Raw genomic sequence first — 55,182 nt, 5'->3', positions numbered from 1 at the left:
GCGATGATGGGCCTCGCGGCGAACTTCATCGCGCGCTACATCGAACGCTACAGGTGGATCGCCTGGGTCGGCCTGGCCGTGATCGTCTACGTCGCGATCAAGATGATATACGAGGGGTGGACGGATCCCGCGCTCGGGATCGTTTCTCTCTTCTAAGAAAACCAGGAACATCCGGGATCGAAATCCCGGATGTTTTTGTTTCAGGGCAGCAGGACGGTCGACCCCGTGGTCGAGCGGCTCTCCAGCGCCCGGTGAGCCTCGGCAGCGTCCCTCAACGCAAAGGTCTGGCCGATTTTCGGCTTCAGTACGCCCGACGCGATCCGCTCGAACAGCTTGCGGGCGCTGGCCTCCAGTTCCGCCGGAGTCGCGATGTAGTCCGCAAGGGTTGGCCGCGTGACATAGAGCGAGCCGCCCCGCATCAGGTCCAGCAGGGCGATCGGCGGAACTGCCCCGGATGCATTGCCGTAGCTTGCGAGAGTGCCCCGCCTGCGCAGGCAGGCAAGCGATGCATTCCAGCTCGCCGCGCCCACGCCATCATAGACGACGTGGCACATGGCACCCCCCGTGATGTCGCGAACGGCATCCGGGAGATCCTCGAAGCGGCACGAGAGGGTATAATCACCCGGGATCCCGGCGGCTTTTTCCGGACTGCCGGTGTGGGCGATCACCCGCACGCCTTTGTCGAGGAGCCAGGGTACGAGGAGCGACCCGACGCCGCCTGCTGCCGAATGGACGAGCGCGATGTCTCCTGCCCGCGCCGGGAACGTCTCTTCCGCCAGATAACACGCGGTCAGGCCCTTCAGCATCACGGCGGCCGCGGCCTGAGGCGCGACGCCGTCCGGTATCCGCATCGCCTTGGCAGCCGGGATGGCACGGTGAGTGGCATAGGCGCCCCCATTCTGCGTGGCGCCCACACGATCGCCGAGGGAAAAGCCCTCGACCCCGTCACCGACTGCGATCCTTACCGACGCTTTCCGAACCAAGGGCGATCGGCAAGGCATCGGGGTACAGGCCCTTGCGGTAGTAGGTATCGATGAAGTTGAGGCCGACCGCCTCGGTCTCGATCACCAGCTGTCCCGGTGCCGGCGAGGGTATCTCGAGATCTTCGCGTTCTATGACGTCCGGTCCGCCATGAGCGCGGACGACCATCCTGTAACTGCTGCTCATGGCGCTCGCCTTCAGCCGATATGCGCAGCGAAGAAGGCCTCGGTCCGGCTGTCCGCCAGCTGGGCACCGGCTTCGTCACGACGTGCGCCGATTTCAGCGGCGAAGCCGTGATCGAGGCCGGGATAGTCGTAGAGGGTGACCTTGGGGTGATCGTCCAGTCCTTCGTGAATGGCCTTCTGGGCGGCCGCATCCACGAAGTGATCTTCGGTCGGGATATGCAGCATGAGCGGCCGGGCGATCGCATGTTTCTCGTTGAGCATCTGGTCGATCATCACGCCGTAATAGCCGACGGACGCATCGATATCCGTGCGCGCTGCCGCCATGTAGGCCACGCGTCCGCCCATGCAGAAACCCACCAGACCGACCTTCTCGACATGCTTCTCGCGACGTATCCAATGGATTACCGCTTCGATGTCGCGGATGCCGAGATCGAAGTCGTGCTTCATCATGAAGCCGACAGCCTGCTGGAATTCCCCTTCGTCATAGGGACTCAGTTCGATGCCGGGTTGCTGGCGCCAGAAGGTGTCCGGAGCAACCGCGAGGTAGCCTTTGGCCGCCCACTGGTCGGCCTTGCGGCGGATACCTTCATCCACACCGAATATCTCCTGCTGCACAATGATGGCGCCGCGCGGGTTGCCCTCGGGCTCAGCCACATAGGCGGGGATCATGCCGTCGTCGTCGAGAGTCGGGATTTCGGTGTTGGTGGCCATTCGCTCTTCTCCTTTGATCCATGTCAGGGCTCGGTTCGAGTAAGACACTTGCAATGGACTTTGCCAAGCGCGTGTGTCAGTCATGCTTCGATAAAGCAGCGGGAGCCGCATGATGAAAGTCCATGTCGAGGTCGAATGCTCCCCGGAAGAGGCGCGCCGTTTTCTCGGCCTTCCAGACGTGACGCGGGCTAACGACGCTTATGTCGACGCCATGACCAGTGCCATGCAGGGCACCAAGAACTTCGACCAGTTGAACGACCTTGCCAAGCAGGTCGCTCCCATGGGGCAGGTGGGGCTGAAGCTGTTCCAGCAGTTCCTGGAAAATGGTGTCGCCATGGCCATGAATCCCGGTACCAAACCGAAGAAGGACGGCGAGTAGCGTTCCTCCCGGTGCCCTGCTAGGGGCGGGCGCGCATGAACGACACGATCTTCGCGCTTTCCAGCGGCTCGCCGCCTGCCGCCATCGCCATCATACGCATCAGCGGTCCGGCTGCGGGCAGTGCGCTTGCCGCGCTGGCGGGAGGTGTTCCAGCCCCCCGCCGTGCCAGCTACCGGGAGCTTCGTGTTCCACGTGGAACACTGCTGGATCGGGCGCTGGTGCTGTGGTTCCCGGGACCCAACACCGCAAGCGGAGAGGATCTGGCGGAGTTGCACCTCCACGGGGGGCGCGCCGTGGTTCAGGCGGTTCAGGCCGCCCTCGGCGCTCTGCCGGACGTGCGACCGGCCCAGCCGGGCGAATTCACGCGGCGGGCCTTTTCGAACGGGCGGATCGACCTTGCCGAGGCGGAAGGGCTGGCGGACCTTCTTTCCGCCGAAACGGAACTCCAGCGGCGCAGCGCAATCGCCATGGCGGGCGGAGCTCTCTCCCGGCAGGTCGATGCCTGGCGCTTGCGCGTTCTGAGTGCCTCCGCCGCTGTTGAAGCCATTCTCGACTTCGCGGACGAGGACGATGTCCAAGGCTTGCCGGCAGCATTTCGTGACGACCTTGCCACTCTTGCTCACGAAGTTGGCGACTGGCTCTCCCGCCCCCGCGCCGAAGTCCTGAAGGACGGGTTTCGCGTCGTTCTGGCCGGCCCGCCGAATGCTGGCAAGAGCACGCTGTTCAACGCGCTGGTCGAAGACGAAGCCGCGATCACTGCGCCGGTCGCCGGCACCACCCGCGATGTCCTGACGCGGGCTGTCTCGCTCGAGGGCGTACCCTTTGTGTTTGCCGACACGGCAGGGCTTCGCGACGGGACAGAGGACACCATCGAGGCGATCGGCATCGAGCGCGCCCGTTCCGCGCTCGAAGGGGCGGACCTCGTACTGTGGCTCGGACCGGAGGGGGAGGGGCCGGTGGGGGCGTGGTACATCGCGGCTCAGGCGGACCGGCTTGGTGCGAGCGACAAGATCTCAGCCCGTCACCGGATATCCGCCGTGAGCGGGATGGGAATGGAGGCGCTCCGCCGTGACCTGATCAACACGGCCGGCGCGACGATGCCGAAGCCCGGGGAGGCTGCTCTCAACGCCCGGCAACGTGGGTTTCTGTCGGAAGCCGAAGCGGCGCTTTGCTCCGCCCGGGGTGAGGAGGACCCCCTTCTGATTGCCGAGTGCCTGCGGCGGGCGCGTGTGTCCTTCGATAGCTTGGTAGGTCGCTCGACCACGGAAGACATGCTGGACGCCCTGTTCGGACGCTTCTGCATCGGAAAGTAACATGTTCCACGTGGAACACAGTGTGCTCCTTTGACGCGATATTCCGAAAACGATAAGGCGCCTCCATGCAATCCTTCGATGTGATCGTGATCGGCGGCGGCCATGCCGGCTGCGAAGCCGCGGCAGTGGCCGCGCGCATGGGTGTGCGGGTGGCTCTGGTCAGCTTCGACCTGCAAGCCGTTGGGGCCATGAGCTGCAACCCGGCGATAGGTGGGCTTGGCAAGGGGCACCTCGTGCGGGAGGTGGACGCCTTCGATGGCCTCATCGCACGCGCCGCCGACGCGGCGGCGATCCATTATCGCATGCTCAACCGTTCGAAGGGCAGCGCCGTTCAGGGGCCACGGGTGCAGGCGGACCGGGCACTCTTCAAGGCGGCCATTCACCGGCTGCTGAAAGAGCAGGGGGATCTCACCCTCGTCGCGGGGGAGGCGGCTGCGCTGATCCTGGAGGGCGGTCGTGCAAGGGGTGTCGAGCTTGCCGACGGTTCGCGCCTGACGGCGGCAGCCACTGTGCTTTGTACCGGCACTTTCCTGGGCGGCACTCTTTTCCGGGGCGAGGAACGCCTCGTCGGTGGCCGGATTGGAGAGGCTTCGGCGGTGCGCCTGGCGGCTCAGATGCGCGAAGCCGCGCTGCCCATGGCGCGGCTGAAGACGGGGACGCCTCCACGGCTCGACGGTCGCACCATCGACTGGGCCCGTCTGGATGAACAGCCCTCCGATGGGGAGGACTGGACGATGTCGGCCATGAAGCCCGGGCAGGGGGAAGCGCGGATGGTGCCGCAGGTGTTCTGTGCCATCACCCGCACGAACCCCCGCAGTCACGATGTGATCCGGTCGAACCTTCACCGCTCACCCCTGTTCTCGGGCGCGATCGGCGCCTCCGGGCCGCGCTACTGTCCTTCGATCGAGGACAAGATCCACCGATTCGCCGATCGCGACGGGCACCAGATATTCCTCGAGCCCGAAGGGCTGAACACGCACCTCGTCTATCCCAACGGAATCAGCACCTCGCTTCCCGCGGACGTGCAGCTGAAGATGCTGCGCACCATGGAGGGTCTGGAACAGGTCGAGATGGTGGTGCCCGGCTATGCCGTGGAATACGACCACATCGATCCGCGGGCGTTGCGCAGCAGCCTTGAACTTCGCGAGATTCCCGGCCTGTATTGTGCCGGTCAGATCAACGGCACTACCGGTTACGAGGAAGCTGCCGCGCAGGGCCTCATCGCGGGCCTCCATGCCGCGTCCGCTGTGCTCGGCCGCGCGGCTTCGGCCCTCGACCGGGCGAACAGCTACATGGCTGTCATGATCGATGACCTTACCCTGCATGGCGTCAGTGAACCCTACCGCATGCTCACCGCGCGGGCCGAGTACCGCCTTCGCCTTCGCGCCAACAACGCTTCCACGCGGCTGACACCTCTCGCCATCGAGGCCGGTGCCGTAGGCCCGGCGCGACTGGACTGGTTCCGCAAGCGGGAAACGGCACGGGAGCGTCTGTCGGAGGCTTTCGACAGGGTCGTGCCGGCGACGGAGCTGGCAGCCGCGCACCTGCCTGTCCGTTCTGATGCAGGCCGCTTGCCTGTGCGCGAGTGGCTCCGCTTCGGCGGCGTCGACATGGCTTCGCTGTCGCCATGGATCGATCCGGCCTTGCGCAACGATACCGATCTTGTGGAAGAGATGGCGGAGGACGCCGCTTATGCGCCTTACCTTGAACGGCAGGAGCGGGAGCTGCGAGAACTGCGGGCAAGCGAGTCGCTGAGGCTTGGCGATCACTTCCCCTACGATCGTATCCCGGGACTGTCGCGCGAGATGGTAGAGCGGCTGACGAAGGCGCAGCCCGCTACGTTGGCTGCCGCAGGCCGAATTCCGGGTATCACGCCGGCCGCCCTGGCGGCGCTGCTTGTTCACGCCCGCAGGGAGGCCGCGTGATTACCACCGAAGACGAAGCGCTCGCCTGGCTGCGCAATCTGCCAGAGTGTGATGGGACGGCGATGGAGCGTCTGGAGCTTCTCGTTGCGATGCTGGCGGAGGAGAATGACCGCCAGAATTTGGTGTCTGCCGCCAGCCTCGATCAGGTCTGGCTGCGCCACATTATCGACAGCGCCCAGTTGCTGCCTCATGTTCCACGTGAAACATCGGGTGTCTGGCTGGATCTTGGTACCGGCGCGGGGTTCCCCGGCCTTGTCATTGCCGCTCTGCGCCCCGGCTGCGAGGTGGTCATGGTGGAGTCGCGCAGCCGCCGGATCGAGTGGTTGAACCGCGCGAGTGAGGCGATGGGCCTCAACAAAGCACGCGTCGAAGGTCGCCGGCTGGAACTGGTGGAAACGCAGCCTGTCTCCGTGATTTCCGCGCGAGCGTTCGCACCTCTGGGAAAATTGCTCACCTTATCGGCGCGATTTTCCACAAGTGACACAGTCTTCCTGTTGCCGAAGGGCCGTTCTGCCCGTCAAGAGTTGCACGACCTTCGCACTTGGCGGCACATGTTCCACGTGGAACAATCCATCACGGATCCGCAGGCGGGTATCATTGTCGGCGAACTCGTCGGCGGGAAGGGAATGAGCAGGTGATCCGGATTGCCATTGCCAACCAGAAGGGCGGGGTCGGGAAAACGACGACAGCGATCAACGTCGCCACGGCCCTCGCCGCGACGGGGTGGAAGACGCTGCTGATCGACCTTGATCCGCAAGGTAACGCATCCACAGGTATCGGCGTCAGCGCCGGGGACCGCGAGGCGTCCTCCTATGACGTCCTGGTGGACAAGGTGCCCGTGAGCCAGTGCGTCATGCCCACCCGTATTCCCAACCTCGACCTTCTTGCTGCCACGGTGGACTTGTCGGGCGCGGAAGTCGAACTGGTGAGCGCGGACGACCGGGCCCATCGGCTCCAGCGGACGCTGACGCCGGATCTTGGTTACGATGTCTGCCTGATCGATTGCCCGCCATCGCTGGGCCTGCTGACATTGAACGCGCTGAACGCCGCCGACACGCTTCTCGTGCCTCTGCAGTGCGAATTCTTCGCCTTGGAAGGCCTCAGCCAGCTCCTGCAGACGGTGGAGCGAGTGCAGCAGCGTTTCAATCCTGATCTCGGCATCATCGGTATCGCCCTTACCATGTACGACCGCCGCAATCGTCTCACCGAACAGGTGTCGGACGACGTTCGCTCCGTACTTGGCAAGCTGGTGTTTGAAACCGTGATCCCGCGCAACGTGCGCCTCTCCGAAGCGCCGAGCCATGGAGTGCCGGCGCTCATCTACGATCATGCCTGTGCCGGCAGCCGCGCTTACATGGCGCTTGCCCGTGAGCTGATCACTCGATTGCCCGAAAAGAGGAAAGCGGCATGACCGACGATTCCATCGTGCGCTTCAGCGTACCCCAGTTGAAGGCGGCCGGACAGAAGTCCAAGGGCCTGGGCCGCGGTCTGGGCGCTCTTCTGGGCGAAACCCGTCGCGAGGAGCCGTTGGCGGCCCCCGGCGACGGTAAGGTGGCCGTGTCGCCTTCGCGCAGCGGCGGCCTTGCGGTTCTGTCCATTGCCGACGTCAAGCCCGACCCGAATCAGCCACGCCGGTACTTCGAGGAATCCGCGCTTGAGGAACTCGCGGCGTCGATCGCTCAGCGCGGTGTCATTCAGCCGATCATCGTCCGGCCGCTGGACAATGGTCGCTATCAGCTGGTCGCCGGTGAACGCCGCTGGCGTGCGGCGCAGAAGGCGCAGCTTCACGAGATTCCCGCGCTTGTGCGCGATCTCTCCGACCGCGAGGTCATGGCCCTTGCCCTGATCGAAAACCTTCAGCGCGAAGATCTGAACCCGATCGAGGAGGCCCGTGCCTACAACCGGCTGGCCGAACTGGAAGGCATGACGCAGGCCGAGATCGCCCGCATGGTCGACAAGAGCCGGAGCCATGTCGCCAACTTCCAGCGTTTGCTGGCGCTGCCCGACGGGGTGATCGGCCTTGTGGAAAAGGGCGATTTGTCCATGGGGCATGCCCGTGCGCTGATCGGCTGCGATGAAGCGGAGGACATAGCGCAGGCGGCTGTCTCCAGGTCGATGTCGGTGCGCGACGTCGAAAAGCTGGTTCGCAAGAAGCAGCGGGGAGACGCGGCGCCGCGTCGTTCAGCGCGCACTGCTCGCAGCGCCTCGCAGGACGCGGATATCGTGGCCGTCCAGAATCATCTGGAGGAATTCCTCGGTCTGCCGGTGAAGATTTCCGCAGATGCCGATCCGTCGACGGGAACCGTGACGATCCGCTACGCGACGCTCGATCAGCTTGATCTCATCTGCCAGAGGCTGACAGGCGGCGCCATCTGAGCGCCGCCGTCTGATTACAGAAGTCTTGCGCGCCGGTCAGATTGCCAGCGATGCGACCTGCGCCACGAGTTGCATGCCGGCGGCGTCTTCCTCGTCAAAGCGGCCGGGCGTGGGGCTGTCGAGATCGATGACGGCAATGACGCGCCCGTCGCGTAGCACCGGCACCACCAGTTCCGAACGGCTGTCGGCGTCACAGGCGATGTGACCGGGGAAGGCGTGAACGTCCGGCACGACCTGCGTGGCACCCAGTGATGCGGCGGTGCCGCAGACGCCGCGGCCGAAGGGAATGCGAATGCAGGCCGGCTTGCCGATGAAGGGGCCGAGCACGAGCTCGTCCTCCACCGTCCGGTAGAATCCGGCCCAGTTGAGGTCCGGCACGAACTGCCAGATTACTGCTGCAAGATTGGCCATGTTGGCGATCGGATCGGGTTCACCCTGCACAAGCGCATCGGCCGCACGGGCGAGGGCGCTGTAGAGTTCGGGCTTGGGAAGGTTCGCGTCGGCTGCAAAGTCGTACATGACCCGCACCTAGCGCAACTCGCTGTTGTCCACCAGCCGGTGCAGGCGTATCCATCCTTCATGAACCCGATCGTCAAGAAGTCCGCCATCGCCTCTGCCGTTGTTGTCCTGGCCGCCGCCGGGTTCGTGTATTGGGGGCTCCATTCCAACACATCCAATCTTCCGAGTGACGCCACGGCAGGCAAAAACCCGCAACTGGTCGAACCCGATCCGCAGTGGATACCCAGCATCAAACTGGCAAAGCCGGTCGGCTGGGCTGCGGGAGAGGCTCCCAAGGCGGCCGAGGGACTGACGGTTTCCCGGTTTGCCGAAGCTCTCGATCATCCCCGCACGATGCTGACGCTGCCGAACGGCGACGTTCTGGTGGCCGAAACGAACGCGCCTGCCGCGAACAGGCCCGGCGGGCTGACCGGGGTCGTGATGGGCCTCATGTTCAACCGGGTTGGCGCCGGGGAACCGTCGCCGGACCGCATCACGCTGCTGCGGGATGCCGATGGCGACGGCAGGGCCGAGATGAAGACAACCTTGCGTTCTGCGGACATGCGTTCGCCGTCGGGCATGGCCTATCGGGACGGGAAGCTCTACATCGCGAACCACGATCGCGTGCTGGAGTTTGCCTTCACACCGGGGCAGACCAGCCTTGAAGGCAAGCCGCTGCGGACCATGATGGATCTGCCTGCCGGCGGCAACCACTGGATGCGCAACCTGCTCCTGAGCGAGGACGGCAAGCACCTCTACGTCGCCGTGGGATCGGGCAGCAACATCGCCGAGAACGGCATGGAGGCGGAAACCGGCCGCGCCATGATCTGGGAAATCGATGTGGCGACGGCGCGCCGCCGGCAGTTTGCCGTGGGCATGCGTAACCCGAACGGTATGGGCTGGAATCCGTCCACCGGCGAAATGTGGGCGGTGGTGCAGGAGCGGGACATGCTCGGACCTGATCTCGTTCCCGATTACCTCACGAATGTGCCCGTGGGCGCACAGTACGGTTGGCCGTGGGTCTACTGGAAGGACACCTTCGACCAGCGGGTGGAATGGCCGATGCAGACTTACATGATCGAGTACACGCGCAAGCCCGAGTACGCGATGGGGGCCCACACGGCGGTGCTCGGCATGACATTCGCCAATGGCAACCGGATGGGGCGCGGCTATGAAAACGGCGTGTTCGTCGCCCGCCATGGATCCTGGAACCGGCGGCCTGCCGTGGGTTATGATGTGGTGTTCGTCCCCTTTGATGCCAACGGGAATCCGGGGGACGTGAAGCCGCAGCCGGTGCTGACCGGCTTCCTGCGCGACAACGGCGACGCGCGCGGCCGGCCGACGTGGCTTGCGTGGGACAAGGCGGGCGCCTTGCTCGTCAGCGACGATACGGCCGGGATCATCTGGCGCGTCATCGCACCGGGGGCCCAATCGTCCGCGACAGTGGCGCCGGTGGTCACCGAACACCTGCAGCCTCGCAAGGACATCAAGGACCCCAACTCGCCAGAGGAAGCAGCACGCCTCCTTGGTGGCTTCCGCGAGGAAGACGATCGGCTGCTGCCCTGATGCCCGGGCAAGCCCGCGCAATGGCGCGGGCTTGCTTGCGCAAAAAGCCTAAAGCGCCTTCCCCGCGCGCCCTGCCAGTTCGTTGACGTACTGCCATGCGACCCGTCCCGAACGAGCGCCCCGGCGGCGGGACCATTCCAGTGCGTCCGAAGCCTCCCAGCGCAGGTCGTATTCGACAGCGTAACCCTCGATGATGGCGAGATAGGCGTCCTGGTCGCAGTTGTGGAAGCCGATGGAAAGGCCGAACCTGTCCGCCAGCGCCAGGCGTTCGTCGACAACATCGCGCGCGTTGATCGGGTCATCCTGCTCTGTCATCGAGCGTCCTACGATGACCCGACGGTTGGAGGTGACCGCCAGACGCACGTTGCACGGGCGCGCCTCCACCCCGCCTTCGAGCCAAGAGCGCAGGACGCGGGGGCCAGCGCCGTCTCCTTCCTCGAAGCCAAGGTCGTCGATGAAGACGAGGAAGCTGCGCGGAACCCTGCCAAGAACCGCAAAGAGATCGGCCATGCCCGACAGCGCTTCCTGGGCAACCTGGACGAGGGCGATGCGGCCCGGGTGCGCAGTGTCGGCGGCCCGGACGGCCGAGCGCAGGAGCGCCGACTTGCCCATCCCGCGTGAACCCCACAGCAGCATGTCGTGCGCCGCGTGCCCCGCTGCAAGGCGCTCGACGTTGGTGACGACGCGCTCCTTCTGGCTGTCTATTCCCCGAAGCAGCGGCAGCGGCGGAGCATCGAGCCTTTCCACCGCCCGCGCGCAGGAGCCCGTCCACACATAAGCCGGGTGCGCCATCCAGTCGGGCTGCTCGGCGGCTTGCGGCGCGAGGCGCTCGAGCGCCTCGGCTATGCGAGTGAGGAGCGTGGCGGGATCACCGCCAGTGGGCGAAGCGGGCTGGGTCATTGCGGCATCCTTGGCTTTCGGTGCGGCGCGCTATAGCGAGGGGGCATGAACCACGCCAGCCGACCTGCATTATTGGATACCACCCCTGAGAAGGTCGCCGCTGCCGCTGCGCTCCTGCGGGAAGGGGGTCTCGTCGCAGTGCCGACCGAGACCGTCTATGGCCTTGCCGCAAGGGCGGACCGGGACGCATCGGTGGCGGCAATTTACCGGGCGAAAGGGCGGCCGAGCTTCAACCCGCTTATCGTTCACGTGGCGGATCTCGCTTCGGCTGACGCGCTGGCCGTGTTCGACGATCGTGCCACCGCGCTTGCCGAGGCGTTCTGGCCCGGTGCGCTGACGATGGTTTTGCCCTTGCGCGACAAAGCCGGGATCGCGTCGGCTGTTACGGCCGGGTTGCCCACGGTCGCGCTTCGGTGCCCGGCGCACCCGGTGATGCGGGCGGTGATCGCCTCGGCCGGCGTGCCTCTGGCCGCGCCATCAGCAAACCGAAGCGGCGGCGTTAGCCCCACGACGGCGGATCACGTGGTGCGATCCCTTGGTGCGAACGTCGACGCGGTGATCGATGGTGGCGCCTGTGAGGCGGGCGTTGAATCGACCATCATCGCGCTGAGGGGGAAGGGGGAGTGGCAGTTGCTACGTCCCGGTCCGATCGGGGAGACCCAGATCGCCGCCGTACTGGGTCGGGCGAGCCAGCCGGTGACCTCGGCCGGTATCGAAGCGCCGGGCCAACTCGCCAGCCACTACGCCCCCGGGAAGCCCGTACGTCTCGAAGCCGAGAAGGCGGCGGAAGACGAGTTTCACATCGGCTTCGGGACGGTTCAGGGGGAAGTGTCGCTTTCCGTCACCGGTGATATGACCGAAGCGGCGTCGCGTCTTTATGCGCTGCTTCATCAGGCAGCTGCGGCCCCAAAGCCACGGATCGCGGTCGCTCCCATTCCTGACTTCGGGATAGGAGCGGCCATCAACGACCGGTTGCGCAGGGCCGCCGCCTGATTCAGCCGAAAACGGCCCGCACCGCCTTGAGGGCACGGGCCCGTGGTGTTCCACGTGGAACGTCTCAGTACGCGTGGTCGACGCTGCCGACACCGTTGATATGGCTGCGCAGTGTCGCCGGCTTGCGCAGGAGCGTCACATTGCCCGCGCCGTTGATCTGGACATCGACGATCCCGCTGGCGCCGATGGTCACGTCACCCACACCGTCGACGCGGATGGTGGCGTCCTGACCCTGAACCTTGCCAAGGTCGATGTCACCCGCACCGGCTGAGCTGACGAAGATGTGAGGGACCTGTCCGTCAGCTTCGAGATCCATGGCGCCCCGCGCGTTGACGCGGAGTTCGTCCTGACGCAGCCCCCGCAGGTTCACCTCACCCGGAGCGTCGAGGTCGAGGCCCCCGATTTCCGGAGCGGTAATGCGAACCTTGAGACCGCGGCTCAGGCGCGCCGATCCCTTCAGGCTGAGGCGGCCATCCTGCCATACCAGCCGGTCGACCAGCTCGGACGGTCCTTCTACGCGCATCTCCGCCTTGTCACCCCGGTCGAACTCAAGGTCCACCGGCACTTCCATCGCCAGGCGGCTGCCGGATGCTAGGGCGAAGATGCGGGTCTTGCGCGCTCCGGACAGTTCGTCCTCATCGTCGGTGATGAAGGTCCAGCCGCCGTTGTCGAACCCGCGACGGATGTCATCGCCTCCGATCGCGAAAGCCAGGCTGAACGCGGCGATCGACAGGATCACGCCGCTGGCGAATACGATGAGCAGCTTCCTAAGCATTTCTACCTCCTCCTATCTTTCGTCGCGTCAGTCTTCGGAATGAATTGCCGGCTCAAGCACCCGGTAGTGCAGGCGGCCGAACCACATGAGGGCATTGACGATCCCGATCCCGAAGATCGTGAGCAGGGCCGCGACGCCGACTGCGGCGCTCATCGTACCCAGACCGAGCAGGATGGCGATCAGTGCACCGCCCGGAAAACCGGAGAAGGGTCCTGCGATGAGGATGAAGCCGCCCGCCACGAACGCGGCCAGCACACCTACGAAAAGGCCGAAAACCACGCCAAGGACCGGGAGCACGATCGGCAAGAGTATGAGGATGTCGATCGTCGCCAGCCCCATGAACGCGATGATCGCCCGCCAGGCGGAGGAGGGGGTGCGTTCGCTCTTCCAGTTGCGAAAGCCGGTCTCGAAGCGGAGTTCGCGGGCCAGCCGGCTCGGGTTGCCAAGAGCTGCGGCCACTTCCTCTTCGCTGCGACCCTCGGCAAGCCCGGCTTCGAAGTGCGCCTGGTAATCGGAAACGATATCGTCGACGGCGTCCTGCGGCATACCGCTCAGGCCCGTCGTGAGGCGCTTGATGAATTCGTTACGCGTCATGGCTTGTTTCCCCTTCCTGCTCAGGCGCGGCGGGCTTGTGCCGGGTGGTGGACGTGCCTTCGATCAAAGTATCGACGGCCTGCGTGAAGCTGCGCCAGTCGGTGACCTGTTCGGCCAGCCGGTTCCGGCCCGCATCTGTAAGGCGGTAGTACTTGCGCGGAGGGCCTGAGGGCGATTCCTCAAGATAGGTCTGTACCAGACCATCGGACTGCATGCGGCGCATCAGGGGGTAGATGGTGCCTTCCCCCATGTCGACTGCGTCGGCCATCCGGCTCGCGATCTCGTAGGCGTAGCTGTCCCCCCGCGAAAGAAGCGCGAGGACACACAGGCCCAGCACCCCTTTCTTCAATTGGATTTCGATTTCGGACATCGAATCATCTCCTGTGGACACAGTCTGTATATAGACAGCTACTGGGCTAAGCAAGGTACTAAATGACACATGGTACATACCAATGGCGGGTACCTTGCGAAGTACAGACCCAAGGCTTGTCTTCATTTGAAGGCTGGGGCAAACGCCGGCGATGGCAACGCCCTATCATCCACCGGTGAAGCGATCCGTAGAGATCGCGGGGCACAAGACCTCGATCAGCCTGGAGCCTGTGTTCTGGGATTTGCTCAAGGAAGCCGCAGCGCGTGAGGGCGTGCCGTTGAACGCGCTCGTTGCGCGCATCGATGCGGAACGTCTGGAGGCGCAGAACCCGCCGGGTCTTGCGGGGGCGGTGCGGGTGTGGCTCGCTACTCGCGTCGGTGGTTGACGGTCAGGCGGCCTGTCTCAAGGCCGCGAAGACCCCACCCTGCCGAACTGCAGCAAGGCTGACCGGGGCCAATTCGCGGTGGCAGGCTGAAACGCTGAGGTAGCCGCTTGTATCGGACCTGACCGGATGACCGCCATGGAGGACCAGCTCTGAATCATCGGGATTGGCATCCAGAGGATCAGCCACGAGCGTGATGCACCCTTCCGGTGTGGCAAGGACGTGTCGCTCCGTCACACTGGCATAGCGGCCGGTATTCAGGCACTGCCACGGAAGCGGGTCGTGCCTGGCGCGGACAAGGTGCTTGATCCCGGGCAGTGTGCCCAGGTGCACTGCGTTACCGACGTTTCCAAGGATCCAGACCACATCGTCCGGTGCCACCCGCGCGCGCCAGTTCCGGCAGATGCGGCGGGCGAACTCCGCGCTGTCGTGCGAGCCGTCAGGCAGGGTCGGGCAGCGCTCATCGTCATTGAAGTGAAGGTCCGCGATGAAGTGGATCGCCATTGTCCTCGGTTCCGTTACCGGCGCAGCTTTTCGCCGGTCCGGTACTGGTTTCAACGACTTGGCCGGCCGGATCGTTCCAGCCGGGCGTAGGATGGCGCACGCAAATTCGCTTCGATCGGGCAGAGCATGAAAAAGGGCGGGGAAGTGATGCTTCCCCGCCCTTTTCAATGATGGCGTTATGTCAGTACGTCGCCGGCGGATCGCTGGCGGGGAAGCTCTCATCGATGGCTTCGTCCGTCTTGCTCCAGTTCTTGGGCGGCGTGGTCATGTGCTCGGGACCGGAATCGCGGATGCCGCCCGCATAGGCGGTATCCTGCTTCTTTTCGGTCGCGTACTTGTACAGCGCGTATCCGACCGCACCGGCGGCGGCCAACTTGATCAGGCCCATTTGAGTCTCCTCTCGGCAGTTCGTCAGGAGCAACGCGCCATGGTCCCCGAAGGTTTCGGCCGGCTGGTCGGAAGCCCTGATCAGTCGCCGCCGACCCGTTCGATCTGTGCGCCGACCAGTGCCAGCTTCTCCTCAAGCCGCTCGTATCCGCGGTCGAGATGGTAGAGGCGGTGGACCTGCGTGCGCCCTTCGGCCGCAAGGCCCGCGATGACGAGGCTCATGGAGGCGCGCAGGTCCGTTGCCATCACGTCGGCGCCGGTGAGGCCGGACACTCCATGGACGATGGCCGTGCGACCCTTGGTCTCGATGCGTGCGCCCATGCGGTTGAGTTCCGGCACGTGCATGTAGCGGTTTTCAAAGATGGTTTCCGTCAGCACGCTCGAACCATCGGCCATGCAGAGGAGGGCCATGAGCTGCGCCTGCATGTCCGTGGCGAAGCCGGGGTAAGGCGCGGTGGAGAGCGTCACGGGACGCAGCTTACCGTCAGCGGCGACGTGGATGCCATCGCCTCGCGCTTCGACGTGGACGCCGGCATCGCGCAGAGCCTGGACGGTTGCTTCCATGTCCTCGATGCGGGCGCCCTTGAGCAGGACCTCGCCGCCCGTGATCGCGGCCGCGCAGGCATAGGAGCCCGCTTCGATGCGATCGGGCATGACCATGTAGGTCGCACCGTGGAGCCGATCGACGCCGTGAATGGTGATGTCGCTGGTGCCGATACCCTCGATCTGCGCACCCATGGCGACCAGGAGGTTGCACAGGTCAACGATCTCGGGTTCGCGCGCGGCGTTGTGGAGGGTGGACTTGCCCTTGCACAGCACGGCCGCCATCAGCGCGTTCTCCGTCGCGCCGACCGAGACGACCGGGAAGGAGTACCTGCCGCCGGGGAGGCCGCCGTCCGGCGCGATCGCCTTGACGTAGCCTGCGGCCATCTCGATCGTGGCGCCCAGGGCTTCAAGGGCCTTGAGGTGGAGATCGATGGGCCGGTTCCCGATGGCGCAACCGCCCGGCAGCGAGACGGTGGCTTCACCCATGCGGGCCAGCATCGGGCCAAGCACCAGGATCGAAGCGCGCATCTTGCGGACCAGATCGTAAGGCGCGACGGAACTCGTGATCCGCGTCGCCTGCAGGGTCATGACCCGGCCGAAATCTTCAGGGCGGCTGCCCGCGATCATCGTGGAGATTCCGAACTGGTTCATCAGGTGCTGGAACCCGTCGATGTCGGCAAGGCGCGGGAGGTTACGCAGCGTCAGCGGCTCCTCGGTAAGGAGGGCGCAGGGCAAAAGCGTAAGAGCAGCGTTCTTGGCGCCGGAGACGGGAATGGTGCCGGCAAGACGCTTGCCGCCTTCGATGATGATCTTATCCATTTCCGTCCTTTAACGCCAAACGCGCCATCGGCAACGGGATGCGCGGCAAATTAGCGCCAAATCGGCACCCCTAATGGATCGGTAAGCACACTTGGGCGTTGTTGCGCTCTGTGCGTTTTGGCGCTTTAACCCCACTGCAACATGAGCGAGGCACTACCCAGCCCCATGAATGATACGAACTTTCGCAAGCCAGTTCGCAAGGCTGTCTTTCCCGTCGCGGGTCTGGGCACCCGCTTCCTTCCCGCCACCAAGGCCATTCCCAAGGAACTGCTTCCGGTGGTGGATCGCCCTCTGATCCAGTATGCGGTCGATGAAGCACGGGAAGCAGGCATCGAGGAGTTCGTCTTCGTCACCGGCCGCGGCAAGACCGCGATCGTCGAACACTTCGACACCGCGTTCGAGCTTGAGGCGACAATGACCGGCCGGGGCAAGTCGCTCGACCCCCTGCATCCCACCCGCATCCAGCCAGGCAACCTTGTGACGGTGCGCCAGCAGGTGCCGCTGGGACTTGGCCACGCGATCTGGTGTGCGCGCTCGGTCATCGGGGACGAACCCTTCGCGATCTTCCTTCCGGACGAACTCATGTACGGGTCGCCGGGCTGCATGGCGCAGATGGTGAAAGCCTACAACGAGGTGGGCGGCAACCTCATTTCGGTCCTGGAGGTGCCTGAGGCCGAAGTGTCGAGCTATGGTGTGATCGCCCCCGGCGAGGTGCGCGGAAACCTTACCGAGGTGAAGGGCCTCGTCGAGAAGCCGAAGGTCGAGGACGCCCCCTCCAACAAGATCGTCTCCGGCCGCTACATCCTCCAGCCGGAGATCATGGGCTTGCTGGAAACGCAGGGCAAAGGCGCGGGTGGCGAGATCCAGCTGACGGACGCGATGGCCAAACTCATCGGCACGCAGCCGTTCCATGCCGTTACGTTCAATGGACAGCGGTTCGACTGCGGTTCGAAGGTCGGCTTCGTAGAGGCGACCTTGGCGATCGCGCTCGACCGGGAGGACATGGGCGAGGAGATCCGCGCCATGGCAAAGCGGCTGCTGGCCTGATTTCTCGCAGGGTGAAGGAGCGGGCGTTGAAGCCCGTTCCGCAGGGCCCCTGGCGCCGTCTTCAGCGGCGGACCGGCCCTGACAGGCGCGCCATGATCGAGGCCACGTAGTTGCGCGTCTCGGTTATCGCAGGGATGCCTCCGGCCCGCACGACGCGGCTAGGACCGGCATTATAGGCTGCCAATGCCTTTTCGACGTCGCCGCCGAAGGTGTCGAGCTGGAGGCGCAGGTAACGCGCGCCGCCCTCCAGGTTCGCCGCCGGGTCGTGCGGGTTCACCCCCATCTGGGCGGCGGTGCCGGGCATGAGCTGGGCAAGGCCGCGCGCGCCTACGGGTGAAACAGCCCGCTCGTTCCAGCGGCTCTCCTGCCACACCACCGCTTCCAGCAGCGATGGGCTGAGGTCGTACTTGGCGGCGAGCCGGGCTATGTTTTCGCGCCACCGCGCAGGCCCTGCGGCATCGGCGGCGTGAGTCATGGCCGCCGGCTCGATAGTGCCGCCCTCGTCGAGCACCATGACCTCCGGCTCTCCCGAAGGCGTCGCGATCAGCGACGCAGGACCGCCCGCGATCCATTCAGCCCCACTCTCGCCGATCTGCAGGACGTCGGCGCACGCCACGCCGGGCAGGGCGGTGCTCCCCGCAAAGAGCAGCAGTGCGAGGGTGGCTCTTGGGATCATCGGACGGTCCTTCGCACCTTTACCTGAGCCCGAGCGCGGTACGGATGGCCCGCCAGGACACCAGCTTGAAGTTCTGCGCCAACGGCGCGTTGTCGCCGTCCTGCGCCACGAACAGCCCTTCGGGGAACTGCGGGCCAAAGTCGCCGAGCAGGACTTCGATGCCGTCCGTCTCGCTCGTGGCGCCCAGAGACCCGCCACTCACGCGGAAGCGTCCGGCGGACTTGCCGGTCTCTAGGTCGAACAGCGCATAGCCGTTGTCCCCCTGGCTCGAAACTACAAGCCACCCCTTCGATCCCTGCCGCGCGATGGCCAGTCCTTCCACATCGTCGACCAATCCATCGGCTTCACCGACCCGGGCCAGAGCGGAGGCCACCAGCGTGCCCTCGGCCAGCGGAACCTTCCAGATGCCGACATCTTCCTCGGCAACGTAGAGGGTGCCGGTCGCGTCATCCACGACGCAACCTTCCGACTGCGTGGCGAACTTCACCTGCCGCAGCTCTTCGGCGGCGATCCGGCCAGACCTCTCGACCAGGCGGCTCTCGCTGACCGTGCCGTCCTTCAGAACCACATAGGCCCGAGCCACTTCGCCCGTCATACGCGGCCCACCCATGCAGAAGCCGTACGCCTCGGCGGGCGCATGGCCAGCCGGCAGGAAGGCTATCGGTTCCTGTGCCGAAAGTCTGGCTGTCGCGCCATCGAGCCAGAACAGCGCGATCTTCGGCGCGGCTCGGTCGTTCCGATCGCTCGCGGCCACAAGGATACGGGTGGACCCATCCGCCATCCTCACCTCGCGCAGGTCCACGTTGTTCAGCGCGCCGGCCGGCGAAAAGTCCCGGACCCTGCCATCGAGGCCATAGACGTAGAGCCCGGCCTTCTTGTCCGTGCCGAGCACCAGGCTGGCCGCGGGATTGGCGGCATTGCGCCAGATCGCCGGGTCGTCGGCGGCATCGGCCTTGGCCGTGCCGACCGGCGCGGTCTCACCCTCTGCCGCCACGTCCACTGCGGGATAGTGGGGGCGCGGAGCACCGGCAGGGGATCCCGCCGTCGCACAGGCCGACAGCAGCAAGGCGGGCAGGAGGGCGCCAGCCATGGCGCGCCGCGAAGCGATGAAGGGCATGTCGCAGCCGCGCATCAGAAGGACACCCGCGCGCCGAATTTCACCGTCGAGCCGTACTCCTCGTACTGCAGGAGCCGCTCGGCACCGGCGAAGTTCTGGAAGGCGTAGTACTTGGCGTTGTTCACGTTCACCCAATCGGCGAAGATGCGGATGTTCTCTGTCAGCTTGTACTTGGCCGAGAGATCGAGCTGGAAGTGCTGGTTGACGATGCGATCGGTATCGGCCGCGTCGCCAACCTCATCAAGGTACTTGTCGCGGAAGGTCCCAGCAGCGCGCAGGCTGAGCGGGCCCTTCTCGTATCCCAGCACGACGTTGAACGTGTTCTTCGAAGCGTTGGGCAGATCGATGCGCCGGGCCACGCCATCGTCATCGAGGACCGTACCGCGGGCGTAAGTGTAGGTGTAGTTCAACTGGGTCAGCAGCCCGTCGAAGGGTGAGGGCAGCATCGAAAACACCTGGCTGTAGCCCAACTCGATACCGGCGATTTCGGCCTTGTCGCCGTTAACGGGAGTACGCAGTTCCGTGTAGGGGACACCGTTGAACACGCCTTCCTCGGTGGAGAACTGCGAGTAGGTGTAGTCCTTCACGGACTTGTAGAACAGGCCTGCGGTGACGGCACCGTTGTTGGCAAAGTAGTACTCGAAGCCGGTATCCAGGTTCCAGGCCTGGTACGGCTTGAGCGCGGGGTTGCCAAATTCCGCTTCACCATCCTCGTTGATCGAGTAACGGGGCGCCAGCTGCCCCAGCTTCGGGCGCACCACCGTCTTGTATCCGGCGAAGCGCGCCACGAGGTTCTGCTGCGGGCTATAGCGCACCGTCAGGCTGGGCAGCCAGTTGGTGTAGCTGCGGTCGTAGTTCACGGGGGCGACGTCGATCACCGTCTCATCGTCGGTTTCCGAGACGGCGACGAGGTTGCCGCGCATCTCGTTTTCCGTGTGCTCCATACGCACGCCGGCGATGACGCGCAGCGTCGCCGAATCCCAGCGTCCGAGCAGATAGGCGGCGGTGATGTCCTCCTTGACCCGGTAATCGCTGATCGAGCTGTCGATCAGGCTGTCTTCGGGGTTGAGTTCGAAGCCATCCTCGTTGGCGCGATAAAAGTCAGCAGGGCCGTGCTTGCTGACCACCGGCCCCATGTCCAGCAGGCGGTAGGTCTGCCGGCCCAGCATGTCGGCCAGCGTGAGGTCACCGTCGTAACCGTCGAAGCGGGACATGTTGAAGTCGTACGACTTGGTCCGCCACCTTGCCTTCGCGCCGCCCTGCACGGTGAAGTCACCGTTGTCGCCCGCGAACGTGCGTGCAAGGTCCGCCTTGACCGCCCATTCCTCATCCTGGCTGTCGGATAGGGTGGTGAGTTCGAGGCGATCGAACCCGTAATTCGTGGGATCGTTCAAGACGCTGCCGCCGCTGGCGGCTGCATAGGTCGGGAAGTAGCGGCCGCTGTTGTCGATGGTGACGGCTACGCCCGAGTCGTTCTCGAACTCACCCGTGAAGCGCATCGGGTCGATTGAGAAGGTCTCCTTCTCAGTCGACTTGGCATAGCTGGCCTGCCAGTTGAACTTCCAGGTACCCGTGTCCGTGTCGCTGCCGATCGAGACCGAGCGGATGCGCTGGCGTTCGAAGCGGTCCTTGAGGTCACGCTCGACCGGCAGGTTGTCGCCATCGTCGAGGTCGGCGGTGTCGAAGGTGACCCGGTCACCGTCGCTCGCGCTGGCTTCGCCGAAATCGCCGAAATCGAACGTGGTGCGGCGGCGGTATTCGTGGTCCTCGAACTGCGCCCAGTTCCCGCGAATGTAGGCCTTGGTGCTGTCCGATACACGCCAGTCGAACGAGAGCGCGGCGTTGATGCGCGTGCGCTCCACATCGTAATCGCGGTACTCAAGCGTTTCGCCGTAGACGGCGCCGTTGTCGTCCTGCGTCCAGTCGGCCATCTCGACGTTGTCGGTTTCGAACTTGCGCTTGTAGTAGCTGACGGAGCCGGCGACGCCGAAATCCTCCCCGAGCTTCTGCGTGAAGTCGAAGGCGCCCTTCGGAGTGACCTTGCCGGAGTAGTCGTTCAAGCTTCCTTCCACGCTTGCCGAGTAGCGGTTCTTCCTGGTGTCGAACGCGCTGGTGGTCCGGATTTCCACCGAGGCGCCGATGAAGTCGCCGTCCATGTCGGGCGTGAAGCTCTTCTTCACCTCGATCGATTCGATCGTATCGGAGGAGATCACGTCGAGGGCGACGGAACGCGCCTCCGCTTCCGGGGCAGGCATCCGCACGCCGTTGATGGAGGTGCCGTTGAGATCGGGGTCAAGGCCGCGCACCGAAACGTACCGGCCTTCGCCCTGGTCGTTCAGGATGTTGAGGCCGGGGAGACGGCGCAGCGATTCCGCGACGTTCTGGTCGGGGAACTGGCCGACGGCATCGCGGGTGAGGACGGACTGCACGCCATCCGCTTCCCGCTGGCGCGAAAGCGCGCTGGAAAGGTTGGCGACCAGGCCGGTAACGAGGATGTCTCCGCCGCCGATCGCGGCAAGGTTGAAGTCCTGCGTCAGGCTTCCGCTCGCCGGAACGCTGATTGTCTCGCGGGTCACTTCCGCGCCGACGTAGCGCGCTTCCAGCGTATAGGTGCCTGCGGGCACATCGCCGAAGACGTAGCTTCCGGCGCGGTCCGTCTCTGCCTGGCGGTTGAGTTCGACAATGCGCACGCTGGCGGACTGGAGGGAGCGGGTGCCGGTGGCGTCATTGATGTGGCCGGTGACTTCGCCGGCCTGGGCGAGAGTGGCGAACGATGCGGAGGCGAGCAGCCCGGCAACGAGCTGAAGCGAACGAGTCATGGCCGAAGTATTTCCCCTGTTTGAACTTTGATGTTCTCAGGGGCGGCCCCTAGGCGCGCATCATGACGGTCACGTGATGGAGTGGTGACGCTTTGATGACGCCGGTCCACCGCAAGGCACGCGCCTGCGGCATGGGGACTGACCGGTGTACTGGCGATGTCGGGGGAATGGTGCTGCTGGGGAGGATTGAACTCCCGACCTCACCCTTACCAAGGGTGCGCTCTACCACTGAGCTACAGCAGCGCCGTATTGCCTCCGGTCCACCCGGGGCAGGGGCGCGCTATTGTCCGCAGCGGCGGCGGTTGTCAAGCGCTGCTTGCGCTTTCTTTTCACTACCGGCATTGCCAGAAGCCATGAAGAACGACTTGCCGGCGCGCGAAGGCGCGGAAAAGCTGACGCGGGAGGAGCGCCTGGCTGCCAAGCTGCGCGAGAACCTGCGGCGTCGAAAAGCGCAGGCCCGCGCCGTGGCGGGCGAAGTTTCCGTTACGGGCGGCGACTCGGGCAGGCTTCCCAAATCGCCCCCGGAAAGCTAGGGGCTGCGGCAAAGACCCATCGGTCCTGACATAGGGAGCTACGCCTTGCCTCGCCTGATCCTTCTTCGCCACGGCCAGAGCCAGTGGAATCTCGAGAACCGCTTCACCGGCTGGTGGGATGTGGATGTGACCGAAAAGGGCGAGGCTGAAGCCCGCGCAGCCGGTGCTCTCCTGAAGGAGAAGGGGCTTCTGCCCGACGTGGCGTTCACCTCGCTGCAGACCCGCGCGATCAAGACACTGCACTTCGCCCTTGAGGCGGCCGGCATCCTGTGGATCCCCGAAACGAAGGACTGGCGCCTCAACGAGCGCCATTACGGCGGCCTCACGGGCCTCGACAAGGCCGAGACGGCGGCCAAGCACGGCGACGATCAGGTGAAGATCTGGCGCCGCAGCTTCGACATCCCGCCGCCGGTCCTCGGCAGGGGCGGTGAGTTCGATCTCTCGGCCGACCCGCGCTACGCCGGTATCGATGTCCCGATGACCGAAAGCCTGAAGGACACCATCGCGCGCGTCCTTCCCTACTACGAGGGCTCCATCGTCCCCCATCTCCACGCCGGGTCGACCGTGCTGGTTGCCGCGCACGGCAATTCGCTGCGCGCGCTGGTGAAGCACCTTTCGGGCATCTCCGACGAGGAAATCACCGGGCTCGAGATCCCGACCGGCCAGCCCATCGTCTACGATCTGGCGGACGACCTCGCGGTGCTCGACCGCTACTACCTCTCGGAGCGTTGAGAATGTCCGCGTCCGCCGCGCCGCAGGTCGCCATCGTCATGGGCAGCCAGTCCGACTGGCCGACCATGAGCAAGGCCGCGGAGATGCTCGACAAGCTCGGAGTGACCTACGACGCCCGGATCGTCTCGGCGCATCGCACCCCCGAGCGGCTGGTGGAGTTCGCCAGGGGCGCGGAGAGCGAGGGCTTCAAGGTAATCGTCGCCGGGGCAGGGGGGGCCGCTCACCTGCCCGGCATGGTCGCCGCGATGACGCACCTGCCGGTGCTTGGCGTTCCGGTCCAGTCCAAGGCGCTGTCGGGGCAGGACAGCCTGCTCTCGATCGTGCAGATGCCGGCCGGCATTCCGGTGGGAACGCTGGCGATCGGCGAGGCCGGTGCGGCCAACGCCGGCCTCCTCGCGGCCGCGATCCTCGCCACGTCGGACGAGGCCCTGGCCGATCGTCTGAAAGTGCTGCGGGCGGAGCAGACCGCAGGCGTGGCTGAAAAGCCGGTATAAGTGGTTCGCCGGCCGCTTTCCGGCCGGCGCTGATTTCCGATCTCCCGGTTCGTCCTTTCCGTCACCGGCAAGGGCGAACCACAAGCAGGCAAGCTAGGCGAACATGATCCCTCCAGGCGAAACCATCGGCATCCTCGGCGGCGGCCAGCTTGGGCGCATGATTGCGATGGCCGCGGCGCAGCTTGGCTACCGCTGCCATGTCTACGCCCCCGAGCCGGACTCGATCGCTGCCGAGGTCTGCGCCCGCTTCACCTGTGCCGCCTGGGACGACGCGCAGGCGATGGCCGAGTTCGCCGCCGACTGCGCGGTCGTCACCTACGAGTTTGAAAACGTACCGGTCGAGCCTCTCAAGGCACTGGGCGCCACGCCTCTGCTGGCGCACGCACGGGCGCTTGAAACGGCGCAGGACCGGTTGAACGAAAAGCAGTTCGTCACGAAACTCGGCGGCCGGCCCGCGCCCTTCGCCCCGGTCGACAACGCGCAGGATCTCGCCGCAGCGATCGACGCGATCGGTGCACCAGGCATCCTCAAGACCCGCCGTGACGGGTATGACGGCAAGGGCCAGTGGCGGATCAGGACGCCTGAAGACGCCGCTGCGCTCGACCTGCCGCAGACTGCCTTGATCTACGAAGGTTTCGTCACCTTCTTCGCCGAATTTTCAGTGATCCTCTGCCGCGGCAGCGATGGCGAGATCCGCTTCTTCGACAGCGCCTGCAACGTGCACGAGGCGGGCATCCTCTCCCTCAGCACGGTGCCTGCACCTGCCGAGGTTCTGGAGCAGGTGCCGGCCGCGCGTGAACTTGCCGGCAAGGTTGCCGAGGCGCTGGACTATGTCGGCGTGCTGACGCTGGAGTTCTTCGCCACCGTCGAAGGGCCGGTGTTCAACGAGATGGCGCCGCGCGTCCATAATTCCGGGCACTGGACCATCGAAGGGGCGGTGACCAGCCAGTTCGAAAACCACGTGCGCGCCATCTGCGGGCTCCCTCTGGGCGGCACCAGTCTTGCGGCCAGGGGCATTGAGATGCGCAACCTCATCGGGGACGAGGCGGACGACTGGGCCGCCATCCTCGCCAACCCGGCCAACCACCTCCATCTCTATGGCAAGGGGGCTTCGCGCCCCGGCCGCAAGATGGGCCACGTCACGCGCCTGATTCTGGATTGATGGCGCAGGACATCTTCCTCATTTACGCCAGAGCGTCGAACGGGGTGATCGGCCGCGACGGTGCCTTGCCCTGGCGCCTCCCTGCGGACCTCAGGCGCTTCAAGGCGCTGACCATGGGCAAGCCGATGGTGATGGGACGCAAGACCTTCGAAAGCTTTCCCGCGCCCCTGCCGGGCCGGCGCCATATCGTGCTGACCCGCGCGGCAGGCTGGTCAGCGCCCGGGGCCGAAGTCGCTCACACGCCGCAGGAGGCGCTCGCCCTTGCGGGTGAGGGGGAGGTCGCCGTGATCGGCGGGGCGGAGATCAACGCGCTGTTCCTGACGATGGCCAGCCGGGTCGAACTCACTGAAATCGAGGATGCGTTCGAAGGGGATACCATCATGCCGGACCTGGGACCCGAATGGAAAGAGGTCGCGCGTGAGGAACACTCGGCTCGGGGCGACCATCCGGCTCATGCTTTCGTGACTCTCAAGCGCCCTTTATAGCCGCACCGCTCATGATTCGCCTCGACAACCGATTGCCTGTTCCCGATTCGCTGCGGGGTGCCATTCTGGCGCTCGGCAACTTTGACGGGTTTCACCAGGGCCATCAGGCTGTCGTGGGGGAAGCGATCCGCTGGGCGCGGGAGAGGGGGCGGCCAGCCATCGTCGCCACCTTCGATCCCCATCCCGTCCGCCACTTCAGGCCGGACGCCGAGCCCTTCCGCCTCAGCACACTCGACCAGCGGGAGGAGCTGTTCGGCGCCGCGGGTGCCGACGCGATGCTCGTGCTGCACTTCGATGCCGCCATGGCTGCCATGCCGGCCCGTGACTGGGTGGAGGCGATGCTGGTGCGCCACATGGGGGCGGTCGGCGTCGTCACCGGAGAGGATTTCACTTTCGGCCGATCCAAGGGGGGCAATCCGGAACTGCTGCGCGAAGTGGGCGCCGCTCACGGGCTGGAGGGGCGGACGGTCGGCCCGGTCAGCGATGGCGGCCTGCCGGTGTCGTCCAGTCGCATCCGTGCGGCGCTCAAGAAGGGGGATTGTCAAACGGCGGCCCGCCTCCTTACGCGGCCCTTCGCGATCCGGGGACGCGTGCAGCATGGCGATAAGCTTGGCCGAACCATCGGCTATCCCACCGCCAATCTCGATATGGGCAGTTATGTGCGCCCGCTTTACGGCATCTATGCAGTCACGGGCCGCCTGCCCGGCGGACGCATGGTGCAGGGCGCCGCCAACCTCGGTATCCGTCCGACGTTCGATCCTCCCAAGGAACTTCTCGAACCGTACTTCTTCGACTTTTCGGGCGATCTCTACGGTCAGGAGATCGAGGTGGCGTTCCACCATTTCCTCCGCCCCGAAGCCCGCTTTGACACCCTGGATGCGCTTGTCGCGCAGATGGACAGCGATTGCGCCCGGGCAAGGGAACTGCTCGCCCAGGCGTGAGCAAAATCGCCGGACTTCCAACAGTCCCGCAATTGTTATAGTGCCCGCCGATCATGACTGAACAGCGCGACTATCGTAGCACCGTCTTCCTGCCGAAGACCGATTTCCCCATGAAGGCCGGGCTCCCGCAGAAGGAGCCAGGTATTCTGGCGCGCTGGCAGGCGGAAAAGATCTACGAAAAGACGCGTGAGGCGCGCCGCGGCCGTGAGAAGTTCATCCTTCATGACGGTCCTCCCTACGCCAACGGCGACATGCACATCGGCCATGCGCTGAACCACATCCTCAAGGACATGGTGGTCCGCACCCAGACCTTGCTGGGCAAGGACGCGCCCTATGTCCCCGGCTGGGACTGCCACGGCCTGCCTATCGAGTGGAAGGTCGAGGAAGAGTACCGCAAGAAGAAGAAGAACAAGGACGAAGTCCCCGCCGAGGAATTCCGCGCCGAATGCCGCGCCTACGCCCAGAACTGGGTGAACGTGCAGCGCGAGCAGTTGAAGCGCCTCGGCATCAACGGTGACTGGGACAACCCGTACCTGACGATGGACTTCCAAGCAGAGGCCACCATCGTCGGCGAACTGCTGAAATTTGCCGAAAACGGCATGCTCTATCGCGGCGCCAAGCCGGTGATGTGGAGCCCGGTGGAAAAGACCGCGCTGGCCGAGGCGGAGGTCGAGTACGAGGACATCACCTCGACCCAGATCGACGTGGCGTTCGAGATCGTTGAGTCGCCGATCGAGGAACTGGTCGGCGCCCATGCGGTGATCTGGACGACGACGCCGTGGACGATCCCGGTGAACCAGGCTTTGGCGTATGGGCCTGAGGTGGAATATCACCATTATCGCGCCCACGACGGACGCCGCTTCATCGTCGCTGTGCCCTTGCTGGAGGCGTTTTTCGCACGCACGGGCCTGGGCCCGGTGGCCGAAAACATGATCGGCGACGCCGACTTCGCGGAATATGCGCTCGGCACCTTCAAGGGCGCGGACCTCGCCGGCACCATCACGCGCCACCCGATGCATGCGCTGGGCGGCTTCTTCGCGGAGCCGCGTCCGCTGCTGGCGGGCGATTTCGTCACCACCGACAGCGGCACCGGCCTCGTCCACATGGCGCCCGACCACGGCGAGGACGACTTCGAGCTGTGCAAGGCCAATGGCATCAACCCGAAGTTCGTGGTCGAGGCGGACGGCAAGTACCGCGAGGACTGGCTGTGGCTGGCTGGGCAGGGCTCGGTCATCAACCCCAAGTTCAACGCCCCCGACGGCCCGATCTGCTCGGATCTGCGCGAAGCGGGCGCGTTGCTGGCCGCCTCTGCGGACTACAAGCACAGCTACCCGCATTCGTGGCGGTCCAAGGCCAAGGTGATCTACCGCTGCACCCCGCAGTGGTTCGTCCCGATGGACAAGGCCATGGACTACCAGAGCAAGGGCACCTTGCGCGAAGTGGCACTCCAGGCCATCGCCGACACCCGCTTCGTCCCCGACAAGGGCCGCAACCGTATCGGCGCGATGGTCGAGGGGCGCCCTGACTGGGTGCTCTCGCGCCAGCGCGCGTGGGGCGTGCCGATCACGCTGTTCGTTGACCGCAAAACCGGCGAATACCTGGTTGATGAGGCGGTGAACGACCGCATCCGCGCCGCGATCCTTGCGCAGGGCGTCGACGGCTGGTCCGACGAGGCTGCGCAGGACCTGCTTGGCCCGGACTACGATGCCGCGAACTATGAGCGCGTTGCGGACATCCTCGACGTGTGGTTCGATTCGGGCTCGACTCACGCTTTCGTGCTCGAATCGGGCCGTTGGCCGGACCTGCTGCGTCCCGAAGGCTACCAAGGGCCTACGGCCGACCTTTATCTCGAAGGCTCCGACCAGCATCGCGGCTGGTTCCAGTCCTCGCTGCTCGAATCCTGCGCCACGCGCGGCCATGCGCCTTACAAGGCGGTCCTTACCCACGGCTTCACCATGGACGCCAAGGGCATGAAGATGTCGAAGTCGCTGGGCAACACCATCAGCCCGCTCAAGGTCATGGAGACCAACGGCGCTGACATCATCCGCCTCTGGGCGCTTTCGGTCGACTTCACCGAGGACCACCGCATCGGCGACGAGATCCTGAAGGGCGTGGCCGACCAGTACCGCAAGCTGCGCAACACCCTGCGCTACCTTCTGGGCGCGCTGGACGGGTTCAAGGAAGCCGAACGCCTGCCGGTTGAGGAGATGCCAGAACTCGAGCGCTACGTGCTCGCGCTGCTGGGCGATCTGGACAGGACGCTGCGGAGTGCCGTCGACGCCTTTGACTTCAACACCTACGTGCGATCGCTGCTGGACTTCTGCAACGAGGACCTGTCTGCGTTCTTCTTCGATATCCGCAAGGACTGCCTCTACTGCGACGCAGCCACGGATCCGAAGCGACGCGCGTACCGCACCGTTCTGGACATCCTGTTCCATGCCCTGATCCGCTACGCCGCCCCGGTGATCGTGTTCACCGCTGAGGAGACCTGGGGTTCGCGCTACCCGGACGGCGGCAGCGTCCACCTGCTGGAATGGCCCGAAGTCCCGGCGGTCGAGGCCGACGCCGCCAAGTGGGCCGAGCTTCGCGCCCTTCGCGAAAAGGTGACCGAGGCAATCGAGCCGCTGCGCCGCGAGAAGGTCATTGGCTCCAGTCTTGCCGCCGTGGTCACGGTGCCGGATACGGCGCCCGAGGGCGATCTGGCCGAGCTGTTCATCACCGGGAAAGTTACCCGCGACCATGGCTCGGGCGTGAGCGTCACGCCTTCCAACGACCACAAGTGCGGCCGCTGCTGGCGCCATCTCCCGGGAGTTGCCGAGGATGGTGATCTCTGCGCTCGCTGCGAGGACGTGGTGGAGACGACAGCGTGACGGCGTGGCCCAAACGCGGTCTCGGCCTGTTGCTGGCAGTGGTCACCTACGCTGTGGACCAGGGCATCAAGGGATGGGTGGTCGATGATCTGGATCTCGACCGGATCGGGCAGGTCTACGTGCTGCCGTTCTTCAACCTGACCTGGACGCAGAATTTCGGCGTGTCACTTGGCCTGTTCACGGCCGGATCGCCGGAGGGGCGTTGGGCGCTCGTGGCGATGACCGCCGCGATCGCCGCTTTCGTGCTGATCTGGCTGCTGCGGGAGCGCAAGCTGCCGGAAATCGGCGCCCTCGGCTTGGTGCTGGGCGGCGCTGCGGGTAACATCCACGATCGCTTCAACGTGGGCTACGTCATCGACTACGCAGACCTGCATTTCGGTGACTGGCGGCCCTTCCTGATCTTCAATCTGGCCGATGCCGCTATCACCATCGGCGTCCTGATTATCCTTGCCCGATCCCTGTTTTCGCGCGACAAGCCCGATGCAGAGGCGGAACCCGCCCCACAGGCCTGAATAAAAAACGCGAGTTGATTTTGATGCGCATGAAGAAAACCGGTGCCTTCGTTCTCGTCGCGACCGGCGCGGTCCTGCTCTCGGCCTGCGGCAGCACGGGCCTGTTCAACCGCAGCCGTCCCGACGAATTTGCCGTGCAGCGGCAGACCCCGCTGGTGGTGCCGCCCGATTTCTCACTGAGCCCCCCCAAGGAAGGGCAGCCGCGCCCCACCAACGACTCTCTCCAGCAGCAGACGCTGGACGCTCTGTTCGGCGGTCCGCAGGCGCGCAGCGAGGTGGAAAAATCGGCGCTGGATCTCGCCGGCACGGCGGCTCCGGGCATCCGCTCGACAGTCGGGGATCCGGGCACTTACACGGTCGCCAAGGGCCAGGTCACCCGCGCCATCCTCGCCGCCCCGCAGGGGGATGGCCGCGACGCGCAGACTTCGGTCGGAAGCTGAAGCTTCGCCGCACACGCTATAAAAAAGGGCCGGACAGTGAAGTCCGGCCCTTTTTCTTTGGTCCGACGGCGACCGGTTCAGCCGTCCCCGGCCACGCCGTCGTCGCTGGCTGCGGGGAGCTCGGCGTTCACAAGCACCTTGTCGATCTTGAGGCCGTCCATGTCGATGACCTCGAAGCGCCAACCCTGCTCTACGAAGTTTTCCCCCTCGCGCGGGACCTTGCGCAGGACGTGAAGCACGTAACCGGCGATCGTCGCGAAATCGCGGTCTTCCGGGAGAGTCATGCCGAGGCGGTCGGCCAGGGCATCAGCGGGCATCGCGCCAGACACCAGCAGCGAACCGTCATCGCGCGTGACGATCATGGGCTCGTCGCCTTCGTCCTGGTGTGAAACGAAGGTTCCCGCCAGCGCGGAGAGAACGTCCGAGGGCGTCACCACGCCTTCGAGATGGCCGTATTCGTCATGCACCACCGCCATCGACACCTCGGCGGTCTGGAGCTTGCGAAGCGCGTCCATGGCGTCGAGCTGGTCCGGTATGACCTCGGCCTTGCGCATCATGGCCCGCACGTCGACGGTCTCGCCGGCGATGAGCGCGGCAAGCACTTCCTTGACCTTGAGGATGCCGATCACGTTGTCCGGTGCGCCTTCGCCGTCCATCACCGGCAGTAAGGAATGCGGCGACGCCTTTATCTTGGCGCGCAGCTGGTCTTCGTCCGCATCGGCATCGATCCAGTCGATCTGGTTGCGCGGCGTCATGAGCTCGCGGACGGGCCGCTCGGCGAGACGCAGCACGCCTGTCATCATCGCGCGCTCTTCTTCCTCGATCACGCCGGAGCGTGTCGCCTCGGCGAAGATCATGTGCAGTTCCTCCGCCGTCAGCCGTTCGGTATCGCCGCTGCGGATGGAGAACAGGCGCAGGATGACGCCGGAGGAGCGGTCCAGCAGCCACACGAACGGGCCCATGATGCGGGCAAGCAGGCTCATCGGCTGCGCCATGACGAGGGCGACCGGTTCCGCCATGCGCAGCGCCAGCTGCTTGGGCACCAGTTCGCCCACGACCACGCTGAGGTAGGTTGTCGCCACAATGACAAGCGCGAAACCGAGTTCGGCGGCGAAACGCGGCGGCACCCCCATCAGCGCCAGCCGGTCGCCGACCGGTCCGCCGAGGCTGGAGCCGGAATAGGCGCCGGCGATGATGCCGATCAGCGTGATGCCGATCTGTACGGTGGACAGGAACCGGCCCGGCTCCTCCGCCAGATCGAGTGCGGTCTTGGCCGCCCGGCTGCCCTTGTCGGCAGAGACCTTCAGGCGCGCCGACCGCGCGGAGACGATGGCCAGTTCGGACATCGAGAACAGCCCGTTTAGGAATATCAGGCCGATGATGATGAGGACGTCAGTCCAGGGAAAGGGTGTCACAGTGCCTTCATCGCTAGCAGAGAATAGGCCGAACGCGAAGAACCCCCGTGGGGATGCAACGCTTTGTTGCAGGAGCTTGCAGGGAACCGGTCGACCTTCGGGTTGTTGAGGCCCCATAAGCCATTTGCCGTTCATGTTCACTACCGCACAGATGTCTATATGAAGGCACATCCAGAGGAAGGGACAACCCAGATGAAGAAGTCGCGCCTGATCACTTCGGCCGCCGCAGTACTTGCGATGGTCTCCGTTTCCGCCTGTGTCACCGATCCGAACACGGGTGAGCGCAAGGTTTCGCGCACGGCGATCGGTGGCGCCGGCGGCGCCGGGCTCGGCTACCTGCTGGGCAGCGTGATTGGCGGCAAGACCGCGCGTATCGTCGGCGCAGGTATCGGCGGCGTCGCTGGCGGTGTCGTCGGTTACCAGATGGACAAGCAGATCAGGGAGCTGAAGGAGCAGACCGCCGGTTCAGGCATCGACGTCAGCCAGCAGGGCGACGGCATTCTCGTGAACCTGCCGGACGTGACATTCGCTGTCGATTCGACCGTCATCAGCCCGTCGTTCCAGACTTCGCTGGACAAGGTCGCTCAATCGATGGTGCAGTACCCGAACAGCCTCGTAGACGTCTATGGCCACACCGATTCGACCGGGTCCGCCACCTACAACATGGATCTGTCCAAGCGCCGCGCGGACGCGGTGGCCCGCTACCTGATCAGCCGGGGTGTCTCGTCCGCCCGTATCCAGACGCAGGGCATGGGCATGAACTACCCCGTGGCCGACAACAACACGACCGAAGGCCGCGCTCTCAACCGCCGCGTCGAGATCAAGATCACCCCGGTCACCACCGAGGACGCCAACTCGGCCCAGTAATCAGCACTTCCGCGTAAAGCGGGATCGGGGAAGGGGCCGGCGCGGCGACGCACCGGCCCCTTCTTCGTATGGCTGGTCTTGCAGGAATCACAGGCGAAGCGACCATCCGGACGGATCGCTTGAACCGCTTTCAGTTTTCCCTAGTCTGCGCTGATCGGGGTGGGGAAACATCATGAAATTCAAGGCATTCTTGGGGCTGCTGGCGGTGACGCTGCCGGTTCAACCGGCGCAGGCAGCCTGGCTGGAAGCTTCCAGCGATCACTTCGTCATCTATGCCAACGATACGACGAAGAACGTCACCCGTTTTGCTGAGCAGCTGGAGCGATACCATGCCGGGGTAGCGCTCGTTTTCAATACGGACACGGCGAGACCAAGTCCGTCCAACCGCGTCACTGTCTACGTGGTGAAGAACGAGCGCGAGGTGCGCAAGCTGCACGGGGGCAAGGACGATCAGGTTGCGGGCTTCTATGTGCCTGCCGCTGGAGGATCGCTGGCGATCGTTCCAGCCGTGGAGGCGGCCAGTGGAGCCGTGACCTGGTCCATGGTCGTCCTGCTGCACGAATACGCTCACCATTTCATGATTTCGTCGAGTGCCATGCCGATGCCGCGCTGGGTTGGTGAAGGCGCGGCTGAATTCTTCGCCTCGGCCAAGTTCGAGATGGACGGCAGTCTGTGGATGGGGCGGCCCGCGGTCCACCGCGCCGGAGGGCTGTTGCTGGGCAAGGACGTGCAGGTCGCGGAACTGCTTGATCCGGAAGCGACGGCGAAGCTGAGGCTCAGTCAAATGGACGGATTTTATGGCAAGAGCTGGCTGCTCTACCACTACCTCACCTTCAACGAGGCTCGTCGCGGGCAGTTCAGCCGCTACCTTGCCTTGCTCGGAGAAGGCAAGAGCCAGACGGTCGCAGCCACAGAAGCCTTCGGGGACTTTGCCGCACTGGAGAAAGAGCTGGACCGCTATCTGGTACAGCGCAGACTGTCAGCGCTTAAAATCGACGCGGGCAAGCTGAAGATCGGACCGGTGGCCTTGCGCGCCCTCTCTGCCGGCGAGGGGGCCATGATGAACGTCCGCGTGCGGTCGAAGCGCGGTGTTTCTGAAGAGGAGGCCATGGCGGTACTTGCGGAGGCGCGCGCAATAGCGGCGCTGCATCCGGACGATCCGGCCGTCCTCTCGGCGCTGGCGGAGTGCGAGTACGACGCCGGTAATGATGGGGAGGCGGTGACGGCCGCGGATGCGGCTCTCAAGCGCGACCCTCGGCAGGTCAACGCGTACCTGCAGAAAGGCTACGCGCTGCTTCGCATCGCCGCAGACTTGGATGGAGACGCGCGGGAGGCAGCTTACAAGGTGGCGCGCGCGCCCTTCATTGCCCTGAACCGGCTTGAGAACGACCATCCCCTCCCCTTGATCTACTATTATCGCGGGTTCGTGGAGCGGGGGCAAAAGCCGTCGCAGCTGGCCATCGACGGCCTGGTCCGGGCGATGCAGTTGGCCCCCTTCGATCTGGGACTTCGCGCGGAGCTCGGCATGGCCCTCATTGCGCTCGGGCGGCATGGGGACGCCAAAGCGGTCCTCGCGGCGGTGGCGGCCAATCCCCACGGCGGCAGTCTCAGCGACTACGCTCGCAAGGCGATCGAAAGGATGGGCAAGGATCCCGCCTGGCGTGGTGAGCCCATGGACACGAAAGAGGATGGCACGACCGAGGCTTGAGGCAGCCCCGGCGCGCTCTCAGGCCGAGTAGCGCGCCGCTCGGTCCGCGAGGCGCTCCACGGCAGCGGCGTGTATGCCGTTCGAGGACACCAGGAGGCCGAAGGCTCGCGGATCGTGCTTGTTGTAATTGAGCGGTTTTCCAAAGGCGTCGGTTACTGCAGCCCCTGCCTCGCGCGCAATCAGCCCGGCCGCTGCGATATCCCACTCGTACCCCCAGCGCAGCGTCGCCAGCAGGTCAGCGTCCCCGGATGCAACCATCGCCATGCGAAGCGCGATCGAGTTGGGCTGCGGCACGAGGGTCAGATCCGCGTCTTCGGGCGCGAGCTTTTGCGCCGGTACCCGCGATCCGGCCAGCGCCTCGCGGCGGCTGGCGTGAAGGCGCGTGCCGTTCAGCCAGGCGCCTTTCCCGGCTTCGGCTGACCAGAATTCGCCGCCTTCCTCCCGCCGCCGGACGGGGGCATACAAGTAGCCGAGAAGCGGCCGGCGGGTGTTCACCAGGGCCACGGACACGGCCCAGCCGCTGCGGCCCCGGATGTAGTCGCGCGTGCCGTCGATCGGGTCGACCAGCCAGACGAGCTCCCGATCCTGTCGCTCCCGCGTGTCGGCGGTTTCCTCCGACAGCCAGCCGGCGGCGGGGAGCAGTTCGGTCAGTTCCGTCTTCAGGAACGCATCGACCGCAAGGTCGGCGGTGCAGACCGGGCTGCCGGGCGTCTTTTCCCACGATTCAAGCTCGTGGCCGTCACCCGGCCAGCCCGCCAGAGCGATCCGGCCGGCCTCCCGTACGATGGCTTCCAATTTGCTGCGGTCAATCATTCGAACGGGATTCCAGTTATCGATACTGCAAACTGTTAGCAAATGAGCAGGATCAAATTTGCAGACCCCATGCATTTGCGCAGACAGCGGGCCTTTTCAAGGCGGGCCGGATGTGCTTAGGCGGCTAGCGAACATATGGCTACGGCGCCTTCCCCGGGAACCTCCAGCAGAAAGCGATTTGAGCGATGAACATCCACGAATACCAGGCCAAGGAACTCCTCGCGAAGTATGGCGTGGGCATCCCCGCCGGCATCGCCGCCCTCACTGTCGAGGAAGCGGTGGCGGCTGCCAAGCAGCTGCCGGGGCCGCTCTATGTCGTCAAGGCACAGATCCACGCGGGTGGCCGCGGCAAGGGCAAGTTCAAGGAACTCCCCGCCGACGCCAAGGGCGGCGTGCGTCTCGCCAAGTCGATCGAGGAAGTTGAAGCCTTCGCCAAGGAAATGCTCGGCAACACGCTCGTCACCATCCAGACCGGCGAAGCGGGCAAGCAGGTGAATCGCCTCTACGTGACGGACGGCGTCGACATCGACAAGGAATACTACCTGTCGATGCTCGTGGACCGCAAGACCGGTCGCGTCGCGATGATCGTGTCGACCGAAGGCGGTATGGACATCGAGGAAGTCGCGCACAACACCCCCGAGAAGATCACCACGATCACGATCGATCCGGCGGAAGGCTTCCAGCCTCACCACGGCCGCGCGGTCGCCTTCGCCCTCAAGCTCACCGGTGACCTCAACAAGCAGGCCCAGAAGCTGGCGAAGCAGCTCTACACCGCGTTCATCGCGATGGATTGCGACATGGTCGAGATCAACCCGCTGGTCGAGAGCAAGGACGGCCAGCTGCTCGTCCTCGACACCAAGATGAGCTTCGACTCGAACGCTCTTGCCCGTCATCCCGACATCTTCGCTCTGCGCGACGAGACCGAGGAAGATCCGGCCGAGATCGAGGCATCGAAGTACGACCTCGCCTACATCAAGCTTGATGGCGACATCGGCTGCATGGTGAACGGCGCCGGCCTTGCCATGGCGACGATGGACATCATCAAGCTGAACGGCATGTTCCCGGCCAACTTCCTTGACGTGGGCGGTGGCGCCAACAAGGAGAAGGTAACCGCGGCGTTCAAGATCATCCTCGCGGACCCCGCCGTGAAGGGCATCCTCGTGAACATCTTCGGCGGCATCATGAAGTGCGACATCATCGCCGAGGGCATCGTCGCGGCCGCCAAGGAAGTGAACCTCTCGGTTCCGCTCGTCGTCCGCCTCGAAGGCACCAACGTGCAGCAGGGCAAGGACATCCTGGCGAACTCCGGCCTGGCCATCGTTCCCGCCAACGACCTGGGCGACGCTGCCAAGAAGATCGTCGCCGAAGTCCAGGCTGTCGCCTGAACCCGATGATGCGCCTGGTGCGCTTCATTTACGGCTGAACAGAATGCGGCGGGGGTCCTGTGACCTCCGCCGTTTTTGCATGCCAGGTGGAGCGGGCCGGTGTAGTTCAGCTTTGCCATCCCCAAGGGGTTCCCGTGTGTGCGGGACTTGACGCAAGGGTAAAGGATGGCAATAGCTCCCTCGTGAGAGTTAATTGCGCGGTTAAATTGCCGTCCCAACAGTGAGAGGACAGATCGCAATGAAGATCATCGTGCCCGTGAAGCGGGTGATCGATTACAACGTTAAGCCGCGGGTCAAGGCCGACGGCACCGGGGTCGACCTGGCCAACGTCAAGATGAGCATGAACCCGTTCGATGAGATCGCGGTCGAAGAAGCCATCCGTCTCAAGGAAGCGGGCAAGGCGGAAGAGATCGTCGCCGTCTCCGTCGGGCCGGCCAAGGCACAGGAAACGCTGCGCACCGCCCTTGCCATGGGTGCGGACCGCGCCATCCTCATCGAAACCGATGCCGAAGTGGAACCGCTCGCCGTGGCGAAGATCCTCAAGGCGATCGTGGCCGAGGAGAATCCGGGCCTCGTGATCCTTGGCAAGCAGGCGATCGACGACGATTCGAACCAGACCGGCCAGATGTTGGCGGCGCTGCTTGGTCGTCCGCAGGGCACGTTTGCCTCCAAGGTCGAAATCGACGGCGATTCGGTGTCTGTGACCCGTGAAGTCGACGGCGGCCTTGAAACGGTGAAGCTGTCGCTCCCCGCCATTGTCACCACCGACCTTCGCCTGAACGAGCCGCGCTACGCTTCGCTGCCCAACATCATGAAGGCGAAGAAGAAGCCGCTCGACGTGAAGAGCCCCGCCGATTTCGGCGTCGACATCGCGCCGCGCCTCAAGACGCTCAAGGTTTCCGAACCGGCCGTGCGCTCGGCCGGCGTCAAGGTCGCCGACGTTGATGCGCTCGTCGCCAAGCTCAAGGAACTGGGAGTCGCCTGATGAAGACGCTTGTTTGGGTCGAACACGACAACGCGTCGGTCAAGGACGCGACGCTTTCCGCCGTTACCGCCGCTGCAAAGCTGGGTGAAGTTGATCTGCTGGTCGCGGGATCGAATTGCCGTGCTGTGGCCGATGCCGCTGCGCAGATCACCGGCGTCGGCAAGGTACTCGTCGCCGACAACGCGGCATACGAGCACGCGCTGGCAGAGAACGTCGCTCCGCTGGTTGCCGAACTGATGGCCAGCCACGACGCCTTCATCACGCCGGCCACGACCACTGGCAAGAACATCGCGCCGCGCGTGGCCGCTCTTCTTGACGTGATGCAGATCTCGGACATCCTTTCGGTTGAAGGCGAGAAGACCTTCACTCGCCCGATCTACGCCGGCAACGCCATTGCGACGGTTGAATCGAGCGATGCGAAGCTCGTCATCACCGTGCGCGGCACGGCCTTCGCCAAGGCCGAAGCCACGGGCGGTTCGGCTGCGGTCGAGGACGTGACGGCGACCAACGGGCAGGGGGGCGATGCCGGCCTGTCAACCTTCGTGGGTGCCGAGCTGGCGAAGTCGGAGCGTCCGGAACTGACCAGCGCGAAGATCATCGTTTCGGGTGGCCGTGCGCTGAAGGATTCCGAGACGTTCGAAGCGACCATCCTGCCGCTTGCCGACAAGCTCGGTGCAGCGGTCGGCGCTTCACGCGCGGCCGTCGACGCGGGTTACGTGCCCAACGACTATCAGGTGGGCCAGACCGGCAAGATCGTGGCGCCGGAAGTGTACATCGCCGTGGGTATCTCGGGCGCGATCCAGCACCTTGCGGGCATGAAGGACTCCAAGACCATCATCGCCATCAACAAGGACGAGGACGCACCCATCTTCCAGGTCGCGGACGTCGGCCTCGTGGCGGACCTGTTCACGGCCGTGCCGGAGCTGACCGGCAAGCTCTGATCGGCTGCCTCAGCCACAGCAAACAGAAAGCCCCGGTCGGAAACGGCCGGGGCTTTTCGCGTTTGAACATTCCCTGAGGGAGCGCTGGCCTGAGCCGGCGGATCAGGGCTGGCGGTGCAGAAGGTTAACGCGGACCGGCGGAGTTTCGTCGGCAAGGTCGTGGGTCCCGTACCGCTCGAAGCCGAGGTGTCGGGCAACCCTGTCCGACCCGACATTGCCTTCTTCGATCATGCAGGTGATCCGTGTCGGGCCGTGCGCCTCGTCGAACCACGACAGGACGGCGCGCATCACCTCCAGCGCAACGCCTTGGCGCCACCAGTCACGACGCACGATCCACCCGGCCTCGGGCACATTGTCTATGCCTGCCTCTGCCCCGAAGCCGCGCCAGCTGTGGAATATGCCGCAGCTGGCGATAATTTCGGGCCGGCCGCGCTCACGGACGGCGAAAAGGCCGTAGCCATACAGTGCCCAGGAGCCGGCGCTGCGCAGCAGACGGTCGAACTGCTGCGGCTCTCCGGCTCGTACGAGGCCGAGAAACCGGCGTGTCTCCTCGTCCTCCAGCAGGCGGCACATGTCCGGAAGATCGGCCGCCTGTGGCTGCCATAAGTCGAACCGCTCCGTCGAAAGAAAGGATTGTGCGTTCATAGCAGGCTGTCGATCGCATGGATGCAAAGGCCGAACAAGCCACCGACCAGGGTACCGTTGATGCGGATGAACTGCAGGTCGCGCCCCACCGCGGCCTCAAGCCTGTTGCTGATCGTACGCGCGTCCCACCGTCGCACCGTTTCCGACACCAGGCGGACAATCTCGTCCCCGTACCGCGCGGTCACGCCGACGAGCGTACGCCGTGCAAACCGGTTGATCTGGCTCTGCAAACGGGCATCGCCCCGCAGCGCGCTTCCCAACTCCCCCAGCATCGTCGCCAGTTGACCGCCAAGGGCCGCGTCGGGGTCGCGCGCCGCCTCTATGAGCTTGCGGCGCAGCCGCTCCCAGACCGACTGCCACCACTGCCCGACAGCGGGATTGCCGATCAGCTCGCGCTTGGCCTTCTCGACCTTTTCCCGTGTTTCCGGGTCATTCACCAGCCGGTCGGCCAGATCCTCAAGAAGGTGCTCGACCTTCAGCTTGAGGGGATGATCGGGCTGCACGATCATCTCGGCCAGCAGCTTGTAAAGCCCGTCGAGCACCGAATTGGCGATGCGTGAATCCAGACCCGTCAGGCGCAGGAGACTGTGAGCCCTTTCGCGGATCATGGCGCGAACCATGTCCTCGTTCGCTTCCAGAGCCTGCCCTGCCCAGCGCACCGCACCCTCGAGGAGGGGAAGGTGGCGGCGGTCTGCGATCATCACTGACAGCATCTGACCAAGAAGAGGCGCAACTTCGACACGCTCGAGCTGGCGTGCAAGACCCGATCGGACCTGGTCCCCCAGCCGTTCCGGGTCGAGCGATTCGAGGATATCGGCGAGGAGGTTCGCACCGCCCGCCCGGATCCGGTTCTCGCCCCCGCGTGCGGGATCGGAAAGGAACGCGCCAGCGGCGGCCGCGAAGTTGAAGCCGATAACCCGGCGGGCAACGACCTGCGGGGTGAGGAAGTTGTCCCGCAGGAACGTGGCCATCGAATCGGCGATGCGATTCTTGTTCTCTGGGATGATGGCGGTGTGGGGAATGGGAAGGCCGAGCGGGCGCCGGAACAGGGCGGTCACGGCGAACCAATCCGCGAGACCGCCGACCATCGCAGCTTCGGTGAAGGAGATGGCATAGCCCCAAGCCGGGTGCGTGCCCGCGATCCGCCGAAGCACAAGGAAGGCGATGGCCATGGCCATCAGCAGCCCGGTGGCGAAGAGGCGCATGCGTCGGGCCCGATCGGTCTGTATCGTGGACGCTACGTCCGCGTTCCTGCGCGCGCCTTTCAGCAAGGCTTCCCTTTCCTACTCGGCCGGATGCGGATGGAAATCGCCCTCCGCAGTGCCGGACCCGTGCTTCTCCGGATCGTAGGTCAGCAGCGACTTGCGCAGTTTAGGCCCGATCCGCTTCTCGAAACCATCGGCAAGACTGAAGGCTGCAGGTACGATGACCAGGGTCAGCAGGGTGGAGACGATCAGGCCACCGATCACGACAACACCCATCGGCTGACGGAATGCGCCGTCACCCGAGAGCGACAGGGCGGTGGGCACCATGCCTGCGGTCATCGCCACGGTCGTCATCACGATCGGCTGGGCGCGCTTGTGCCCTGCGTCCATGATCGCGGTGAGCTTGTCGACGCCCTTGACCATTTCCTCGATAGCGAAGTCGATCAGCAGGATGGAGTTCTTGGCCACGATGCCGAGCAGCATCAGGATACCAATATAGACCGGCATCGAGATGGGCTGGTTCCACAGGACGAGCGCGAGCAGGCCGCCCAGCGGCGCGAGCAGAAGCGAGGCCATGTTTACCAGCGGCGAGACGAACCGCTTGTAGAGCAGCACCAGCACCGCGAAGACGAGGAAGATTCCGCTGATGACGGCGGTGACGAAGTTCGAGATCATCTCGGCCTGCCACTTGTCCTCGCCGACCGGGGCGTTGGACACGCCGGCGGGCAGGTTCTTCATGATCGGCAGGTTCTGGATCGCGGCCATGACCGGCCCCTTGACCTGCCCTTCGCCAAGATCGGCGCCGACGAAGACGCGGCGGGACTGGTTGTAGCGCTGGATCTGCGTCGGACCGGCGCCGAAGCGGATTTCCGCAACGCGCTTGAGCGGCACGGTTCCCCCGGAGACGGTCGATACCGGCAGGTTCTCGATGGTGGAGAAGTCTCGGCGGGAACCGCGATCCAGGATCACACGGATCGGCACCTGCCGGTCGTTGAGCGAGAACTTGGCCGCGTTCTGGTCGATTTCGCCCAGAGTGGCGATACGGATGGTCTGGCTGAGCGCGGCGGTCGTTACGCCGAGCTGCGCGGCAAGGTCCACGCGCGGCACGATGATGAGTTCGGGCCTTTGCAGGTCGGCCGCGATACGGGGCGCGACGACGCCCGGCACCTTGCGCATCTGCTCGACCAGAGTTTGCGCGGTGCGGTTCAGCAGTTCGGAGTCGCTGCCGGACAGCATGATCGAAAGATCGCGTCCGCTGCCGAACCCGCCCGCCTGCGAAGCGAAGCTGACGCGGGCATCCGGGATTTGCTGAAGCTGCGAGGCCAGGCGTCGCTCGAACTCGATGCTGGTCGCATCGCGCTGATCCGCCTTCTTCAGGGCGATGTAGAGATTACCCGAACCCTCACCGGCGAATTCCAGCACCCGTTCCACCTCCGGCTGCTTTTCCAGAAGCCGAGCCACCTGACCGGTGACCGCCTGCGTCTGCTCCAGCGTGGTTCCGGGCACCATCTCGATCTTCACCTGGCTGGTGTCGTTGTTGGTGCTGGGCTGGAACTGCTGGGGAAGCCCCCCCAGCAGAGCGAACGTCACGACGAGCGCGTAGACCGAGGCGCAGAAGGCGTAGAAGCGGTGGTCGTGCATCCGCGCGATCACGCGGTCTGTGAAGTAGCGATACCAGCGTCCGAACGCCCCCGCGAAGCGGGCGAGGAAACGCAGCAGGCGACCCAGCAGCCAGATGGCCACCGGTACTCCGATCGGCGCGAGTATCGCGGCCAGCACGAATGCAGCCTTGCTCAGTCCGATCTTGGTGAGCCCTGCCTGCAGCACCTGGAACAGCAGCCCTGCTGCGATCAGGCCGCCTGCGATCAGCAGCAGGAAGGCAAGCACGCCGAGAATGCGGAAGAGCCAGTTGGACGGCTGGCGCACGAGCAGCGCCTTGCGCCTGTGCGCCTCGCTGCTGTCCAGCGTCCAGGCGAGGACTTTCATGTAGCGGTCCATGATCCGGCCACCGCCATGTTCCGCATGCCCGTGGGCCTTGAGGAAGTAGGCCGCCACCATCGGCGTGATGATTCGGGCGACGGCAAGGCTCATCAGCACGGCTACCACGACGGTGAGGCCGAACGCCTTGAAGAACTGGCCCGGGATGCCCGGCATGAGGCCGACGGGGAGGAACACCGCGACGATGGAGAAGGTGGTGGCGACGACCGCCAGTCCGATCTCGTCCGCCGCGTCGATGGACGCCTGATACGCGCTTTTGCCCATGCGCATGTGCCGGACGATGTTCTCGATTTCCACGATCGCGTCGTCGACGAGGACGCCCGCCACGAGGCTGAGTGCCAGCAGCGAGAGGAAGTTCAGCGTGAAGCCGAGCATGTCCATGAACCAGAAGGTCGGGATCGCGGACAGCGGAATGGCGAGCGCCGAGATCATCGTTGCGCGCCAGTCCCGCAGGAACAGGAAGACGATGACGATGGCGAGCACGGCGCCTTCGACCAGCGCCTCCATCGAACTGGTGTACTGCCCCCGGGTATAATCCACCTGCGAGAACAGGCGCGTGATGTGAATGTCGGGGTGGCTCTTCTGGATTGCGTCCAGCTTTTCCATCGCGCTGTCGTAGACGGCGACATCGGATGCGCCGCGGGCACGTTCGAAACCGAATGTCACGACCTCGCGTCCGCTCACGTGGGCGACGTCGGTGCGTTCGGAGTAGGCGTCCGACACAGACGCGATATCCGACAGCTTGACAGAGCGCCCGCCGCCCAGGTTGATCCGCTTTTGCGAAAGGTCGTACGCGGTTTCCGCATTGCCTAGCACGCGCACCGACTGCCTTGACCCGGCGATCTCGGCCTGGCCGCCCGCAGCGTCGACGTTGACCTGCCGCAGGACGTTGTTGAGCGCTTCGGCACTGACGCCGAGGGCCTGCATTCGTTCAGGATCGACGACGACGCGGATCTCGCGCGTCACACCGCCGTCACGATCGACCGCCGCCATGCCCGGCACGCTGAGCAGGGTCTTGGCGATGGTGTCGTCCACGAACCAGCTCAATTGCTCGATGGTCATGTCGTCGGCGCTGACGGAGAAGTAAGCCAGCGAGCCACTGCCGCCTTCGATCTTCTGCACCTGCGGCTCCAGGATGCCATCTGGTAACTGCCCGCGCACCTGGTCGACGGCGTTCTTCACCTGCTGAGTCGCCACGTCGACGTTGCTGCCGACGGAGAAGAAGACAAGCGTCGTCGACTGCCCTTCGGAGGCGGTCGACTGGATTTCCTCCACGCCCGGTATGGACCGCACGGCGCCTTCCACGATCTGCGTGATCTGGGTTTCGATCTCCTTTGGCGCCGCGCCCGGCTGGGAGACGCCGACACGCACGCCAGGGAACTCGATGTCCGGCATGTTGTTCACGTCCATCCGCATGAACGAGACGATCCCGGCGATCATCAGGCCGATGAAGAAGACGATGGGGATGATCGGATTGCGGATCGACCAGGCGGAGATGTTGCGCAGGCCCATGGCTTGTCTCGCCTGTTACTTGGAGGAAGTGGTGAGGCGGGTTTTGACCTTGTCGCCTTCGTTCAGGAAGCCGCCGGCGCGCATCACAACCTTCTCGGTGCCGTCGAGGCCCTCCGTGATCGTGATTCCCTTCGCGGTGACCAGCCCCGTCTTCACGGTGCGGCGTCGAACATGGTCCGTCTGGTCCACGATGTAGACGAACGCGCCCTTGGCATCGCTCTGGATGGCCGATTCCGGCAGCATGGGGGCGACGAGGGTTCCGCTGCGGATGACGGCGGTGGCGAATCCGCCGGGGCGCAGGGCGCGATCATATGTGAGAGCGACGCGCGCAATGCCCTGACGTGTCTCCTGGTCGATTACCGGCGAAAGCTGCCATACCTGACCGACGAAGGTCTTGCCCGAGCCGGCCGGCGTGACGCTGGCCTGCACACCCGCGGAAAGCTTGGCGAGGTCATCCTCGGACATGCGGGCGAGCAGTTCCATCTCGCCGTCCCTGGCAAGCTGAAACAGAACGCCGCTGCCGCCGCTGACGACCTGGCCCAGTTCGACATTGCGCTCCAGCACGAGACCGGACGCGGGCGCGATGATGTTGAGGCGCGCGTTCTGCGCACGAAGCTGGGCGAGGCTGGCGCGGGCAACCTTGACGCGGGCCTCTGCAGCGTCGCGCGTGGCGGTCAGTTGGTCGATGTCGGCCTTGGAAATGAAGCCACGGTCGACGAGCTTCAGGCCGCGATCGAGGTTGGACTGGGCGATGCGGGCATCGGCCGCGGCGACTTCGACCTGGGCAGCCTGGCTGGCCGCCGCCTGAACCTGGACGGAGCGATCGACGACGGCAAGAACCTGGCCCTGGCTGACCCAGTCGCCGGCATCGACGCGCACCTCGCGCACTTCGCCGCCTTCGCCCACGGCGCCTACCGGCATGGCTCGTCGCGCGGCGAGCGTGCCGGTGGCCGTGATTTCTCCGGCCACGCTCGCGCGGCCCGGAACTATGACGGAGACGACCGGAATCTGTGTGTTTCCGGCGGCCGCCGCATCATCAGGGCCGCTCTCGTGAAGCACGAACCAGAGCGCTACCGCAAGCAGCGCGACAGCCACGATGACGAGGATGATCACCCGGCGAGAGCGCCGATCCAGTTCATCGTCCGCTACCAGCGGAACATCTACCCCGTCAGGAACGCGGGTTTCCGCGGAAAGCCCGTCGCCAGATACAATCTTGCTGTCGTAATTCATCTTTTCACCGCAAGCATAACACGCGCCCCCCCGGCGGCGTGCTTCTTCCACCGCACGGAAGGCTTTCGCTTGAAGTGACGCGAGCCGCCGATGAGGTTTAAACGGCTGGATTCATATACTGGCGGGAACAAGGTGGCAACGTGAACTCGGCCCCTGTCCCATGTGCATCGACGAACGACTTCATTGCTGATGAAGTCCTGTACTGACGCGCTTTGTTGCAAAAGAATGCAAAAAGCGGCCACAAAAGTATTGGGGCCGGCTTTTTACGAAGCCCTGACGGCGTTTTCAGAACTTCTGCTGGCGCTCGTAAAGATCGCGGTAATGCTGAATGCGCGTGACGCGAAGACCTTGCATTCCTGAACGGTCGACGGCGCGCTGCCAGGAGGCGAACTCCTCCAGCGTCAGGTTGTACCGCGAGCATACCTCGTCGATCGTCAGGAGCCCACCGTTCACGGCGGCAACGACTTCCGCCTTGCGCCGAACCACCCAGCGCGTCGTGTCAGGGGGCGGGAGATTGTCGACCGTCAGCGGCTCACCAAGCGGGCCGATCACCTTGTCCGGGCGAATTTTCTGGTTCTCGATCATCTTTACCCTCGCTCGCCGCTACCGTTCACACCGGCGGCAGGGGTATCCGTACCATTCGGGGGCTTGCCATTGCTTGAAACATCAAGGTTAACGCTTCTTAGGCAAGTTTGATAACTATCGAGAGCGGGCACTGCGGCGCCGGCAAAGCTGCCCCGCAGGCGCAGGATGGACGCTGCGGCGTCCTCCCGCGTTTCCGGCTCGCCATAGGCCGCGAAAAGGCGGGATCGAAGCGCGAGCCAGTCAATGCCGTTCGCGTCAAGGGGAAGGGGGGCGCTGGTCTCTGTACCTCGATGGACTTCGCAGGCGCGGCCCGGCTCACTCCCGCCGAAGAAATTGGTATGGTTACGTGCGGCATTCATGGGACCGCGTTAGTGCGAAGCGGTCAAGATATCGTAAACGCCGCGTTTACGCTGACCGCAAAAAGCGGCGGTGCAGGGGCCTGCGGGAGGTAGGAATCTGTGCCCCGCATCTGTATGAGCGGCGGGATCATGACCGCTGCCCCTGATCTTCTCTCCGGCCTTGATGCCGCAGCCCTGTTCCAGCTTCCCGAGCCGCTGTCCGAGCGGCGCATCGTAGTCGCCATGTCCGGCGGCGTCGACAGTTCGGTCGTCGCCGCGCTCGCGGCGGCCAGTGGGGCGCACGTCATCGGCGTGACGCTGCAGCTTTACGACTACGGCGCGGCAACGGGCCGGAAGGGCGCCTGCTGTGCGGGCGATGATATCCGCGATGCACGTGCCGTCGCCGATCGCCTCGGCATAGCCCATTACGTGTTCGACCACGAAAGTGCCTTTCGAGAGGAGGTGGTCGAGCGTTTCGCCGACGATTACCTCGCCGGGCGCACCCCGATCCCGTGCATCCGCTGCAACATGGGCCCCAAATTTACGGACCTTCTGGCGATGGCGCGGGAACTGGGCGCGGACTGCCTGGCGACCGGGCACTACGTTCGCCGTGTGGAAGGGCCGGCCGGGTCCGAACTCCACCGCGCGGCAGACCCGGCCCGTGACCAGAGCTATTTCCTCTATGGCACGACGAGCGAGCAGCTCGACTACCTGCGGTTTCCCTTGGGCGGCCTCCCCAAGAGCGAGACGCGGCGGCTGGCCGAAGCGGCGGGCCTGCGTGTGGCTGCAAAGCCCGACAGCCAGGACATTTGCTTCGTACCGGACGGCGACTACGCCAAGATCGTGCGGTCAGTCCGTCCCGAGGGCGAGGCGCCGGGCCAGATCGTCCATGCGGAGACGGGCGAGGTGCTGGGAAGTCATCGCGGCGTCATCCACTACACGGTAGGCCAGCGGCGCGGGCTCGAGATCGGCGGCCAGCCCGAGCCGCTCTATGTCACGGGCATCGAAGCGGAGACTCGCCGGGTGCGGGTGGGACCGCGGCGGCTGCTCGCAACGGCATCGGCGCAGCTGGTCGAGACCAACCGGATCGGGCCGCTGCCTGAGGTGCCGCTTACCGCCAAGGTGCGCTCGCTCGCCAAGCCGGTACCGGTGCGGCTTGAAGGGCCCTTGGGCGACGGCGCTCCTGCGACCATCCGTTTCGCGGAGCCGGAATACGGCGTCGCGCCCGGACAGGCGGCGGTGATCTATGCCGGTGAACGCGTGGTCGGCGGCGGCTGGATCGACTCGACCCAGAGCGCCGCCTGAAACAACCGGACGGCGGGTGAGGCCGGTCAGTCCTGCCAGGGTTCCAGACGGCAGCCGCGGCTAGGTTCGAAATCCGCAGACTGGCTGGCGAGCAGCGGGACGGAGGCCTTGATGGTCCGGGAAGGTGCATCTTCCGCCAGCGACACCCACCGGCCCGCACCCTGAAGCCCGGTCACCTTGAGATCACCCTCGCAACTTTCCAGCGGGCGTTGCGAGACGAAGCGACACACGCAGCCCAGGCGCGCTCCAAGAGCGGTTCCGACGCGTGCCTCCTCGCGCAGGCCACGCCACGTCCAGGCCAGCCAGAGGGCCAGGACAAGCAGCAGTAGTAGAAGGAGATTGCGCTTCCAGCGCGACGGCTGCCTCAGGGGGTATGACGCACCCGCAGCCTTGTCCCCTGCTCCGGAATGCCCGGATGTTGCCATTCTCAAAAGCCTCGCACATGACCGGCGCGCCATGTCGGTGCGCCGCCCCTCCCTTATCCTCGCCATGCTCGCGCTGCCAGCCCTGTGGGGCTGCGGAGAACGTGCGGCGGAAGGTCCGCCCCCGCCCAGCGCCGAAGCCTTGGCCGCGATCGCGGATGCGGGCGGGGCTCCGCGCGAATCGCTCGGCCGGTCGATCGATCGGCTGTTCGATGAGGAGAGGGTGGGCAAGACCGACGCGCTGCTCATCGTCAAGCGAGGCACGCTGATCGTGGAGCGCTACGGCGACGGCATCGAGGCGGACACGCGGCTGCCGGGCTGGAGCGCCGGGCAATGCATCACCGCGCTGATGATCGGCCAGCTGGTGAGTGACGGCCGCTTGCGAATCGCCGAATCGGCGCCTGTTCCGGAATGGCAGCGTCCTGGCGATCCGCGCGGCGTCATCACCTTGCGGCAGCTGCTGCAGATGCGCTCCGGCCTGCGCCACGTCGAGACAGCGCCGGTCGGCACGGGCAGGATATCCGGCGAATCGGATCGCACGCGCATGCTGTTCCTCGACGGCAGGGACGACATGGCCTCGTATGCGGAGGCGCAGCCGCTGGAGGCGCCGGCAGGGAAGGTGTTCGAGCATTCCTCCGCGAGCGCGGTCATTCTCTCCGACCTTGCCGCGCGCGTACTTTCGTCCGACCGCAATCCGGATCGCCGCCGACACGCGGTGGGGGAATACCTGCGCCATCGTGTGCTGGCGCCCATCGGCATGAACTCCACGCTGGTTGCCTACGATCGCGCAGGCACCATGATCGGCTCGGGAATGATCGCCGCCACGGCGCGGGACTGGAGCAAGCTGGGCGAATTCCTGCGTCACAGTGGTTCGGTCAAGGGAGCGCAGATACTGCCTCGCCGCTGGGTGCAGTTCATGCTGGAGCCCAGCCCGCGTGAGCCGGCCTATGGAGCCGGCGTGTGGCTGAACCGGGGCGAAGCCGGCGACAGCGCGCGTCTCTGGCCGGCCACAGCTCCGCGCAGTGTGTTCGCGTGTCTGGGAGAATATGGACAATACGTCATCGGCTCACCCGATCAGCTGCTCACCGTCGTTCGCATCGGCCACAGCAACCCCGAGCAGGAGCGGGAAGTCCGGGACGAACTGGGCGCCCTGCTGGCGCTGTTCCCGAAGAACTGAAAGGGGTGCCTCGCAAGGCACCCCGCGATCAGACGGTAAAGCTTTCGCCGCAGCCGCAGGCCCCCTTGGCGTTGGGGTTGTTGAACACGAAGCCAGCGGTGAAATCATCTTCCACCCAGTCCATCGTACTGCCGACGAGATAGAGCACAGAAGCGCCATCGATGTAGAACAAGCCGCCGGGCGTCTCGATCTTCTCGTCGAACTTCGCTTCCTCGGTCACGTAGTCGACCGAGTAGGCCAGGCCCGAGCAACCCCGACGCGGGGTGGATAGCTTCACGCCGATCGCGCCTTCGGGCGCCTGGCTCATTAGCTTGGCGATACGCGCCTCCGCGCTCGGCGTCAGAACGACGGCGGCGGGTCGGGTAGGGCGGGTCTTTGTCGTGGTGTCGGTCATGTCAGCCTCTTCTGCCAGACCACGGGGCCCAGCTCAGCGTGAAGGAGGCGTCGCGCGCGAACTGTCCCAAGACCGGGTTCCGCACGCGATGCTCTCCGGTCACAGCATTCCAAGCTCCAGCTTGGCTTCGTCGGACATCTTGGCCATGTCCCAGGGTGGATCCCAAACCAAGTTCACGTCACAATCGCGCACGCCCGGCACGGCCGACACGCGCAGTTCCACTTCGCCGGGCATTGATTCGGCCACGGGGCAATGCGGCGTGGTCAGCGTCATCGTCACCGCCACGGAGGCTTCGGGCGAAACCTCGACGCCGTAGATGAGACCAAGATCGTAGATGTTCACAGGGATCTCGGGGTCGAAGATCTCCTTCAGCGCATCGATGACGCCGTCGTAGATCGCACCGCCCGGCGCTGCCGGATCAAGATCCTGCGGCTTCTCGGCGAGGAAACCCTCAAGGTAATCACGCCGCCGTTCGGCCGGAGCGTCGCTCGGCGCCGGGACGTCCTCAACGCGGGCGCGGGGCGGCGGCGGCGCGGCTTCGACTTCCTCGACAATGAAATTCGGCTTCTCGTCGCTCATCCGAAAATTCTCCTGGTGCGCTCGATGCCCTTCAGGAGCGCCTCGATATCCTGTTCGTCGCTGTAGAGCCCGAAGCTTGCGCGGGCGGTGGCCGGAACCCCGAGGTGCTCCATCAGCGGCTGTGCGCAGTGATGCCCGGCGCGGATCGCAACGCCTTCCTCGTCCAATATGGTGCCGAGGTCGTGCGGATGCACCCCCTCGAGAGCGAAACTGACGATGCCGAGCGAGTCGTCCGGTCCGAACAGCGTGACGTCGTTGCGCTTGCGCAGTTCGGCGCGAAGCAGGCCGGCAAGATCGCGCTCGTGCTTCTCCGCACGATCGAGCCCGATGTCCGACAGCCAGTCCATCGCCGCCGCCATGCCGACGGCTTCGACGATATTGGGGGTGCCGGCCTCGAAGCGCTGAGGTGCGGGGGCATACGTGGTTTCTGCGAAGGTAACCTTGTCGATCATCGACCCGCCCCCCTGCCACGGCGGCATCTGGTCCAGCAGAGCCTTGCGCGCCCAGAGCACGCCGATGCCGGTCGGGCCATAGAGCTTGTGCGCCGAGAAGGCGTAGAAGTCGCAGTCGAAGGCCTGCACGTCGAGCGCCAGACGCGGCGCGGCCTGGCAACCGTCGATCAGCAGCTTGGCGCCGACCGCATGGGCGAGCCTTGCGGCATGTTCCACGTGAAGCACCGAGCCGAGGACATTGGACACGTGTGCGAAAGCGACGAGCTTGTGAGCGGGCGTGAGCATGCGCTCGGCCGCCTCAAGGTCAATGGTGCCCTCAGGAGTGAGCGGGCATACGTCAATTTCGACGCCGTTCCTCAGCAGCTGCCAGGGAACGATGTTGGAATGATGCTCCAGCGTCGATAGCAGGATGCGGTCGCCTGCCTTCAGGTTGGTGGCAGCCCAGCTCTGCGCGACGAGGTTGATCGATTCGGTCGCGCCGCGCGTGAAGACGATCTCGTCCTCCTGCGCGTTCATGAAAGCGGCCACGCGGCGGCGGGCGGCCTCGAAGGCGAGGGTCATGTCGGCCGATCGGGCATAGACCCCGCGGTGCACCGTCGCGTACTTTTCACCCATCGCAGCCACGGTGGCATCAATCACCACCTGCGGCTTCTGGGATGTGGCGGCCGTGTCCAGATAGTGCCAGTTGCCCGCGAGGCCGGGGAACTGGTCCTTCAGCACGAGTTCTGAAGTTTCGGACGTCACAGGATCGCCTCCAGTCGGGCAAGCGCGGCGCTGCTGAGCTCCTCCTCGCCGGGAGCGCCAGTGAAGGCTTCGGCGATGAACGCCTGCAGCATCAGCCGCTTCGCCTGCGGAGGCGTGAGGCCGCGGCTCATCAGGTAGAACAGGCCCTGCGCGTCGAGTTCGCCCACGGCGCAGCCATGTGCGGCCTTGACGTCGTCGGCGTAGATTTCAAGTTCCGGGCGAGCGTTAGCGGTCGCCGTGCGCTCCAGCAGCATGGCGCGAACCGATTGCTCGGCGTCCGTGCCATCGGCCCCGCGTTCCACCGCGATACGGCCCAGGTACGTTCCCACGGACTTGCCGGCGAGCACCGTGCGCACGATCTGCTGCGACGTGGCATTGAGACCGGCATGCGTCACTTCGGTGACGATCTCGACCGTCTCCTCGCCGGTCGCCAGCTGTGCGGCGCCCAGCGTGAAGTCCGCGCCTTGCGCCAGCGTAGCGTCCACCGCGATGCGGCCATAGCCCGGCCCGGCCGTGAGAACGCGCAGGTCAAATTTTGCGCCCTTTCCCAGCGTGACCGCCACGTGCCGTGCTACCGCGCCGCCGCCGGTCTCCACGATCTGGAGCGTCTGCTCCGCACCGTCCGGCACGACGATCTCTTCCGTGACGATCGGCCAGACAGTGCGCAGGGCCTCAAGGTCGGAGTAGCGGAAATCCTCGTCCTTGCGGGTGGGGAGGGCGAGTTCGACGTTCATGCCGCCTCCTGCACCACCGCCTCGTAGCCCTCTTCCTCAAGGCGCAGGGCGAGGTCGGGACCGCCTGACTTGACGATGCGCCCGTTGGCCAGGACGTGAACGAAGTCCGGCTTCACGTAGTCCAGCAGCCGCTGGTAGTGGGTGATGAGCAGCACGGCTTTGTCAGCGCTGCGCATGATCGCGTTGATGCCTTCGCCGCAGATGCGCAGCGCGTCGATGTCGAGGCCGGAGTCCGTCTCGTCGAGAATCGCCAGCTTGGGGTTCAGGATGCCCATCTGCACCATCTCGGCGCGCTTCTTTTCGCCGCCGGAAAAACCGACGTTCACCGGGCGCTTGAGCATGTCCATATCCATGCGCAGCAGGCCGGCTTTCTCGCGTGCGAGCTTCAGGAACTCGCCGCCCGAAAGCGGTTCTTCGCCGCGCCCCTTGCGCTGGGCATTGGCCGCCTCGCGCAGGAACTGGACGAAGGAGACGCCGGGGATCTCGACCGGGTACTGGAAGCCCAGGAACAGGCCGGCGGCGGCGCGCTCGTGCGGTTCGAGTTCGAGCAGGTCCTGTCCGTCGAAATCGACGGCGCCGCCGGTCACTTCATAGCCGGGACGACCGCCCAGCGTGTAGCCCAGCGTCGACTTGCCCGCGCCGTTCGGCCCCATGATGGCGTGGATCTCGCCAGGGTTGATGGTGAGCGACAGGCCCTTGAGGATCGGCTTGTCGGCGACGTTCGCGGTCAGGTTTTCGATCTTGAGCATGGGTTATCCTTCATCGCTCACGAAGGCCGTGGCAGGGCGCTGACCCGCCTTCTTGCGCGCGGAGCGTTTGTCGAACGGCACGTTGAGTTCGGTGTTGATCTCGCGGATCACGGTCTCGACGTTGCCGAGAACTTCCTCTTCGGAGAAGCGCAGGACGCGGATGCCGACCTCGATGAGCTTGCGGTCCTGCAGTTCGTTGACGTCGGCGTTGCCGTCAGCAGCGCTGATCTGCACCACGATCCAGCGGGAGGGGCAGGCGAAATCGACGATCGTGGAGCCCACGACCGATTGGCGAATGAACTTCACGCCGCCCAGCTTGGAGCCGGATAGCTGCGCCCACAGCGCCTTCTGCGCATCGGTGGGATGGCGGCGCTGCTCGCGAGCGCGTTCCTTCAGCGTTTCAAGCCGCGCGCCGGTGAGGGCGAAGCTGGCTTTTGCGTCCTTGGGTGCGCTGTCGGCGCGGCTGATGCCCAGGGTCTTGCGGGCGGCGGTCATGGTTTCCTGTCCTTCGTTATTCATGGCGGAGGAGGACATCAGCCCACGCTCCCCTCAAGCGAAATGCCCAGCAGCTTCTGCGCTTCCACGGCAAATTCCATCGGCAGCTGCTGCAGCACGTCCTTGGCAAAGCCGTTGACGATCAGAGCGACCGCCTGTTCGGTATCGAGCCCGCGCTGCATGGCGTAGAACAGCTGGTCATCGCTGATCTTGCTGGTGGTGGCCTCGTGCTCGATCTGTGCGCTGGGGTTGCGCACTTCGATGTACGGCACCGTATGCGCGCCGCATTCCTTGCCGAGCAGCAGCGAATCGCACTGGGTGAAGTTGCGCACGCCCTCGGCGTTGGCGGCCACGCGGACGAGACCGCGATAGGTGTTGTTGCTCCTGCCGGCCGAAATGCCTTTGGAGATGATCGTCGAGCGGCTTCCCTTGCCGTTGTGGATCATCTTGGTGCCGGTGTCGGCCTGCTGGTAGTTGTTGGTGACCGCAACCGAGTAGAACTCGCCCACCGAATCCTCGCCGTTGAGGACGCAGCTGGGGTACTTCCAGGTCACGGCGGAGCCGGTTTCCACCTGTGTCCAGCTGATCTTCGAACGGGCGCCCTGGCACAGGCCACGCTTGGTGACGAAGTTGTAGATGCCGCCCTTGCCCTCGGCGTCGCCGGGATACCAGTTCTGGACGGTCGAGTACTTGATCTCCGCGTCTTCCAGGGCGACGAGCTCGACGACGGCGGCGTGAAGCTGGTTCTCGTCACGTTGCGGGGCAGTGCAGCCTTCGAGGTAGGAGACGTAGCTGCCCTTGTCGGCAACGATCAGCGTGCGTTCGAACTGGCCCGTATTCTCCGCATTTATCCGGAAGTAGGTGCTCAACTCCATCGGGCAGCGCACGCCCTCGGGAATGTAAACGAAGGTGCCATCCGAGAACACGGCGCAGTTCAGGGCGGCGAAGTAGTTGTCCTGGACCGGCACGACCTTGCCCAGCCACTTCTTCACCAGGTCCGGGAATTCGCGAATCGCTTCAGAGATCGAGCGGAAGATGACGCCCGCCTGTTCGAGCTCCTTGCGGAACGTAGTGGCGACGGAGACCGAATCGAACACCGCGTCGACGGCCACCTTGCGTGCGCCCTCTACGCCGGCGAGCACTTTCTGCTCCTCAAGCGGGATGCCGAGCTTTTCGTAGACGCGCAGGATCTCGGGATCGACTTCGTCGAGGCTTGCCGGGCCGTCCTTCTTCTTGGGCGCGGCCCAGTAATAGGCTTCCTGGTAGTCGATCGGCGGAACGTCGAGCTTGGCCCAATCCGGCGGCGTCATCTCCAGCCACTTGGCATAAGCCTTCAACCGCCAGTCGAGCATCCATTCCGGCTCTTCCTTCTTGGCCGAAATGAAGCGGATCGTGTCCTCGGAAAGGCCCTTGGGGCCATATTCCTGCTCGATGTCGGCAACCCAGCCGTGCTCGTATTCCGCCACACGTGCAGCGGCTTCACGCGCAGCCTGGTCGCGCTCCACGGGGATGGTTTCCTCGGTCATCTCAAACTTCCTCGACGAACTGGGTCAGCGCCACTTGGGCGAGTGCCCCGCGCACGGCCGCGTTGACTTGCGGCCAGTGGGATCTCGTGGTGCAGGCACCCTCCAGCGTGCAGTCGCTCTTCACGCGGTCGATGCAGGCCGTGAGGGCGATGGGCCCTTCTACCGCCTCGACGATGTCCGCAAGCGAAATCGTTGCAGGTGGACGGGCGAGTCGCAAACCGCCGCCGGCCCCGCGGGACGAACGCATGAGGCCGGCCGCCGAAAGCTTGCTCACCAGCTTCTGCACGGTAGGAGCGGGAAGGCCCGTCTCCTCCGCCAGCTGCGCAGCGGAGACGCGCCCCCGCTTGCCGCCGGCCTGCTCGATGAGCGAGCAGGTGCCGCAATGCCGCGCCGCAGCGGACATGATGACGACAGCGTAATCGGCCATGCTGGACAGGCGCATGCGGGCTTTCGGGTCCTGCGATTAAATCGGATCAAATCTTTCCGATTTCACCTAGTGCACTGCAACGCAAGTTTCAATGCCGAGTTGACCGGAAAAGCGGCAGGGCCGGTTCACAGCCGGAACGGCGACGATCCTCCGCTCCGCGCCTCACACGAAAAAAAGGCGGCTCCCGCCGATGCGGGAGCCGCCCTTGAGGTGTAAAGAACTCGAACGCATCCCGCGACGAGCCCTTCGGGTCGCGGCGCCCATTTATGCTACGGGAAAGGCGATTTATTGTATAATCGCGACATGTCGCAGCCGGCCGTAAAGCTGCTGCTGCGATTTTCCTGCAGGGGGCTGCAATAAGAAGCGTTTGAGCAACACCTCTCCCGGCGTTATGCGGCAGCGTGCTCTATTCCTTTTTCCGTCCCGCCCTGTTCCGCATCGATGCCGAGAAGGCCCACGGGCTTGCCGTGAAGGCCCTGAAGCTCGGGTCCAATCCCGATGCACAAAAGGCCGATCCTG

The 55,182-nt window shown here is 65.0% G+C and carries 56 protein-coding genes, 1 tRNA gene and 1 pseudogene (2 of these 58 only partly in view); 28 read left to right on the top strand and 30 right to left on the bottom strand.

Going from position 1 to position 55,182, the window contains the following annotated elements; genetic code table 11:
- A protein-coding gene (locus tag C2R25_RS11050) for a TerC family protein (RefSeq protein ID WP_103729227.1) crosses the window boundary here: on the top strand, positions 1-156 show its 3' end. The gene continues 570 nt to the left of window position 1, outside the view; only the last 156 of its 726 coding nucleotides appear in the window; its start codon lies off the left edge, out of view; its stop codon occupies positions 154-156.
- Between the two features lie 44 nt (positions 157-200).
- Here the strand turns inward: C2R25_RS11050 and C2R25_RS11045 are convergent.
- Together C2R25_RS11045 and C2R25_RS11040 are read right to left on the bottom strand one after the other, a co-directional pair.
- Positions 201-1,167: pseudogene (locus C2R25_RS11045) on the bottom strand (quinone oxidoreductase).
- 11 nt (positions 1,168-1,178) lie between these two features.
- Complete coding sequence (locus tag C2R25_RS11040; protein ID WP_103729226.1) at positions 1,179-1,877, bottom strand: dienelactone hydrolase family protein; 699 nt, start codon at positions 1,875-1,877, stop codon at positions 1,179-1,181.
- Between the two features lie 112 nt (positions 1,878-1,989).
- On the opposite strand from C2R25_RS11040, the gene C2R25_RS11035 reads away from it, so the two are divergent.
- The 6 genes from C2R25_RS11035 to C2R25_RS11010 all read left to right on the top strand — a co-directional run bounded on the left by C2R25_RS11035 (position 1,990) and on the right by C2R25_RS11010 (position 7,870).
- On the top strand, positions 1,990-2,256 hold the full coding sequence (locus tag C2R25_RS11035; RefSeq protein WP_103729225.1) for a DUF6489 family protein: 267 nt from the start codon (positions 1,990-1,992) through the stop codon (positions 2,254-2,256).
- A 35-nt stretch (positions 2,257-2,291) separates the two neighbouring features.
- The gene (gene mnmE / locus C2R25_RS11030; protein ID WP_103729224.1) at positions 2,292-3,569 is read left to right on the top strand and encodes a tRNA uridine-5-carboxymethylaminomethyl(34) synthesis GTPase MnmE; all 1,278 of its coding nucleotides are present in this window, start codon (positions 2,292-2,294) and stop codon (positions 3,567-3,569) included.
- A gap of 65 nt (positions 3,570-3,634) precedes the next feature.
- Positions 3,635-5,494 carry a tRNA uridine-5-carboxymethylaminomethyl(34) synthesis enzyme MnmG gene (gene mnmG / locus C2R25_RS11025; RefSeq protein WP_103729223.1) on the top strand — a complete coding sequence of 620 codons (1,860 nt, stop codon included), beginning with the start codon at positions 3,635-3,637 and terminating at the stop codon, positions 5,492-5,494.
- Positions 5,491-6,132, top strand: a complete 642-nt coding sequence (gene rsmG / locus C2R25_RS11020) for a 16S rRNA (guanine(527)-N(7))-methyltransferase RsmG (protein WP_199183813.1) — start codon at positions 5,491-5,493, stop codon at positions 6,130-6,132. The genes mnmG and rsmG overlap by 4 nt, the downstream gene beginning before the upstream one ends.
- Complete coding sequence (locus C2R25_RS11015) at positions 6,129-6,905, top strand: ParA family protein (protein WP_103729222.1); 777 nt, start codon at positions 6,129-6,131, stop codon at positions 6,903-6,905. The genes rsmG and C2R25_RS11015 overlap by 4 nt, the downstream gene beginning before the upstream one ends.
- Complete coding sequence (locus C2R25_RS11010; RefSeq protein ID WP_103729221.1) at positions 6,902-7,870, top strand: ParB/RepB/Spo0J family partition protein; 969 nt, start codon at positions 6,902-6,904, stop codon at positions 7,868-7,870. The genes C2R25_RS11015 and C2R25_RS11010 overlap by 4 nt, the downstream gene beginning before the upstream one ends.
- A 36-nt stretch (positions 7,871-7,906) precedes the next feature.
- Here C2R25_RS11010 and C2R25_RS11005 read toward each other — a convergent pair whose 3' ends face one another.
- Positions 7,907-8,389 (bottom strand): GAF domain-containing protein, encoded by a 483-nt coding sequence (locus C2R25_RS11005; protein ID WP_103729220.1) that lies wholly within the window; start codon positions 8,387-8,389, stop codon positions 7,907-7,909.
- A gap of 60 nt (positions 8,390-8,449) precedes the next feature.
- On the opposite strand from C2R25_RS11005, the gene C2R25_RS11000 reads away from it, so the two are divergent.
- Positions 8,450-9,934 carry a sorbosone dehydrogenase family protein gene (locus C2R25_RS11000; protein WP_103729219.1) on the top strand — a complete coding sequence of 495 codons (1,485 nt, stop codon included), beginning with the start codon at positions 8,450-8,452 and terminating at the stop codon, positions 9,932-9,934.
- Positions 9,935-9,982: 48 nt separating this feature from the next.
- Here C2R25_RS11000 and C2R25_RS10995 read toward each other — a convergent pair whose 3' ends face one another.
- Positions 9,983-10,834, bottom strand: a complete 852-nt coding sequence (locus tag C2R25_RS10995) for a DUF815 domain-containing protein (RefSeq protein ID WP_103729218.1) — start codon at positions 10,832-10,834, stop codon at positions 9,983-9,985.
- A gap of 45 nt (positions 10,835-10,879) precedes the next feature.
- Between C2R25_RS10995 and C2R25_RS10990 the strand changes: the two genes are divergently transcribed.
- Entirely contained in the window at positions 10,880-11,827 is a 948-nt protein-coding gene (locus C2R25_RS10990; protein WP_103729217.1) for an L-threonylcarbamoyladenylate synthase, read from the top strand.
- 64 nt (positions 11,828-11,891) lie between these two features.
- On the opposite strand, the gene C2R25_RS10985 is transcribed toward C2R25_RS10990, so the two are convergent.
- Genes C2R25_RS10985 through C2R25_RS10975 form a run of 3 tightly spaced genes read right to left on the bottom strand, consistent with a single transcriptional unit; the run spans position 11,892 to position 13,566 of the window.
- On the bottom strand, positions 11,892-12,602 hold the full coding sequence (locus C2R25_RS10985) for a GIN domain-containing protein (protein WP_103729216.1): 711 nt from the start codon (positions 12,600-12,602) through the stop codon (positions 11,892-11,894).
- A gap of 27 nt (positions 12,603-12,629) precedes the next feature.
- Entirely contained in the window at positions 12,630-13,196 is a 567-nt protein-coding gene (locus C2R25_RS10980; protein WP_103729215.1) for a DUF1700 domain-containing protein, read from the bottom strand.
- Complete coding sequence (locus tag C2R25_RS10975) at positions 13,186-13,566, bottom strand: PadR family transcriptional regulator (protein ID WP_103729214.1); 381 nt, start codon at positions 13,564-13,566, stop codon at positions 13,186-13,188. The genes C2R25_RS10980 and C2R25_RS10975 overlap by 11 nt, the downstream gene beginning before the upstream one ends.
- 151 nt (positions 13,567-13,717) lie before the next feature.
- Here C2R25_RS10975 and C2R25_RS10970 point away from each other — a divergent pair, with 151 nt between their 5' ends.
- Positions 13,718-13,951 carry a ribbon-helix-helix domain-containing protein gene (locus tag C2R25_RS10970; protein WP_103729213.1) on the top strand — a complete coding sequence of 78 codons (234 nt, stop codon included), beginning with the start codon at positions 13,718-13,720 and terminating at the stop codon, positions 13,949-13,951.
- 3 nt (positions 13,952-13,954) lie between these two features.
- On the opposite strand, the gene C2R25_RS10965 is transcribed toward C2R25_RS10970, so the two are convergent.
- From C2R25_RS10965 to murA, 3 genes are all read right to left on the bottom strand, one after another.
- Positions 13,955-14,452, bottom strand: coding sequence for a phosphoesterase (locus C2R25_RS10965; RefSeq protein WP_103729212.1), 498 nt, complete (start codon positions 14,450-14,452; stop codon positions 13,955-13,957).
- 181 nt (positions 14,453-14,633) lie between these two features.
- Positions 14,634-14,840 carry a hypothetical protein gene (locus C2R25_RS10960; protein ID WP_103729211.1) on the bottom strand — a complete coding sequence of 69 codons (207 nt, stop codon included), beginning with the start codon at positions 14,838-14,840 and terminating at the stop codon, positions 14,634-14,636.
- Positions 14,841-14,920: 80 nt separating this feature from the next.
- Complete coding sequence (murA, locus tag C2R25_RS10955; RefSeq protein ID WP_103729210.1) at positions 14,921-16,204, bottom strand: UDP-N-acetylglucosamine 1-carboxyvinyltransferase; 1,284 nt, start codon at positions 16,202-16,204, stop codon at positions 14,921-14,923.
- A gap of 165 nt (positions 16,205-16,369) precedes the next feature.
- On the opposite strand from murA, the gene galU reads away from it, so the two are divergent.
- On the top strand, positions 16,370-17,251 hold the full coding sequence (gene galU, locus C2R25_RS10950) for a UTP--glucose-1-phosphate uridylyltransferase GalU (RefSeq protein WP_103729209.1): 882 nt from the start codon (positions 16,370-16,372) through the stop codon (positions 17,249-17,251).
- 61 nt (positions 17,252-17,312) lie between these two features.
- On the opposite strand, the gene C2R25_RS10945 is transcribed toward galU, so the two are convergent.
- The 4 genes from C2R25_RS10945 to C2R25_RS10930 form a co-directional block, all read right to left on the bottom strand.
- The gene (locus C2R25_RS10945) at positions 17,313-17,927 is read right to left on the bottom strand and encodes a lytic transglycosylase domain-containing protein (protein WP_103729208.1); all 615 of its coding nucleotides are present in this window, start codon (positions 17,925-17,927) and stop codon (positions 17,313-17,315) included.
- Positions 17,928-17,946: 19 nt separating this feature from the next.
- Positions 17,947-19,059, bottom strand: a complete 1,113-nt coding sequence (locus C2R25_RS10940; RefSeq protein WP_233203917.1) for a phytase — start codon at positions 19,057-19,059, stop codon at positions 17,947-17,949.
- Positions 19,059-21,863: a TonB-dependent receptor gene (locus C2R25_RS10935; RefSeq protein WP_103729207.1), complete on the bottom strand. Its 2,805-nt coding sequence runs from the start codon at positions 21,861-21,863 to the stop codon at positions 19,059-19,061. Before C2R25_RS10935 ends, C2R25_RS10940 begins: the two co-directional genes overlap by 1 nt.
- 168 nt (positions 21,864-22,031) lie before the next feature.
- Positions 22,032-22,106: transfer RNA gene (locus C2R25_RS10930), tRNA-Thr, on the bottom strand.
- A gap of 110 nt (positions 22,107-22,216) precedes the next feature.
- Here C2R25_RS10930 and C2R25_RS10925 point away from each other — a divergent pair.
- The 9 genes from C2R25_RS10925 to C2R25_RS10885 all read left to right on the top strand — a co-directional run bounded on the left by C2R25_RS10925 (position 22,217) and on the right by C2R25_RS10885 (position 30,032).
- Positions 22,217-22,396, top strand: coding sequence for a hypothetical protein (locus C2R25_RS10925; protein ID WP_103729206.1), 180 nt, complete (start codon positions 22,217-22,219; stop codon positions 22,394-22,396).
- Positions 22,397-22,441: 45 nt separating this feature from the next.
- On the top strand, positions 22,442-23,128 hold the full coding sequence (gpmA, locus tag C2R25_RS10920) for a 2,3-diphosphoglycerate-dependent phosphoglycerate mutase (protein WP_103729205.1): 687 nt from the start codon (positions 22,442-22,444) through the stop codon (positions 23,126-23,128).
- 2 nt (positions 23,129-23,130) lie between these two features.
- Positions 23,131-23,622, top strand: a complete 492-nt coding sequence (gene purE / locus C2R25_RS10915; protein ID WP_103729204.1) for a 5-(carboxyamino)imidazole ribonucleotide mutase — start codon at positions 23,131-23,133, stop codon at positions 23,620-23,622.
- Positions 23,623-23,725: 103 nt separating this feature from the next.
- Positions 23,726-24,784 (top strand): 5-(carboxyamino)imidazole ribonucleotide synthase, encoded by a 1,059-nt coding sequence (locus C2R25_RS10910; protein WP_103729203.1) that lies wholly within the window; start codon positions 23,726-23,728, stop codon positions 24,782-24,784.
- Positions 24,784-25,269, top strand: a complete 486-nt coding sequence (locus C2R25_RS10905; protein ID WP_103729202.1) for a dihydrofolate reductase — start codon at positions 24,784-24,786, stop codon at positions 25,267-25,269. The genes C2R25_RS10910 and C2R25_RS10905 overlap by 1 nt, the downstream gene beginning before the upstream one ends.
- Positions 25,270-25,280: 11 nt before the next feature.
- Positions 25,281-26,210 (top strand): bifunctional riboflavin kinase/FAD synthetase, encoded by a 930-nt coding sequence (locus C2R25_RS10900; protein WP_199183812.1) that lies wholly within the window; start codon positions 25,281-25,283, stop codon positions 26,208-26,210.
- A 53-nt stretch (positions 26,211-26,263) separates the two neighbouring features.
- Positions 26,264-29,080, top strand: coding sequence for an isoleucine--tRNA ligase (ileS, locus tag C2R25_RS10895; RefSeq protein WP_103729201.1), 2,817 nt, complete (start codon positions 26,264-26,266; stop codon positions 29,078-29,080).
- Positions 29,077-29,592 carry a signal peptidase II gene (lspA, locus tag C2R25_RS10890; protein ID WP_103729200.1) on the top strand — a complete coding sequence of 172 codons (516 nt, stop codon included), beginning with the start codon at positions 29,077-29,079 and terminating at the stop codon, positions 29,590-29,592. Before ileS ends, lspA begins: the two co-directional genes overlap by 4 nt.
- 23 nt (positions 29,593-29,615) lie before the next feature.
- Positions 29,616-30,032 carry a DUF3035 domain-containing protein gene (locus C2R25_RS10885; RefSeq protein WP_103729199.1) on the top strand — a complete coding sequence of 139 codons (417 nt, stop codon included), beginning with the start codon at positions 29,616-29,618 and terminating at the stop codon, positions 30,030-30,032.
- Positions 30,033-30,109: 77 nt separating this feature from the next.
- On the opposite strand, the gene C2R25_RS10880 is transcribed toward C2R25_RS10885, so the two are convergent.
- Positions 30,110-31,447: a hemolysin family protein gene (locus C2R25_RS10880; protein ID WP_103729198.1), complete on the bottom strand. Its 1,338-nt coding sequence runs from the start codon at positions 31,445-31,447 to the stop codon at positions 30,110-30,112.
- A 192-nt stretch (positions 31,448-31,639) separates the two neighbouring features.
- Here C2R25_RS10880 and C2R25_RS10875 point away from each other — a divergent pair, with 192 nt between their 5' ends.
- A complete protein-coding gene (locus C2R25_RS10875) occupies positions 31,640-32,314 on the top strand; it encodes an OmpA family protein (protein ID WP_103729197.1) in 675 nt (224 codons plus the stop codon).
- Positions 32,315-32,486: 172 nt separating this feature from the next.
- Positions 32,487-34,022, top strand: coding sequence for a hypothetical protein (locus C2R25_RS10870; protein ID WP_103729196.1), 1,536 nt, complete (start codon positions 32,487-32,489; stop codon positions 34,020-34,022).
- 18 nt (positions 34,023-34,040) lie between these two features.
- On the opposite strand, the gene C2R25_RS10865 is transcribed toward C2R25_RS10870, so the two are convergent.
- Complete coding sequence (locus tag C2R25_RS10865; RefSeq protein ID WP_103729195.1) at positions 34,041-34,835, bottom strand: 3'(2'),5'-bisphosphate nucleotidase CysQ; 795 nt, start codon at positions 34,833-34,835, stop codon at positions 34,041-34,043.
- A gap of 185 nt (positions 34,836-35,020) precedes the next feature.
- Between C2R25_RS10865 and sucC the strand changes: the two genes are divergently transcribed.
- The 3 genes from sucC (at position 35,021) to C2R25_RS10850 (ending at position 38,146) form a co-directional block, all read left to right on the top strand.
- Positions 35,021-36,220 carry an ADP-forming succinate--CoA ligase subunit beta gene (gene sucC, locus C2R25_RS10860; RefSeq protein ID WP_103729194.1) on the top strand — a complete coding sequence of 400 codons (1,200 nt, stop codon included), beginning with the start codon at positions 35,021-35,023 and terminating at the stop codon, positions 36,218-36,220.
- Between the two features lie 238 nt (positions 36,221-36,458).
- A complete protein-coding gene (locus C2R25_RS10855) occupies positions 36,459-37,205 on the top strand; it encodes an electron transfer flavoprotein subunit beta/FixA family protein (protein WP_103729193.1) in 747 nt (248 codons plus the stop codon).
- On the top strand, positions 37,205-38,146 hold the full coding sequence (locus C2R25_RS10850; RefSeq protein WP_103729192.1) for an electron transfer flavoprotein subunit alpha/FixB family protein: 942 nt from the start codon (positions 37,205-37,207) through the stop codon (positions 38,144-38,146). Before C2R25_RS10855 ends, C2R25_RS10850 begins: the two co-directional genes overlap by 1 nt.
- 102 nt (positions 38,147-38,248) lie before the next feature.
- On the opposite strand, the gene C2R25_RS10845 is transcribed toward C2R25_RS10850, so the two are convergent.
- The 5 genes from C2R25_RS10845 to C2R25_RS10825 form a co-directional block, all read right to left on the bottom strand.
- A complete protein-coding gene (locus C2R25_RS10845; protein WP_103729191.1) occupies positions 38,249-38,791 on the bottom strand; it encodes a GNAT family N-acetyltransferase in 543 nt (180 codons plus the stop codon).
- Complete coding sequence (locus C2R25_RS10840; RefSeq protein ID WP_103729323.1) at positions 38,788-39,996, bottom strand: DUF445 domain-containing protein; 1,209 nt, start codon at positions 39,994-39,996, stop codon at positions 38,788-38,790. Before C2R25_RS10840 ends, C2R25_RS10845 begins: the two co-directional genes overlap by 4 nt.
- A 78-nt stretch (positions 39,997-40,074) precedes the next feature.
- The gene (locus tag C2R25_RS10835) at positions 40,075-43,506 is read right to left on the bottom strand and encodes an efflux RND transporter permease subunit (RefSeq protein WP_103729190.1); all 3,432 of its coding nucleotides are present in this window, start codon (positions 43,504-43,506) and stop codon (positions 40,075-40,077) included.
- Positions 43,507-43,521: 15 nt separating this feature from the next.
- Complete coding sequence (locus tag C2R25_RS10830; RefSeq protein ID WP_103729189.1) at positions 43,522-44,736, bottom strand: efflux RND transporter periplasmic adaptor subunit; 1,215 nt, start codon at positions 44,734-44,736, stop codon at positions 43,522-43,524.
- A gap of 285 nt (positions 44,737-45,021) precedes the next feature.
- Entirely contained in the window at positions 45,022-45,321 is a 300-nt protein-coding gene (locus C2R25_RS10825) for a DUF1153 domain-containing protein (RefSeq protein WP_103729188.1), read from the bottom strand.
- 488 nt (positions 45,322-45,809) lie between these two features.
- Here C2R25_RS10825 and mnmA point away from each other — a divergent pair, with 488 nt between their 5' ends.
- On the top strand, positions 45,810-46,964 hold the full coding sequence (gene mnmA / locus C2R25_RS10820) for a tRNA 2-thiouridine(34) synthase MnmA (protein WP_103729322.1): 1,155 nt from the start codon (positions 45,810-45,812) through the stop codon (positions 46,962-46,964).
- Positions 46,965-46,990: 26 nt separating this feature from the next.
- Here mnmA and C2R25_RS10815 read toward each other — a convergent pair whose 3' ends face one another.
- Entirely contained in the window at positions 46,991-47,389 is a 399-nt protein-coding gene (locus C2R25_RS10815) for a hypothetical protein (RefSeq protein WP_103729187.1), read from the bottom strand.
- A gap of 31 nt (positions 47,390-47,420) precedes the next feature.
- Here C2R25_RS10815 and C2R25_RS10810 point away from each other — a divergent pair, with 31 nt between their 5' ends.
- Positions 47,421-48,563 carry a serine hydrolase gene (locus C2R25_RS10810; RefSeq protein ID WP_103729186.1) on the top strand — a complete coding sequence of 381 codons (1,143 nt, stop codon included), beginning with the start codon at positions 47,421-47,423 and terminating at the stop codon, positions 48,561-48,563.
- 28 nt (positions 48,564-48,591) lie between these two features.
- Here C2R25_RS10810 and C2R25_RS10805 read toward each other — a convergent pair whose 3' ends face one another.
- From C2R25_RS10805 to C2R25_RS10770, 8 genes are all read right to left on the bottom strand, one after another.
- Positions 48,592-48,957: an iron-sulfur cluster assembly accessory protein gene (locus C2R25_RS10805; RefSeq protein WP_103729185.1), complete on the bottom strand. Its 366-nt coding sequence runs from the start codon at positions 48,955-48,957 to the stop codon at positions 48,592-48,594.
- A 99-nt stretch (positions 48,958-49,056) separates the two neighbouring features.
- Complete coding sequence (locus C2R25_RS10800) at positions 49,057-49,536, bottom strand: SUF system Fe-S cluster assembly protein (RefSeq protein ID WP_103729184.1); 480 nt, start codon at positions 49,534-49,536, stop codon at positions 49,057-49,059.
- A complete protein-coding gene (locus C2R25_RS10795) occupies positions 49,533-50,732 on the bottom strand; it encodes an aminotransferase class V-fold PLP-dependent enzyme (protein WP_103729183.1) in 1,200 nt (399 codons plus the stop codon). Before C2R25_RS10795 ends, C2R25_RS10800 begins: the two co-directional genes overlap by 4 nt.
- Entirely contained in the window at positions 50,729-51,466 is a 738-nt protein-coding gene (locus C2R25_RS10790) for a SufD family Fe-S cluster assembly protein (RefSeq protein ID WP_103729182.1), read from the bottom strand. The genes C2R25_RS10795 and C2R25_RS10790 overlap by 4 nt, the downstream gene beginning before the upstream one ends.
- The gene (sufC, locus tag C2R25_RS10785; RefSeq protein ID WP_103729181.1) at positions 51,463-52,215 is read right to left on the bottom strand and encodes a Fe-S cluster assembly ATPase SufC; all 753 of its coding nucleotides are present in this window, start codon (positions 52,213-52,215) and stop codon (positions 51,463-51,465) included. The genes C2R25_RS10790 and sufC overlap by 4 nt, the downstream gene beginning before the upstream one ends.
- A 3-nt stretch (positions 52,216-52,218) precedes the next feature.
- Entirely contained in the window at positions 52,219-52,734 is a 516-nt protein-coding gene (locus C2R25_RS10780; RefSeq protein WP_233203915.1) for an endonuclease domain-containing protein, read from the bottom strand.
- Between the two features lie 14 nt (positions 52,735-52,748).
- On the bottom strand, positions 52,749-54,236 hold the full coding sequence (sufB, locus tag C2R25_RS10775) for a Fe-S cluster assembly protein SufB (RefSeq protein ID WP_103729180.1): 1,488 nt from the start codon (positions 54,234-54,236) through the stop codon (positions 52,749-52,751).
- 1 nt (position 54,237) lies between these two features.
- Complete coding sequence (locus C2R25_RS10770; protein ID WP_103729179.1) at positions 54,238-54,678, bottom strand: Rrf2 family transcriptional regulator; 441 nt, start codon at positions 54,676-54,678, stop codon at positions 54,238-54,240.
- 386 nt (positions 54,679-55,064) lie between these two features.
- Here C2R25_RS10770 and C2R25_RS10765 point away from each other — a divergent pair, with 386 nt between their 5' ends.
- Positions 55,065-55,182, top strand: partial view of a quinone-dependent dihydroorotate dehydrogenase gene (locus C2R25_RS10765; protein ID WP_103729178.1) — the start only. It continues 929 nt past the right edge of the window; the window shows 118 of its 1,047 coding nt (coding positions 1-118); its start codon is at positions 55,065-55,067; its stop codon lies off the right edge, out of view.

It is taken from the genome of Novosphingobium sp. HII-3, assembly GCF_002916655.1.
In the GTDB taxonomy this organism is placed as follows: Bacteria; Pseudomonadota; Alphaproteobacteria; order Sphingomonadales; family Sphingomonadaceae; genus Novosphingobium; species Novosphingobium panipatense.
Note: the sequence above shows the minus strand (reverse complement) of the source record. Positions and strands in the feature narration are given on the sequence as shown.

Bases quoted from the DNA above. Each gene is read 5' to 3' on its own strand.
- C2R25_RS11040 (WP_103729226.1), bottom strand. From the start codon at position 1,877: ATGGCCACCAACACCGAAATCCCGACTCTCGACGACGACGGCATGATC.
- C2R25_RS11035 (WP_103729225.1), top strand. From the start codon at position 1,990: ATGAAAGTCCATGTCGAGGTCGAATGCTCCCCGGAAGAGGCGCGCCGT.
- mnmE (WP_103729224.1), top strand. From the start codon at position 2,292: ATGAACGACACGATCTTCGCGCTTTCCAGCGGCTCGCCGCCTGCCGCC.
- mnmG (WP_103729223.1), top strand. From the start codon at position 3,635: ATGCAATCCTTCGATGTGATCGTGATCGGCGGCGGCCATGCCGGCTGC.
- C2R25_RS11010 (WP_103729221.1), top strand. From the start codon at position 6,902: ATGACCGACGATTCCATCGTGCGCTTCAGCGTACCCCAGTTGAAGGCG.
- C2R25_RS11005 (WP_103729220.1), bottom strand. From the start codon at position 8,389: ATGTACGACTTTGCAGCCGACGCGAACCTTCCCAAGCCCGAACTCTAC.
- C2R25_RS11000 (WP_103729219.1), top strand. From the start codon at position 8,450: ATGAACCCGATCGTCAAGAAGTCCGCCATCGCCTCTGCCGTTGTTGTC.
- C2R25_RS10995 (WP_103729218.1), bottom strand. From the start codon at position 10,834: ATGACCCAGCCCGCTTCGCCCACTGGCGGTGATCCCGCCACGCTCCTC.
- C2R25_RS10990 (WP_103729217.1), top strand. From the start codon at position 10,880: ATGAACCACGCCAGCCGACCTGCATTATTGGATACCACCCCTGAGAAG.
- C2R25_RS10985 (WP_103729216.1), bottom strand. From the start codon at position 12,602: ATGCTTAGGAAGCTGCTCATCGTATTCGCCAGCGGCGTGATCCTGTCG.
- C2R25_RS10980 (WP_103729215.1), bottom strand. From the start codon at position 13,196: ATGACGCGTAACGAATTCATCAAGCGCCTCACGACGGGCCTGAGCGGT.
- C2R25_RS10975 (WP_103729214.1), bottom strand. From the start codon at position 13,566: ATGTCCGAAATCGAAATCCAATTGAAGAAAGGGGTGCTGGGCCTGTGT.
- C2R25_RS10970 (WP_103729213.1), top strand. From the start codon at position 13,718: ATGGCAACGCCCTATCATCCACCGGTGAAGCGATCCGTAGAGATCGCG.
- C2R25_RS10965 (WP_103729212.1), bottom strand. From the start codon at position 14,452: ATGGCGATCCACTTCATCGCGGACCTTCACTTCAATGACGATGAGCGC.
- C2R25_RS10960 (WP_103729211.1), bottom strand. From the start codon at position 14,840: ATGGGCCTGATCAAGTTGGCCGCCGCCGGTGCGGTCGGATACGCGCTG.
- murA (WP_103729210.1), bottom strand. From the start codon at position 16,204: ATGGATAAGATCATCATCGAAGGCGGCAAGCGTCTTGCCGGCACCATT.
- galU (WP_103729209.1), top strand. From the start codon at position 16,370: ATGAATGATACGAACTTTCGCAAGCCAGTTCGCAAGGCTGTCTTTCCC.
- C2R25_RS10945 (WP_103729208.1), bottom strand. From the start codon at position 17,927: ATGATCCCAAGAGCCACCCTCGCACTGCTGCTCTTTGCGGGGAGCACC.
- C2R25_RS10940 (WP_233203917.1), bottom strand. From the start codon at position 19,059: ATGCGCGGCTGCGACATGCCCTTCATCGCTTCGCGGCGCGCCATGGCT.
- C2R25_RS10935 (WP_103729207.1), bottom strand. From the start codon at position 21,863: ATGACTCGTTCGCTTCAGCTCGTTGCCGGGCTGCTCGCCTCCGCATCG.
- C2R25_RS10925 (WP_103729206.1), top strand. From the start codon at position 22,217: ATGAAGAACGACTTGCCGGCGCGCGAAGGCGCGGAAAAGCTGACGCGG.
- purE (WP_103729204.1), top strand. From the start codon at position 23,131: ATGTCCGCGTCCGCCGCGCCGCAGGTCGCCATCGTCATGGGCAGCCAG.
- C2R25_RS10910 (WP_103729203.1), top strand. From the start codon at position 23,726: ATGATCCCTCCAGGCGAAACCATCGGCATCCTCGGCGGCGGCCAGCTT.
- C2R25_RS10905 (WP_103729202.1), top strand. From the start codon at position 24,784: ATGGCGCAGGACATCTTCCTCATTTACGCCAGAGCGTCGAACGGGGTG.
- C2R25_RS10900 (WP_199183812.1), top strand. From the start codon at position 25,281: ATGATTCGCCTCGACAACCGATTGCCTGTTCCCGATTCGCTGCGGGGT.
- ileS (WP_103729201.1), top strand. From the start codon at position 26,264: ATGACTGAACAGCGCGACTATCGTAGCACCGTCTTCCTGCCGAAGACC.
- C2R25_RS10885 (WP_103729199.1), top strand. From the start codon at position 29,616: ATGCGCATGAAGAAAACCGGTGCCTTCGTTCTCGTCGCGACCGGCGCG.
- C2R25_RS10875 (WP_103729197.1), top strand. From the start codon at position 31,640: ATGAAGAAGTCGCGCCTGATCACTTCGGCCGCCGCAGTACTTGCGATG.
- C2R25_RS10870 (WP_103729196.1), top strand. From the start codon at position 32,487: ATGAAATTCAAGGCATTCTTGGGGCTGCTGGCGGTGACGCTGCCGGTT.
- C2R25_RS10865 (WP_103729195.1), bottom strand. From the start codon at position 34,835: ATGATTGACCGCAGCAAATTGGAAGCCATCGTACGGGAGGCCGGCCGG.
- sucC (WP_103729194.1), top strand. From the start codon at position 35,021: ATGAACATCCACGAATACCAGGCCAAGGAACTCCTCGCGAAGTATGGC.
- C2R25_RS10855 (WP_103729193.1), top strand. From the start codon at position 36,459: ATGAAGATCATCGTGCCCGTGAAGCGGGTGATCGATTACAACGTTAAG.
- C2R25_RS10850 (WP_103729192.1), top strand. From the start codon at position 37,205: ATGAAGACGCTTGTTTGGGTCGAACACGACAACGCGTCGGTCAAGGAC.
- C2R25_RS10845 (WP_103729191.1), bottom strand. From the start codon at position 38,791: ATGAACGCACAATCCTTTCTTTCGACGGAGCGGTTCGACTTATGGCAG.
- C2R25_RS10840 (WP_103729323.1), bottom strand. From the start codon at position 39,996: ATGCGCCTCTTCGCCACCGGGCTGCTGATGGCCATGGCCATCGCCTTC.
- C2R25_RS10835 (WP_103729190.1), bottom strand. From the start codon at position 43,506: ATGGGCCTGCGCAACATCTCCGCCTGGTCGATCCGCAATCCGATCATC.
- C2R25_RS10830 (WP_103729189.1), bottom strand. From the start codon at position 44,736: ATGAATTACGACAGCAAGATTGTATCTGGCGACGGGCTTTCCGCGGAA.
- C2R25_RS10825 (WP_103729188.1), bottom strand. From the start codon at position 45,321: ATGATCGAGAACCAGAAAATTCGCCCGGACAAGGTGATCGGCCCGCTT.
- mnmA (WP_103729322.1), top strand. From the start codon at position 45,810: ATGACCGCTGCCCCTGATCTTCTCTCCGGCCTTGATGCCGCAGCCCTG.
- C2R25_RS10815 (WP_103729187.1), bottom strand. From the start codon at position 47,389: ATGGCAACATCCGGGCATTCCGGAGCAGGGGACAAGGCTGCGGGTGCG.
- C2R25_RS10810 (WP_103729186.1), top strand. From the start codon at position 47,421: ATGTCGGTGCGCCGCCCCTCCCTTATCCTCGCCATGCTCGCGCTGCCA.
- C2R25_RS10805 (WP_103729185.1), bottom strand. From the start codon at position 48,957: ATGACCGACACCACGACAAAGACCCGCCCTACCCGACCCGCCGCCGTC.
- C2R25_RS10800 (WP_103729184.1), bottom strand. From the start codon at position 49,536: ATGAGCGACGAGAAGCCGAATTTCATTGTCGAGGAAGTCGAAGCCGCG.
- C2R25_RS10790 (WP_103729182.1), bottom strand. From the start codon at position 51,466: ATGAACGTCGAACTCGCCCTCCCCACCCGCAAGGACGAGGATTTCCGC.
- sufC (WP_103729181.1), bottom strand. From the start codon at position 52,215: ATGCTCAAGATCGAAAACCTGACCGCGAACGTCGCCGACAAGCCGATC.
- C2R25_RS10780 (WP_233203915.1), bottom strand. From the start codon at position 52,734: ATGAATAACGAAGGACAGGAAACCATGACCGCCGCCCGCAAGACCCTG.
- sufB (WP_103729180.1), bottom strand. From the start codon at position 54,236: ATGACCGAGGAAACCATCCCCGTGGAGCGCGACCAGGCTGCGCGTGAA.
- C2R25_RS10770 (WP_103729179.1), bottom strand. From the start codon at position 54,678: ATGCGCCTGTCCAGCATGGCCGATTACGCTGTCGTCATCATGTCCGCT.